General features: G+C 55.2%; 46 protein-coding genes, 18 tRNA genes and 2 pseudogenes (2 of these 66 running past the window's edge). 59 read left to right on the top strand and 7 right to left on the bottom strand.

Going from position 1 to position 57,671, the window contains the following annotated elements:
* The 3 genes in view from ACTID9_RS25430 to ACTID9_RS25420 are tightly spaced (at most 50 nt apart) and all read right to left on the bottom strand, a layout consistent with a single transcriptional unit that may run on beyond the window.
* Positions 1–43, bottom strand: partial view of an HD domain-containing protein gene (locus ACTID9_RS25430; RefSeq protein ID WP_441067906.1) — the beginning only. Its footprint begins 614 nt before the window's first position; only the first 43 of its 657 coding nucleotides appear in the window; it begins with the start codon at positions 41–43; its stop codon lies off the left edge, out of view.
* 50 nt (positions 44–93) lie between these two features.
* Positions 94–1,029, bottom strand: a complete 936-nt coding sequence (locus ACTID9_RS25425) for a response regulator (protein ID WP_441067904.1) — start codon at positions 1,027–1,029, stop codon at positions 94–96.
* Positions 1,030–1,033: 4 nt separating this feature from the next.
* Positions 1,034–2,275, bottom strand: a complete 1,242-nt coding sequence (locus ACTID9_RS25420) for an ATP-binding protein (protein WP_441072734.1) — start codon at positions 2,273–2,275, stop codon at positions 1,034–1,036.
* A 287-nt stretch (positions 2,276–2,562) separates the two neighbouring features.
* Here ACTID9_RS25420 and ACTID9_RS25415 point away from each other — a divergent pair, with 287 nt between their 5' ends.
* The 20 genes and pseudogenes from ACTID9_RS25415 (at position 2,563) to ACTID9_RS25320 (ending at position 24,417) form a co-directional block, all read left to right on the top strand.
* Entirely contained in the window at positions 2,563–3,534 is a 972-nt protein-coding gene (locus ACTID9_RS25415; RefSeq protein ID WP_441072733.1) for a glutaminase, read from the top strand.
* 55 nt (positions 3,535–3,589) lie between these two features.
* Complete coding sequence (locus ACTID9_RS25410) at positions 3,590–5,017, top strand: alanine/glycine:cation symporter family protein (protein WP_441067902.1); 1,428 nt, start codon at positions 3,590–3,592, stop codon at positions 5,015–5,017.
* A gap of 4 nt (positions 5,018–5,021) precedes the next feature.
* Positions 5,022–5,273, top strand: a complete 252-nt coding sequence (locus ACTID9_RS25405; protein WP_441067900.1) for an SDR family oxidoreductase — start codon at positions 5,022–5,024, stop codon at positions 5,271–5,273.
* A gap of 158 nt (positions 5,274–5,431) precedes the next feature.
* A complete protein-coding gene (locus ACTID9_RS25400; RefSeq protein ID WP_441067898.1) occupies positions 5,432–6,391 on the top strand; it encodes a GntR family transcriptional regulator in 960 nt (319 codons plus the stop codon).
* Positions 6,388–7,329, top strand: coding sequence for a DMT family transporter (locus ACTID9_RS25395; RefSeq protein WP_441067896.1), 942 nt, complete (start codon positions 6,388–6,390; stop codon positions 7,327–7,329). Before ACTID9_RS25400 ends, ACTID9_RS25395 begins: the two co-directional genes overlap by 4 nt.
* A 4-nt stretch (positions 7,330–7,333) precedes the next feature.
* The gene (locus ACTID9_RS25390) at positions 7,334–8,875 is read left to right on the top strand and encodes a PucR family transcriptional regulator (protein WP_441067894.1); all 1,542 of its coding nucleotides are present in this window, start codon (positions 7,334–7,336) and stop codon (positions 8,873–8,875) included.
* A gap of 214 nt (positions 8,876–9,089) precedes the next feature.
* The gene (locus ACTID9_RS25385) at positions 9,090–9,839 is read left to right on the top strand and encodes an IclR family transcriptional regulator (protein ID WP_441067892.1); all 750 of its coding nucleotides are present in this window, start codon (positions 9,090–9,092) and stop codon (positions 9,837–9,839) included.
* Between the two features lie 15 nt (positions 9,840–9,854).
* Positions 9,855–11,456 (top strand): OPT/YSL family transporter, encoded by a 1,602-nt coding sequence (locus ACTID9_RS25380; RefSeq protein ID WP_441067890.1) that lies wholly within the window; start codon positions 9,855–9,857, stop codon positions 11,454–11,456.
* A 24-nt stretch (positions 11,457–11,480) separates the two neighbouring features.
* Positions 11,481–12,542, top strand: a complete 1,062-nt coding sequence (locus tag ACTID9_RS25375) for a DUF917 domain-containing protein (RefSeq protein ID WP_441067888.1) — start codon at positions 11,481–11,483, stop codon at positions 12,540–12,542.
* A gap of 20 nt (positions 12,543–12,562) precedes the next feature.
* Positions 12,563–13,498 (top strand): DUF1177 domain-containing protein, encoded by a 936-nt coding sequence (locus ACTID9_RS25370; RefSeq protein ID WP_441067886.1) that lies wholly within the window; start codon positions 12,563–12,565, stop codon positions 13,496–13,498.
* A 150-nt stretch (positions 13,499–13,648) separates the two neighbouring features.
* Positions 13,649–14,320, top strand: coding sequence for an AroM family protein (locus tag ACTID9_RS25365; RefSeq protein WP_441067884.1), 672 nt, complete (start codon positions 13,649–13,651; stop codon positions 14,318–14,320).
* 14 nt (positions 14,321–14,334) lie between these two features.
* A complete protein-coding gene (locus tag ACTID9_RS25360) occupies positions 14,335–15,282 on the top strand; it encodes an aminopeptidase (RefSeq protein WP_441072732.1) in 948 nt (315 codons plus the stop codon).
* 134 nt (positions 15,283–15,416) lie between these two features.
* The gene (locus ACTID9_RS25355) at positions 15,417–15,833 is read left to right on the top strand and encodes a hypothetical protein (RefSeq protein WP_441067882.1); all 417 of its coding nucleotides are present in this window, start codon (positions 15,417–15,419) and stop codon (positions 15,831–15,833) included.
* Positions 15,834–16,045: 212 nt separating this feature from the next.
* Positions 16,046–17,320, top strand: a complete 1,275-nt coding sequence (locus ACTID9_RS25350) for a hypothetical protein (RefSeq protein WP_441067880.1) — start codon at positions 16,046–16,048, stop codon at positions 17,318–17,320.
* Between the two features lies 1 nt (position 17,321).
* Complete coding sequence (locus ACTID9_RS25345) at positions 17,322–17,882, top strand: hypothetical protein (RefSeq protein WP_441067878.1); 561 nt, start codon at positions 17,322–17,324, stop codon at positions 17,880–17,882.
* A 19-nt stretch (positions 17,883–17,901) separates the two neighbouring features.
* Complete coding sequence (locus tag ACTID9_RS25340) at positions 17,902–19,191, top strand: hypothetical protein (protein WP_441067876.1); 1,290 nt, start codon at positions 17,902–17,904, stop codon at positions 19,189–19,191.
* Position 19,192: 1 nt separating this feature from the next.
* On the top strand, positions 19,193–19,753 hold the full coding sequence (locus ACTID9_RS25335) for a hypothetical protein (protein ID WP_441067874.1): 561 nt from the start codon (positions 19,193–19,195) through the stop codon (positions 19,751–19,753).
* A 162-nt stretch (positions 19,754–19,915) separates the two neighbouring features.
* Positions 19,916–20,053: pseudogene (locus tag ACTID9_RS25330) on the top strand (transposase); the annotation flags it as partial.
* Positions 20,054–20,245: 192 nt separating this feature from the next.
* A complete protein-coding gene (locus ACTID9_RS25325; RefSeq protein ID WP_441067872.1) occupies positions 20,246–23,317 on the top strand; it encodes a cadherin-like beta sandwich domain-containing protein in 3,072 nt (1,023 codons plus the stop codon).
* 437 nt (positions 23,318–23,754) lie between these two features.
* Positions 23,755–24,417: a tetratricopeptide repeat protein gene (locus ACTID9_RS25320; protein WP_441067870.1), complete on the top strand. Its 663-nt coding sequence runs from the start codon at positions 23,755–23,757 to the stop codon at positions 24,415–24,417.
* 114 nt (positions 24,418–24,531) lie between these two features.
* Here the strand turns inward: ACTID9_RS25320 and ACTID9_RS25315 are convergent, their stop codons facing one another.
* Together ACTID9_RS25315 and ACTID9_RS25310 are read right to left on the bottom strand one after the other, a co-directional pair.
* A complete protein-coding gene (locus ACTID9_RS25315; protein ID WP_441065373.1) occupies positions 24,532–25,389 on the bottom strand; it encodes an IS3 family transposase in 858 nt (285 codons plus the stop codon).
* 14 nt (positions 25,390–25,403) lie between these two features.
* Complete coding sequence (locus ACTID9_RS25310) at positions 25,404–26,102, bottom strand: helix-turn-helix domain-containing protein (protein ID WP_441065371.1); 699 nt, start codon at positions 26,100–26,102, stop codon at positions 25,404–25,406.
* Between the two features lie 239 nt (positions 26,103–26,341).
* On the opposite strand from ACTID9_RS25310, the gene ACTID9_RS25305 reads away from it, so the two are divergent.
* The 8 genes from ACTID9_RS25305 to ACTID9_RS25270 are packed head-to-tail and all read left to right on the top strand — an operon-like array spanning position 26,342 to position 38,880.
* Complete coding sequence (locus ACTID9_RS25305) at positions 26,342–28,732, top strand: DUF7408 domain-containing protein (RefSeq protein ID WP_441067868.1); 2,391 nt, start codon at positions 26,342–26,344, stop codon at positions 28,730–28,732.
* On the top strand, positions 28,729–29,655 hold the full coding sequence (locus ACTID9_RS25300; protein ID WP_441067866.1) for an ATP-binding cassette domain-containing protein: 927 nt from the start codon (positions 28,729–28,731) through the stop codon (positions 29,653–29,655). The genes ACTID9_RS25305 and ACTID9_RS25300 overlap by 4 nt, the downstream gene beginning before the upstream one ends.
* On the top strand, positions 29,652–30,536 hold the full coding sequence (locus tag ACTID9_RS25295) for an ABC transporter permease (RefSeq protein WP_441067864.1): 885 nt from the start codon (positions 29,652–29,654) through the stop codon (positions 30,534–30,536). The genes ACTID9_RS25300 and ACTID9_RS25295 overlap by 4 nt, the downstream gene beginning before the upstream one ends.
* A gap of 15 nt (positions 30,537–30,551) precedes the next feature.
* Positions 30,552–32,219, top strand: a complete 1,668-nt coding sequence (locus ACTID9_RS25290; protein WP_441067862.1) for a hypothetical protein — start codon at positions 30,552–30,554, stop codon at positions 32,217–32,219.
* Positions 32,220–32,231: 12 nt separating this feature from the next.
* Positions 32,232–33,212 carry an AAA family ATPase gene (locus ACTID9_RS25285; protein ID WP_441067860.1) on the top strand — a complete coding sequence of 327 codons (981 nt, stop codon included), beginning with the start codon at positions 32,232–32,234 and terminating at the stop codon, positions 33,210–33,212.
* Positions 33,209–34,087, top strand: a complete 879-nt coding sequence (locus ACTID9_RS25280; RefSeq protein WP_441067858.1) for a DUF58 domain-containing protein — start codon at positions 33,209–33,211, stop codon at positions 34,085–34,087. The genes ACTID9_RS25285 and ACTID9_RS25280 overlap by 4 nt, the downstream gene beginning before the upstream one ends.
* A 19-nt stretch (positions 34,088–34,106) precedes the next feature.
* Positions 34,107–35,966: a vWA domain-containing protein gene (locus ACTID9_RS25275; protein ID WP_441067856.1), complete on the top strand. Its 1,860-nt coding sequence runs from the start codon at positions 34,107–34,109 to the stop codon at positions 35,964–35,966.
* Positions 35,956–38,880: a VWA domain-containing protein gene (locus ACTID9_RS25270; protein WP_441067854.1), complete on the top strand. Its 2,925-nt coding sequence runs from the start codon at positions 35,956–35,958 to the stop codon at positions 38,878–38,880. The genes ACTID9_RS25275 and ACTID9_RS25270 overlap by 11 nt, the downstream gene beginning before the upstream one ends.
* A gap of 95 nt (positions 38,881–38,975) precedes the next feature.
* On the opposite strand, the gene ACTID9_RS25265 is transcribed toward ACTID9_RS25270, so the two are convergent.
* On the bottom strand, positions 38,976–39,815 hold the full coding sequence (locus ACTID9_RS25265) for a hypothetical protein (protein WP_441067852.1): 840 nt from the start codon (positions 39,813–39,815) through the stop codon (positions 38,976–38,978).
* Positions 39,816–40,415: 600 nt separating this feature from the next.
* Here ACTID9_RS25265 and ACTID9_RS25260 point away from each other — a divergent pair.
* Together ACTID9_RS25260 and ACTID9_RS25255 are read left to right on the top strand one after the other, a co-directional pair.
* Positions 40,416–41,122, top strand: a pseudogene (locus ACTID9_RS25260) (ABC transporter ATP-binding protein).
* Complete coding sequence (locus tag ACTID9_RS25255; protein WP_441067851.1) at positions 41,109–41,249, top strand: hypothetical protein; 141 nt, start codon at positions 41,109–41,111, stop codon at positions 41,247–41,249. The pseudogene ACTID9_RS25260 and the gene ACTID9_RS25255 overlap by 14 nt, the downstream one beginning before the upstream one ends.
* 87 nt (positions 41,250–41,336) lie before the next feature.
* Here the strand turns inward: ACTID9_RS25255 and ACTID9_RS25250 are convergent, their stop codons facing one another.
* Positions 41,337–42,179, bottom strand: a complete 843-nt coding sequence (locus tag ACTID9_RS25250) for a metal-dependent hydrolase (protein ID WP_441067849.1) — start codon at positions 42,177–42,179, stop codon at positions 41,337–41,339.
* Positions 42,180–42,303: 124 nt separating this feature from the next.
* On the opposite strand from ACTID9_RS25250, the gene ACTID9_RS25245 reads away from it, so the two are divergent.
* The 29 genes from ACTID9_RS25245 to ACTID9_RS25105 form a co-directional block, all read left to right on the top strand.
* On the top strand, positions 42,304–42,624 hold the full coding sequence (locus tag ACTID9_RS25245; RefSeq protein ID WP_441067847.1) for a hypothetical protein: 321 nt from the start codon (positions 42,304–42,306) through the stop codon (positions 42,622–42,624).
* Positions 42,625–42,661: 37 nt separating this feature from the next.
* Positions 42,662–44,491: a site-specific DNA-methyltransferase gene (locus ACTID9_RS25240; RefSeq protein WP_441067845.1), complete on the top strand. Its 1,830-nt coding sequence runs from the start codon at positions 42,662–42,664 to the stop codon at positions 44,489–44,491.
* Positions 44,492–44,502: 11 nt separating this feature from the next.
* Positions 44,503–47,145, top strand: a complete 2,643-nt coding sequence (locus ACTID9_RS25235) for a DEAD/DEAH box helicase family protein (RefSeq protein WP_441067843.1) — start codon at positions 44,503–44,505, stop codon at positions 47,143–47,145.
* Between the two features lie 30 nt (positions 47,146–47,175).
* Positions 47,176–47,706 (top strand): G/U mismatch-specific DNA glycosylase, encoded by a 531-nt coding sequence (mug, locus tag ACTID9_RS25230; RefSeq protein WP_441067841.1) that lies wholly within the window; start codon positions 47,176–47,178, stop codon positions 47,704–47,706.
* A gap of 332 nt (positions 47,707–48,038) precedes the next feature.
* Positions 48,039–49,010 carry a sugar-binding transcriptional regulator gene (locus ACTID9_RS25225; RefSeq protein ID WP_441067839.1) on the top strand — a complete coding sequence of 324 codons (972 nt, stop codon included), beginning with the start codon at positions 48,039–48,041 and terminating at the stop codon, positions 49,008–49,010.
* Between the two features lie 56 nt (positions 49,011–49,066).
* Positions 49,067–50,014 carry a sugar ABC transporter substrate-binding protein gene (locus tag ACTID9_RS25220; RefSeq protein ID WP_441067837.1) on the top strand — a complete coding sequence of 316 codons (948 nt, stop codon included), beginning with the start codon at positions 49,067–49,069 and terminating at the stop codon, positions 50,012–50,014.
* A gap of 43 nt (positions 50,015–50,057) precedes the next feature.
* Entirely contained in the window at positions 50,058–51,572 is a 1,515-nt protein-coding gene (locus ACTID9_RS25215) for a sugar ABC transporter ATP-binding protein (RefSeq protein ID WP_441067835.1), read from the top strand.
* Between the two features lie 31 nt (positions 51,573–51,603).
* Positions 51,604–52,548 carry an ABC transporter permease gene (locus ACTID9_RS25210; protein ID WP_441072731.1) on the top strand — a complete coding sequence of 315 codons (945 nt, stop codon included), beginning with the start codon at positions 51,604–51,606 and terminating at the stop codon, positions 52,546–52,548.
* The gene (trpA, locus tag ACTID9_RS25205) at positions 52,545–53,381 is read left to right on the top strand and encodes a tryptophan synthase subunit alpha (protein ID WP_441067833.1); all 837 of its coding nucleotides are present in this window, start codon (positions 52,545–52,547) and stop codon (positions 53,379–53,381) included. Before ACTID9_RS25210 ends, trpA begins: the two co-directional genes overlap by 4 nt.
* Positions 53,353–54,837 (top strand): xylulokinase, encoded by a 1,485-nt coding sequence (locus tag ACTID9_RS25200; protein ID WP_441067831.1) that lies wholly within the window; start codon positions 53,353–53,355, stop codon positions 54,835–54,837. The genes trpA and ACTID9_RS25200 overlap by 29 nt, the downstream gene beginning before the upstream one ends.
* A 13-nt stretch (positions 54,838–54,850) precedes the next feature.
* Positions 54,851–55,615 (top strand): class I SAM-dependent methyltransferase, encoded by a 765-nt coding sequence (locus tag ACTID9_RS25195; protein WP_441067829.1) that lies wholly within the window; start codon positions 54,851–54,853, stop codon positions 55,613–55,615.
* Between the two features lie 209 nt (positions 55,616–55,824).
* Positions 55,825–55,917 (top strand) — tRNA-Ser (locus tag ACTID9_RS25190).
* A gap of 4 nt (positions 55,918–55,921) precedes the next feature.
* Positions 55,922–55,998 (top strand) — tRNA-Glu (locus tag ACTID9_RS25185).
* 8 nt (positions 55,999–56,006) lie between these two features.
* Positions 56,007–56,082, top strand: a tRNA-Val gene (locus ACTID9_RS25180).
* 60 nt (positions 56,083–56,142) lie between these two features.
* Positions 56,143–56,219, top strand: a tRNA-Met gene (locus ACTID9_RS25175).
* Positions 56,220–56,296: 77 nt separating this feature from the next.
* A tRNA-Asp gene (locus ACTID9_RS25170) sits at positions 56,297–56,373 on the top strand.
* 181 nt (positions 56,374–56,554) lie between these two features.
* Positions 56,555–56,630 (top strand) — tRNA-Phe (locus tag ACTID9_RS25165).
* 12 nt (positions 56,631–56,642) lie between these two features.
* A tRNA-Thr gene (locus ACTID9_RS25160) sits at positions 56,643–56,718 on the top strand.
* Between the two features lie 4 nt (positions 56,719–56,722).
* Positions 56,723–56,797: transfer RNA gene (locus tag ACTID9_RS25155), tRNA-Gln, on the top strand.
* Between the two features lie 15 nt (positions 56,798–56,812).
* Positions 56,813–56,888 (top strand) — tRNA-Lys (locus ACTID9_RS25150).
* Between the two features lie 18 nt (positions 56,889–56,906).
* Positions 56,907–56,993: transfer RNA gene (locus ACTID9_RS25145), tRNA-Leu, on the top strand.
* An 8-nt stretch (positions 56,994–57,001) separates the two neighbouring features.
* A tRNA-Gly gene (locus ACTID9_RS25140) sits at positions 57,002–57,077 on the top strand.
* Positions 57,078–57,080: 3 nt separating this feature from the next.
* A tRNA-Arg gene (locus tag ACTID9_RS25135) sits at positions 57,081–57,157 on the top strand.
* 23 nt (positions 57,158–57,180) lie between these two features.
* A tRNA-Leu gene (locus ACTID9_RS25130) sits at positions 57,181–57,262 on the top strand.
* Positions 57,263–57,269: 7 nt separating this feature from the next.
* Positions 57,270–57,343 (top strand) — tRNA-Gly (locus ACTID9_RS25125).
* A gap of 9 nt (positions 57,344–57,352) precedes the next feature.
* Positions 57,353–57,441: transfer RNA gene (locus tag ACTID9_RS25120), tRNA-Ser, on the top strand.
* An 8-nt stretch (positions 57,442–57,449) separates the two neighbouring features.
* Positions 57,450–57,523, top strand: a tRNA-Cys gene (locus ACTID9_RS25115).
* A 15-nt stretch (positions 57,524–57,538) separates the two neighbouring features.
* Positions 57,539–57,612, top strand: a tRNA-Arg gene (locus tag ACTID9_RS25110).
* An 11-nt stretch (positions 57,613–57,623) separates the two neighbouring features.
* A tRNA-Leu gene (locus ACTID9_RS25105) sits at positions 57,624–57,671 on the top strand; it runs 37 nt beyond the window's last position.

The following is a 57,671-nucleotide window of genomic DNA, read 5'->3' as shown; positions in this document are numbered from 1 at the left end:
TGACGAAATTTTCGGCCTCTGTGAGAATGTGGTCTTTGTCCATAAAAGCTGTCTCCGTTCTTGGTAAGGTTGAATGGCGGGAGGGCCGCCGGGCTATGTTTCCGACTGGATGCGCTTCGCCTCGGAATAGAGCGCCTGAATGAACTTTTTCATGTTGATCCGAATATCCGAGGACGGGGACGAGCCGCCATTTTTCAGCTCGGTCATCTTCTTCCATACATAGGTAAATTCAAAAAACTGCGATGCGTAATTTTCAAACTTCCAATTCGTCAGATCGCTGAGGCCGAGCGAAGCCAGATGGGTGAGCGACTGATAGATCGCCCGCCGTACCCGCTGCTCGGACGCCTTCACCGCTTTCGTCACGTTCGGGTCATCCGGCGACGATGCGCCCAGCCGCGCATGAGCGATATGCTCGAATATGTCCTTGAGGGCGGGAAAGCCGGTTTTGAACGTGTGCCGCTGCTCATGCTCATGCAAGTAATCCACGATGTCCAGCAGATCGTTGCTCCCGATGTCGCCTGCGATTCCCAATTCGGTTAACACAACTTGTCCTGCTTCCCGCAGCCCTTTCGTGGCAGGCGAGGGGGGCTGCCGCAGCGCTGATTGATCATGCTGGAGCACCGGGAAGAGCGATTTGTGGATGTCTTGAATCGACTTTTCCAGGCGGGCTTTCTCGATCACTTTTTGGATGATCGACACCACCTCGATGCGATTCACAGGCTTGATGATGTAATATTCGCTGCCGAGCGAATAGGCCTGCGCGATCAATTCTTTCGTTTCCACCTGCGAGATCATGATGATCTTTCCTTTAAAGGACGGTTTCAGCGCGCGGATTGTTTCAATGCCGTCCCGCTGCGGCATCAGCAAGTCGATGAGCAAAATATCGACGTTGCGCATCGCCAGCATCGGCCCGTCGATCATCGCGCCATCCTCCGCTTCGCCCACGACCTCGCCCAAATCACTGTCTTCGATGATTTCCGTCAGCATCATCCGAACGACTTCATCGTCATCCACAACAAAAAATCGCATCGTCTCACCCTTTCTCGCTTATCGATTCGATTGGCAGCCGTATGAGAAATGCCGCTCCCGCACCGTCAGTCCCATCCAGGAGGACAATCTCTCCCTTTTGTTCTTCGACCACTTCCTTCACATAGGACAGGCCGATGCCGGTAGAAGGAGCGCCGGCATAGTCGTATTTTGTCGTAAAGCCGGGCTTGAAAATGAGCTTTCGGCGCCGTGGCAAAACACCGGGGCCGTTGTCGCTGATCTTGAGCATCACGTGCTCGTCCTCTCTGGTTACGTATAGGGAAATCTCGCCGTCGTCCTGGATGGCTTCCACCGCGTTGGCAACCATGTTGTTGATCAGCGACAGCATGGTGAACACATGGTAGTGCGGATGCACGCCTTCGATCGAGACGGTAAAATGAATGGTTTTCCCCAACAAGGCAGCGTACTTTTCGTTCGAGCGGACGACGATGCCGGCCAGTTGGTGAATGTCCATGTAATCGGTCAGATTCTCATCGGAAATCAGCTTGCGCAGCCCGGCAAAAATACGCTGATTGTCTTTTTTGATCTCATGGACTTCTCCGGCGATGATCAGCGCCTGTTTGGCGAAGCGCTGGTCCTGTTCAAGCGATTGCAAGCCTTGATACAGCTCAAACGATTTGACTGTAATGGTCTCGGCGCTTTGCAGCGTTTTTTTCAGGTGAAGCGATTCCTCGTACAGATTGGAAATGAGCATCAGCATGTGCTCATTTTGCTTCCGCGTCTGTTTTTCCCGCGATTGCGCCTCGTACAGCTTGATCATGTTCAGGAAGCTCAGCACGACGAAACTGTGCGAGAGCGCGACCATGACCATTTCTTGCAGCGCTCCCCACGTGATAACGGTTGGGAAGAACACATATTGCGAAAGAAGCTCGATCAGGTCGGCCGCCACTTCAATGACCATGCCGACGCCCCCGATGATGAGCGTCCGGTTGTGAAACCGTTCCATTTTGATCACGGTAAACAAAAGGGAATACGTGAAATAAAAGAAGAAGCTGGAGTAATGCTCCAAAGCGGAGGCAGTCCAATCAAAATGACTCTGGGTCGTGCCGTCGATGAACATGCGGAAGAAGACCACAGCCATTCCGGTCAAAAATCCGGGCAATACGGCCGGCACACGTTGGAGCAACAGCAAAAAGAAGAAAAACGTGGGAGCGCCGAAGCTGATCCGAAACGTCTCATTCACCAGGTAAAATTTCCATTCCCCCGCCAAAGGGACGATGATCAGCATGAGGGCGACGATGTATCCATCTCTCTTTGTGTATGAATCAATGCGCAATCATTCCACATCCCGTTTGTTTCATTCTTTTCTATTCTTATCTGTAACACCGATCAGGAGCAAGAGGAGAAAAAAATTTGTGACCGCGTTTGAAACAATTTGTTGGATTTTGTTTTATTTTGTAGGGTGGATTTATTCTGTTCAATATATGTGTTTTAGGCTGTCTGGAAGCGCTTTCAGGCATTTGGAAAAAGAATGACTCACAAGATGGGGGGAAGAGCTTGATTCAAGAAGCAGTCATGGATGAGGGTGTTCCGGGGCTTTCCAGGGAGGATGTATTGCAGCGGTGGGTCGTCAAGCATCGGGCGATGGCCTCGCAAGGAAAAGCCGCCAGCTATATCCCGGCATTGGCGAAAGTAGATCCGATGCAGCTCGGCATCTGCATCATCGAACCGGGCGGCGCGATGATGACCGCAGGCGACTGGCAAGTGCCTTTCACGATGCAAAGCATTGCCAAGGTGGTCGGCTTTATCGCAGCCTGCTGCCATTGGGGCATCCCGTACGTTTTGGATCGGGTGGACGTCGAGCCGACGGGCGATGCGTTCAATTCCATCATACGCTTGGAAATGCACAAGCCGGGCAAGCCATTCAATCCGATGATCAATGCGGGAGCGATTACAGTCTCCTCGTTGCTGCCGGGAGGCTCGGCGGAAGAAAAACTGGGCTATTTGTACGGAATATTCCAAAAAGTAACAGAGACAAGGCCAGCCATCGATGAGGAAGTGTTCCAGTCCGAATGGATGAACGCGCACCGCAACCGGGCCTTGGCTCATTATTTGAAAGACACCGGCTTCCTGGCGTGCGAGGTGGAGGAGGCACTGGAAGTGTACTTGAAGCAGTGCTCGATCCAGGTCAACACGGAGCAGATCGCCATGATTGGATTGGTCCTGGCGCTCGACGGCTTTCATCCGCTGTCCCGCAAACAGGTTTTCCCGAAAGAAATCGCGAGACTGGCCAAAGCGCTGATGCTGACTTGCGGCATGTACGACGCTTCCGGCAAATTCGCGGCGAACGTCGGGCTTCCAGCCAAAAGCGGCGTATCCGGCGGCATCATGACACTGGTTCCCGCCAACCGCAGCAAGGAGGCATCCTTTCCCGACGGGTGCGGCATCGGCATTTTCGGACCCGCGATCGATGCGTGCGGGAACAGCGTCGCAGGCGTTTCCCTGTTAACGGAAATGGCACGGGAATGGGAGATCGGCATCTTTTGACGCAGGCGTTTTTCTTTACATTTCTAACCAAAAATCTTTGCTACGAGGTGACAGTATGCAACAATTTTTACTGGATGCAACAGGCGCGATTAACGATTTCATTTGGTCTTATGTGCTCATCTTCATGCTTGTTGTACTCGGTCTGATGTTTACGTTCAAGGGCAGATTTTTGCAAATCCGGATGATCCGCGACATGCTGGGCGCGATCCGCGAAGGGAAAAAAGGGACAGCAGGCGGTATTTCGCCGTTCCAGGCGTTCTGTATTTCCATGGCCGCACGCGTCGGCACGGGCAACATCACCGGGATCGCCATCGCGATCGCCTTGGGCGGCCCGGGTTCTGTCTTCTGGATGTGGCTGATCGCCATCATCGGTTCCGCGTCGAGCTTTGTGGAGAGCACGCTGGCGCAAATTTATAAGGTGAAAGACAATGGCGGGTTCCGCGGCGGCCCGGCCTACTATATGGAAAAAGGGCTGAACAAACGATGGATGGGCGCTCTGTTCGCGGTTTTGATCACGCTGTCCTTCGGTCTCGTCTTTAATGCGGTTCAGTCCAACACGATCACGATCGCATTCCAAAACTCGTTTGGCACCGACCGATTGATTCTGGGTCTGATCATGACGGTCGCTTTCGCCGCCATCATTTTCGGCGGGGTAAAACGCATCGCCAAATGGTCCGAGTACATCGTCATCGTGCTGGCGGTTTTGTACATCGGTATGGCACTGTTTATCGTGCTGATGAACATTACCAAAATGCCGGAAGTCATCGCACTGATCGTCAAAAATGCATTCGGCTTGGAGCAAATCGCTGGCGGTACGCTCGGCGCGGCTCTGATGAACGGGGTGAAGCGCGGCCTGTTCTCCAATGAAGCGGGTATGGGTAGTGCGCCAAACGCGGCAGCAACCGCGACGACCAGCCATCCAGTGAAGCAAGGTCTGATTCAAGCGTTCGGCGTATTGACCGACACGCTGGTGATTTGTACGAGCACGGCGTTCATCATCTTGCTGTCCGGCGCGTACAAGCAGCAAGGGTTGAGCGGCATCGAGCTGTCCCAGGCGGCGCTCAGCATTCATATCGGTTCCTGGGCATCCGCGTTCCTTGCCATCATGGTGTTCCTGTTTGCATTCAGCACGCTGATCGGCAACTACTATTACGGTGAAACGAACATCGAGTTTTTGAAAACGAACAAAACATGGCTCATGCTGTACCGTGTTTGCGTGTTGGCCATGGTGATGTTCGGGGCGGTGGCGAAAGTGCAGCTGGTTTGGGATTTGGCCGACCTGTTCATGGGCCTGATGGTAATCGTCAACCTGATCGCGATCTTCCTGCTGTCCAAAGTCGCGTTTGCAGCGCTGCACGATTATCAGCGTCAGAAAAAGGCGGGCAAAGACCCTGTCTTTTACAGCGACAGCATTCCAGGGGTGGATCAGCTGGAAGCGTGGGAGCCTTCGCCTTCCGTGATGAAAACGCAAAACGTGGGATAAGCCTTTGAAAAGAAGCCTGATGGGAAAGTCAGGCTTCTTTTTTTTCGTGCAGATTGCGCAAATAGCTGCGTTTTTCTGCATCGGGGGAAAGGTTGACGTTTGCGCGGTGGAGCGAGTGCCGGAGATTCAATTCCCTCGCATCGGACGGATGGCCGATTCCGAGGAAATCGCCAATGTGGTGGCATTCCTCGCCTCGCCGGGGTCCAGCTACATGACCGGATCGATTATTGCGGTTGACGGCGGGCTGACGTTGTAAGCAGCGAAACGTACACAATTCAAAGGAGCGGCGGACATTGTCTGCTGCTCTTTTTTCGTTGACCAATGCTCGGTATTGGTGTCATACTGTCATAAGACACTATGTATCTTACCTACATAACCATACATGTTACATGCAGGAGAGGGAGGCCGATCCACTTGCGCTTTACCATCGATGAAAAATTGTCGCTGCCGATCCATGTGCAGCTGAAGGAGCAGCTAAAAAGCTTGATCCAGCAAGGCTTGTATCAGCCGAATGACCAGCTGCCGAGCGTACGTGAGCTGGCGGGTTTTTTGCGGATCAACCGCAATACGGTGCAAAAGGCGTACACCGAGCTGGAGCAGGAGGGCTTTGCCGGGAGCCGGTGCGGCATCGGCATGTTCGTCGCTCCCGATGCAGCCGATAAATTCCACACGATGCAAGATGAGCTGCTCAATCAGACGATCTTGGCGCTGGATGCGCAAGGGATCAATATTCAGGAATTCGCCTTCGCGTTGCTCGCCCGTCATCAGGTGCGGTGCGCAGAGCGGGGAATGCGACCTGTCTTGCTGTTTGTTGAATGCACTGCATCCCAGGCGGCGGAGCTGGCAGGCGAGCTGGCGACAGAAACGGGCTATGTGGTGAAGCCGTGCGTGCTGCGCGACCTGTCCGCACAGGAGGCGAGCATCCGCAGCGGCGATTACGATCTGATCGTCACCACGTTTTTGCATGTGGAAGAGGTGGAGGACTACGTTGAAAAACTCGGGCTGGAGAAGCGGCTGCCTGTTGCGGCGTGCCTGCTGGAATCGAACATTCTTGCCATGAAACGGCTGCAAGGCTTGCCGAAAGGAAGCCGCGTGGGCATCGCTTGCGCAACATGGGAGGGAACCGGCAACATCCGCAAATCGATCATCCAATCGGGGCTGGATCATGTGGAGCTGGTTGAAGGAGCCGGGGAAGCGCCGGACACGCTGCCGCTCCTGCTGAACCAGACGGCATGCATCGTTTGCTCCAGCTATGTCGCCCCTTTGATTCAAGCCTTTTCGCCCACCATGCCCGTCATTATTGACGACCAGACACTTACGAAGCAATCGATCCGCCTGATCAGCCAGATGATAGAAGGAGGTGCGCGGACATGAGCCAACCAGCTGTTTTGAATCCGGCCAAATTTCCCCAATCTCAATGGCTTGCCGATGGGGCTGTGCTTTTGGTCGCGATTTTCTGGGGGTCGAGCTTTCTCGTTTCCAAGCAGGCGCTTGTCGTTTATCCCTTGTTTCTCTTTTTGTTCGTCCGGTTTTCGATCAGCTGTCTGTTGCTCATCCCGCTTTCCTGGCGGCAGCTGCGCCAAGCTTCCCGGGAAACGTGGCGGATCGGGGCGATATTCGGATCGTTTCTCTTTGGCATATTCGTGCTGGAGACGCTTGGGGTCATGTACACGTCCGCGACGAATGCGGGGTTCATCATCAGCCTGTGCGTCGTGCTCGTGCCGCTGATCGAAGGCATCATCCAGAAGCGCTTTCCCAGCAAGCTTTTGCTTGGAGCCGTGCTGCTGTCCGTCTTGGGGACGGGGCTATTGACGCTCAAGCAAGGCTATCATTTCAACACAGGCGATGTCTTGATCCTCGGGGCAGCGGTTACGCGCGCATGCTTCATGATTATGACGCAGCGGTTGACGCGCGGACGGCAGGTCGATTCCGGTGCACTGACCGTCGTACAGCTGGGCAGCGTGGCTGTGCTGGCGGGAGCGGTGTCATTCTTTTCCTACCCGATGGAAAATCTGCTGCCGCAAACGGGCACACTGTGGGTAGCATTGCTCTATTTGGCGCTGTTTTGCACCATCTATGCGTTTTATGTCCAGCTTTCCTTTATCCGGCGTACGTCACCGACCAGGGCGGGGGTGCTGCTCGGGACGGAGCCTCTGTTCGCGGCGCTGTTCGGCGTGGCGCTCGGCGGAGAGGTGCTGTCTGTTGCAGGCTGGATCGGCGGCTTCTGCATGGTCGCCGGCACGTTTATCGGACGGTATGCGGAAGAGAGGCGCAGCCGCAACCGGGCGACAGAAGCGCGAGACAAGAGGTGAACATATGGAAAATACCCCTTTTACCGTAGAGCGGCTGCTGCAGCTGCCCGTCTTTAAAGGTGCAAAGGTGATGGCGGGCCACGCGGGCGTCACGAATGAGATTTATTACATCGACAGCATGGAAATGCCGGATTTGACCGGATGGCTGCGCCCCAACGAGCTGATTTTGACGACGGGTTATTCGTTTCGCCACGAGCCGCTGATGCTGTGCCGTCTGCTCGACGAGATGCATCGCGTGGGCGGAACGGCGGTCGGGATCAAAACGCGGCGCGTCTTGCAGGAAGTACCGGCGGAAGCGCTGCAAAAAAGCAACTTGTACAACATCCCGCTGTTTGACATCCCGCTTGAAGTGCCGTTTATCGATATGACGCACACGGTGATGGACAAGATTTTGCAGCGGCAGGCGTACATGCTCCGCGAAGTGCGGGAGGTCAATCAGCAGTTCACCAACATGGTGCTCAACCGGCGGACGACAGAGCTGGTGGTGCTGGTCGGGCATCTGCTCTCGTGCGAGGCGGCTGTGCTGAATCAGGATGAGGAAGTCGAAAGCTGTACAGCGCGCTTTGTGTCGGCGGCGATCGTGGAAAAACGGCCGATCCAGGTGGGCAGCCGAGTGACCGGCTATCTGGCGATTACGCGAGCGCTGGCGGATTCCGAGCATTTTGAGCAAATGTGCCTCGATCATGCGATTACGGTGCTGGCGATCGAGTTTACTATTAGGCAATCGCAGCAGCTGCATCGGGAGCGCGAGCAGGAATCGTTTTTGGTCGAGCTGTTTTCCGGCTCCGCCCATCAGGAAGATTTGCTTCGCTACCGTGCCAAGCAGCTCGGCATCCCTGCAGGTACGCACCACTATGTGATCGTGATCCGCATTCACGGCAAAGGCGAGGAGATTGCGAAGCTGTACAGCCACTTTTTGCAAAAGGTCAACAAGCTGGGCGCATATGCGCGCAAAGGTGTGATCATCAACGACTCGCTGATCGTCCTGTGTGCCACCGCCCATAACGACGCGGAAAAGCAGAAGGAGGAGGTCAGCCATCTGCTGGCGGAGCTGACACAAAAGACGGAGGAGCTGGGCACTCATTTTCAGCTGTCTGTCGGGATCGGCGGCACGCGCGAACAGCTTGCCGACGTCCCGGCCAGCTGCAAGGAGGCGCAAAAAGCGATCGCGATCGGCCAGCATACGCTGCCCAAGCAGAAAGTGATCCATTTCCATGAGGTGCTGGTGGAGGATCTGCTGTTGGACGTAGCAGACCATCCGGTGCTGGCATCCTTGACCTCTATGCTGATTGAGCCGGTGGTCGCCTACGATAAGGAGTATAGTACCGAGCTTTTTGCGACGCTGGGAGCGTTTCTACGATCGGGGGGCAATACGAAGCGGGTGGCGGAGGAGCTGTTCATCCACCGCAATTCCGTGCTGTATCGGCTGGAACGGATCAGCGAGATTCTTCAGACCGATCTGAATGATGCGGAGGTGCGATTCCGCCTGGATGTAGCCATGCGCGCATGGAAAACGCGAGGCGCAGACGTGCATTCGATTCTGTGAACCGCGAAACCTTGATAGAATCAGCTGTTTGTGATCGTGCCCAAAAAGGGGCGCGATCTTTTGGGTCGCTTTCCATAGGGGGAAGCGGCTCGTTTTTGTTAAAGTGTAAATACACAGAATTTATATAAAGAAATGCAAATTTCGATTGGGGGCGTTGCAGCATGCGCGTATACAGAACCATTGGTTCTTTATTCGGTACAAAGGAAGCAGTCTTATGTTAAAGACTCTTGACCAAGCGTTGAAGCTCTTGCATTCTTTCACGCGGGAACGCCCGCAATGGGGCGTGCGCGAGTTGGCCGCCGAGATGCAGATGAGCCATACCGTTGCGTACCGTATGTTGGTTACGTTTACACGGCACGGCCTCTTGACGCAAGACCCTGAGACCAAGAAGTATCGACTGGGCCTGAAGGTGCTGGAATACGGGGGAATCATCCGCGACCAGCTTAACATCACAGACATCATCTACCCCGTTATGAAGGCGCTCTCAGACAAAACCGGCGAATCGATTTTTCTCACGTGGCTTGACGGTTCGGACGGCATTTGTACCGAGATTGTGGAAAGCAATCAGAGCATCAAGTATGCCTTGTCCGTAGGAAGCAGGACGCCGCTGTATGCCGGCGCATCCAACAAGGTGATCATGGCCTACATGCCGATCGATGTGATCAAGGCGATTTTGGAAAAAGGCTTGCAGCCAAAAACGCCCCATACGATCGCGAACCGGGAATCCCTCCTGCAGAACCTAGAGACAATAAAAAAAGCAGGATGGGCGTATTCCCAGGGCGAGTATACCGAGGACACATTCGGTGTGGCCATGCCGATTTTTGACAGCAGCGGGAAGCCGGTCGCTTCCTTGACGATCGCCGGCCCCACGTACCGGATGTCGGATGAAAAAGTGCCGGAGATGGTAGAAGCGCTCCGGAAGTCAATCGATAGCATTCATCAATTCGTACAGCAAATCATGTAAATGGGGGAGCAGCATATGGCAAAAGACAAAACACCAAGAGAAAAACATCCGTCCGTTTTTGAACCGTTCTCACTCATCCTGAACATTGTCCTGTCGGTATTCGGGGCAATCATCGGGATGCAGCTGATCACCTCGCTCGGGGTTACGCCGAGCACATCGATCATCGGGGCATTGGCAGCGATGCTGATCGCGCGCATTCCAATCGCCGCCCTGATGAAATTCAAGTCGGTCCACCGCCAAAACCTGGTACAGACCGCAATCTCTTCCGCAACGTTCGGCGCAGCGAACAGCTTGCTGATTCCAATTGGGATTCCGTTTGCGATGGGCAAGCCGGAGTTGATCGTGCCGATGTTGATCGGTGCGGCGCTCGCCATGTTCGTCGATTCCGCTTTGCTGTACAAGCTGTTTGATTCCAAAGTATTTCCTGCATCGGGGACATGGGCTCCGGGGGTTGCGACGGCGGAAGCGATCATCGCGGGCGATAAGGGCGGCAAGCGCGGCGCGCTGCTCGGGGTCGGGACCGTCATCGGTTTGATCGGCTCCTATTTCGGCATTTCGATGTCAGCGTTCGGGGTTGCCTTCATCGGGAACATTTTCGCCCTGGCGATGTTCGGTATCGGGCTTTTGCTCCGCCAATATTCGATTCCGCTTTTCTCCGTGGACGTGAACAAACTGTTCATCCCGCACGGTTTCATGATCGGTGCAGGGGTTGTGGCCTTGTTCCAGGTCGCTTTCGTAATTTTCAAAAAGAAAAAACCGGCAGCAGCAGGTGCAGTCGCAGCCGAGGAAACGTATACGCAAGATGATAAAACCACGTCCCGCGTGCTCGGACTTGGCTTTATCGCCTACCTGGTCGTAGCCTTGATCGTGGCGATCGCAGGCGGGATCATCACACAGATGTCGGTTGGCATGTTTATCGGCTTCCTGATTTTTGCCGCATTCGCCGCTTATGTGCATGAACTGATCGTCGGGATTGCCGCGATGCACTCCGGCTGGTTCCCGGCATTCGCAGTCGCCTTGATCACCTTGATCGTCGGCATGATGATCGGCTTCCCGCCGGTCGCGCTCGGTTTGCTTGTCGGCTTCAGCGCAGCAACCGGACCTGCTTTTGCCGATATGGGCTACGATTTGAAAACCGGTTATATCCTGCGCGGCAACGGCCGCGACCGCGAGATGGAGCTGCAAGGCCGCAAAGAGCAGTACATCACCGGTATGATCGCTTTTGGCGTGGCGCTGTTGACCGTCTTGTTCACGTATAAAGGATTTTTTGCACAAAACCTGGTGCCACCGGTCGACAAGGTGTATGCATCGACCATCGAGGCAGGCGCTTCCCCTGAAATTGCCAAGCAGTTGTTGTTGTGGGCGATTCCGGGCGCGATTCTGCAGCTCATCGGCGGGGCGAACCGCCAGCTGGGCGTCATGTTCGCAACCGGTCTGCTGATCCTCAACCCGAATGCGGGCTGGGCCGTCCTCGCTGGTATTCTGATCCGCGTAGTGGCCCTGAAGGTGAAAGGCAAAGACGCGGAAAGCACGCTGAGCATTCTCGCCGCCGGCTTTATCGCCGGGGATGCAATCTACAGTTTCTTCAGCTCCGTGTTCAAATTTGCGAAGAAATAAAGACAACCTGGAGGAGAAACCGCTATGGCTAAAATGACGTTGACCAAAGAAATGATGGAGGCAGCTGTCTTCGGAGGCGCCGTACTCGGCGGAGGCGGAGGCGGCTGGATTGAGGAAGGTCTGGAAACAGGGCGGCTTGCGTTGGAAGTCGGCGCGCCGCAGCTGTATACCGCAGACGAGATGGACGATCACGATCTGCTCGCAACCGTCGCGCTGGTCGGCGCGCCAGCCGCGAAAGAGCAATACACCAAGCCGATGCATTATGTGCGGGCGCTGCAGTTGCTGGAAAAGCTCGTCTCACAGCCGATCCGCGGCATCATCACCAATGAAAACGGCGCTGGCACGACGGTAAACGGCTGGTTCCAGGCAGCTGTGACCGGATTGCCCGTCATCGATGTTCCCTGCAACGGCCGTGCGCATCCAACCGGCGTGATGGGGGCGATGAACCTGCATGAGCGCGATGGCTACATTTCGCACCAAACCGCAGTCGGCGGGAGGGACGAGCGTTACCACGAGGTGAGCATCAGCGCCAAGCTGCAGCAGGCGGCAGCGCTGGTGCGGAAAGTGTCCGTGGAAGCAGGCGGACTGGTCGTCGTGGCGCGCAATCCGATCACGGTCGGCTATGCCCGTGAAAACGGGGCGCCTGGCGCGATCAGCCAAGCGATTGAGGTCGGACGCGCATTGCTCGGCTCCAAAGGCGAATCCGCGATCGAGGCCGTTTGCCAAAAGCTTGGCGGACGGATCGTCACGGCAGGCACCGTCGACGAGTTCACACTGGAAACCACCGGCGGCTTCGATGTCGGCCGCGTCGTCATCGCGGGGCACGAAATGACGTTCTGGAACGAATATATGACGCTCGAGCAAAACGGCCAGCGTCTGGGAACGTTCCCGGATCTGATCATGACGCTCGATGCCAAAACGGCGAGACCAGTCGTATCCGCCGCTATTGAAAAAGGGCAGCAGCTGGCTGTCATCCACGTGCCGAAGGAAAATCTGATCTTGAGCGCCACCATGCGTAACCCCGAGCTGATGACCTCAGTGGAAGCCGCTGTAGGGAAACAAATCTTGCCATACATCTTCGCGTAAACAGAGGGAGGAACCAAATCATGTCGTTGAAACAAACCATTACCGTATTTGAAACCATGGACAGTGCATACGTGAACGGGGAAACCATCAAAGCATTGTTTGCAGAATATCCGCAAGTAACCGTTACAGTACAAACCGTCCCAGGCGAACAATGCAAAACCGATTTCGTCAAAATCGTCATCCCGGGCAAAAAGGGCAAATCCACAGGCGGAACCGCGCCAACCTTTGGAATCATCGGACGCTTGGGCGGAATCGGCGCGCGTCCGAGCCGGATCGGGATGGTATCCGATGCGGACGGAGCAGTTGCAGCGGTCGCGAGCGCACTCAAGCTCGCGGACATGCAAAAAAACGGCGATGTGCTGGCAGGCGATGTGATCGTTAGCACGCACATTTGTCCGGATGCACCGACACAACCGCATGAGCCGGTCGATTTCATGGGCTCCCCGGTTGGTATCCTGACAATGAACAAGCATGAGGTCATCCCGGAAATGGAAGCGATCCTTTCTATCGATACGACAAAAGGCAACCGCGTGATCAACCACAAGGGCATCGCGATCTCCCCGACCGTGAAGGAAGGGTACATCCTGCGCGTCAGCGAAGATTTGCTGCGCATCATGGAAATGACGACCGGCGCTTTGCCGGTGACGTTCCCGATCACCATGCAGGACATCACGCCGTACGGCAACGACCTGTTCCACATCAACAGCATTTTGCAGCCGTCGGTTGCCACCGATGCCCCGGTCGTGGGCGTCGCGATCACCGCGCAATCCGCTGTTCCGGGCTGCGGCACAGGGGCAAGCCACGAAACCGACATCGCGCTTGCGGTCAAATTTGCGGTTGAAGTAGCGAAAGAATACACCAATGGCGTCACCAAATTTTACGATGAGGCCGAGTTCGCGCACATTACAGCCCGCTACGGCTCCATGAAAATTTTGCAAACCATGGGCAACGTGTAAGAGCAGGAAACGAAACGGGCAAAAGACAGGGAGGGGTACGATTCTCCCTGTTCTTTTCCTGAGCTGAATAGACAAAAAATTCTCGTGAAATCGGAAACGAAAGCTGCGCTTACGCGAAAAGGCATAAGCGTCATGGGGGATGAATGGGGCATGAGACAACTAGGCATGATTACGATTGGGCAAGCGCCGCGCACAGACGTCGCGCCGATTGTGGAAAAGTATCTCGAAAACCGCGCCGTGCTGGTGCAGGCAGGCGTGCTGGACGGCATGACGCTGGCTGAGATCAATGCGAATCTGGCGCCGGGGCCGGGCGACTATGTGCTGACATCCCGGCTGGTGACCGGCGAGTCGGCCGTGATGGCGCGCGAGCGGATCCAGCCGATTTTGCAGCGCAAGATCAACGAGTTCGAAGAACGGGGCATCACGAACATTTTGCTGTTATGCACGGGCGTTTTCCCTGGTCTGCGCGCCGAGCAATCGTTTCTCATCGAGCCGGATCATGTGATTCCACCTGTCGTCGCGACGATGGCGAAAGGGCGCAAGCTCGGCGTTATCGTCCCGCTGCCGGAGCAGGTGGATGCGCTCCGCGATAAATATTCGCCGCATGGACTTGACCCGGTGTTCGCTGTTGCTTCACCATATAAGCATGACCTGCAAGCGTATCAGACGGCCGCCAGCCAATTGAAGGGCGAGGTCGACCTCATCCTCCTCGATTGCATGGGCTATACGGAAGAGGCGCGCCAATTGGTAGCCGATTTGACTGGCCTGCCCGTCATATTGTCGAATGCCATCATGGCCAAAATCGTTTCGGAAATGATCTAACACACAAAGGAATGATGAACGTGTCAGTAACCACAGTCAGCAAAGGACTTCTCGTCCAATGCCTCGGATTGAAACAAGGAGAGCGCTTCCTCGTGGTAGCGGATGATGTGAAGAAGGCGCTTGGTGAAGCGGTATGGCAAGCAGGCCGGGAGCTGGGCGCGGAAGCGATGCTCATGGTCATGCAGGAACGTGAAAGGTCCGGGCAAGAGCCGCCGACAGCCGTAAGCGAAGCGATGAAAAACGCGGATGTGGTCATCTGCATCACCGAACATTCGCTCACCCATACGAAGGCGCGCAAGGAAGCCGCCGCCGCAGGCGTGCGCCTCGCCACCATGCCGGGCATCACGGAGGACATGTTCCTTGAGGGCGCGGTTGCCGCCGATTATACAAAAGTAAAAGCATTGACGGAAAAAGTGACCCAGCTGCTCTCGGACGCGCAGCGCGTGCGCATCGAAAAAGACGGAAAATCATTCTCCTTCTCCATCGAGAGCCGCCCGGGCGTACCGAGCACAGGCGTCTACCTCAATCCAGGCGAGTCCGGCAACCTGCCGTCCGGCGAAGCGTACATCGCACCGGTCGAAGGCTCGGCCGAAGGAGAAATCTTCATCGATGGCTCCATCTCCGGCATCGGCAAAGTGGATGAGCCCGTGCTTTTGACGGTGAAAGAAGGCCGCATCGTGGCGACAACAGGTGCAGACGGCGACAAGCTGCTGCAAATCCTCGGCACCGGCGACGGCCGCATGCTGGGCGAGTTCGGCATCGGCACCAATGACAAAGCCCGCATCACCGGCGTCGTGCTGGAGGATGAAAAAGTGTACGGCACAATCCACGTTGCATTCGGCAGCAACAACACGTTCGGCGGCACGATCGCCGCAGGCGTGCATATCGACTGCGTGGTGAAAAGTCCGGACGTGTATCTGGATGATAAAAAGATCATGGAAAAAGGGAACCTGCTGGTGTAAGGCAGGATAACGGGAAAACAAGAAAACAAGCTGACGCCTTGGATGGGTGTCGGTTTGTTTTTTTTTTTGTGAGAATTGGTGGTGAAGAATGTTTTAGTTTACATTTATATGAAAATTTGTAATCCTTCTTCCAGGTGTACAAAAATGGCTGGAAGCTCGGAAAAGGAAGCGGCAATGAACTTGTTGGTGAGAAAGAAGTAACCGAGTATTTGAATAAGTTGACGGACTTGAAAAATGCTCCAGCTTATGAAGTGCAAGAAGAATTGGGCGATTACTACGAGAATTTGGGGGACGTCACAGGCGAGCCGCAATGGAAGCGACTTGTCACAAACAGCGTCTGGAGTACCGATCTTGTCGCCAGTTATAACAACTATAAAAAATTGATTCTTTCAGGCTCTTCCGAGGATCACCAGCTGGTCGATCAACTTCTTGGACAAAAGGCTGCGAACTGGGAGGAGATTCCTCAGCTGAATAACTATGCAGAGGCAAAGTCTGAATTTGATCAAGCACTCAAGGACGCAGAGATAAGCTTTGAGACACATATCACATAGTTTTTCCTGAATAATCCGCAGGGAGAAAAATATATGAAGTTGTTTAATGAACAGAATGACAAATACACAAGTTTCCAATACCATAACATTGACTCACCAATGAAAGTGAATTATCTAGGACCAAGAGATGGAAAGCACCAATATTATATTGTTTCAACGGATAAAGATATTTCGAAATCAATGCTAGAGTAGTAAGTAAGGGGGGAATTTATATGAGCGATCATTTTGGCTCGCTTTTTACGGGATGCCGGATCGATATTATCGAGAGAAAGCGATGGGGGGATTTGGTAGCCAGGTATCTATTTTCTTTACCGGAAGAAGTACGTCCGTTGCTTACAAGATCGCCAATGCGTAAAAGCGGTGAAACAATAACAAATACCATTCCAATTACACAATACTCGGACGTTCTTTATGCAGAATTGAGAAACCCTTCTTTTAATAGCGCTCATACTTTCGATAAATTAGCATCTTATATCATCGAAGATAACAGGTCTTTGTACATTTCTGCAGGATCAGAAAAAAATGAGAGTTTCACGCTTGATATAAATGGAGATTATTTTGAATGCAAGACAGACCTGTTTATCCAATTATTTCGGCAAGCATGGCATTTATTCGATTTTGATTATGGATGTATAAGAGGAATCGTAAAATACGCTACTCTTGATAACTACAAAAAAAATCTTTCACCTGACTGGCTATTTCAAAATGGTTTTTATGAGAACTGGGCGATCGCCATCAGCCCGATTTTAATCGAATCATTCGGTGGACGTGAACACCTTCTCGCCCTCCCTGCTCAATTTCCGGGATGGGCTGTCGAAGAACTTCCGCATGGAGGGCTGTTTATTTACGATCCAACAAAGCCAATGATGGAAACCTTTACATCCAAAGACGTGTCAATGCGTCACGAACTGATGAAATACGTTGGCGAGCAATGGTTTGATGGAGAAACGGTATTACCCACATCTAATAAAGCAATGGAATTGCGGAAAAGGTACGGGGAAGCCATTGTTGAGAACGCCAGTATGGCAAAAGTACGATACAGAATCAGAAGGGAAAATCCCAACTACCACCAAGAAACCCTCCACCAACGCCAGGCAGCCCTCGCCGCCATCCCGACACGCCTGCCTGAACTGATCGCCAATCCCGTCTATGACGAGGCCGAACTGCACCAAATCGAAGCCTGGGCCAAAGCCCGCAATTTATACAACACAGACCCGGAGGACATGTCAGCCTACTACCATCCCGACATCGATCTGGTCGGCTACTACTACGGCGAGTGGCTGCGGAAGCGATTGGGGGGCGAGTGGGCGGTGGATTTTGAGGACATTGAACTGCCGGAGTGGCAAATCAAGTTGGCTGGTGAAACCGAGCCATTCCGCCGCAGGCTGTACCCGATAGACGAGGTGCGGATTGTGATGCTCGTCGACCCGGAGCGGTCGCTGTTGAAAGAAGCGAACGCGATGATTCGGACGATGGGAGAGAACTGAGATGGGGACGCATTTCACTTGGTATCCAATCGTGCCGGAGGTGCCATTGGAGACGGTGCTTCAAACCTATTGTGAATGGCCGGACCCGGAAGACCCCCGCCAAAGTTACAAGCGCGACAAATGGTTCAAAACGGTAAACCAGCCGCAGACGATTGAAAGTCTGGAGGATTTGTTGCTTCATTACCAGCCGGGGATCGTGGTGACGGAAGAAAACGGGCGAAAATCGTTTGCATTGTGGATGCCGACAGGTGATCCGGTCGATCTGATGCTGGACTATACGGTATATGTACCCGACGACAACCTGTATCGTGGCGTGACGTTCAAACTGGGATCGAATCAGCAGGATGACCGCCAGTGCTTGAAGCAAAGCTTGCATTTTCTTGCCTATCTGACAAAGCGCGGACATGGGCTGGCAAGCGCGGAGGATGGCGGCTGGCTGGAGCCGGGGTGGCTGGTACGCACGGCAGAAAAGCAGGAGAAGCTTCCGGTGTACAGCCGCTTTTTGAAGCTTGTTGTGGGTCGCGCCCAGCAGGCTTATCGGCAGTGGAAGAAGGGCGAATGAAGTGCATGGAAAATAGAAGTTGGGGGTTATTATGTCCAGTTCTTACGAAGCATTTTTCGCGGTTGATCGGATTCATTTAATCGAAAGAAAACGATATGGGGATCTGGTGGCACGCTATCTCTTTTCCCTGCCACCGGAATTGCGTCCATTGTTACCCCGGTTTCCGTTGGAAAAGAGAGGAGAATCGATTCCTGTTACAATCCCGGTAACGCAATGCACCGATTCATTTTATGCAGAACTGAGAAATCCGCATACAAAGAGTGGACAAGAGATTCACAAATTTCCGTCATACGTTAAAGAAGATAACATAGCATATCGGGTAGCGTTGGGATCAGCGAATAGCGTCGGATTTAATTTTGAAGTAAACGGCGATTACTTTGAAGAGAGGCAGCTACTGTTCATCTCATTGTTTAGGCAGGCATGGGAGTTATTTGAGTTTGATTATGGAGTTATCAAGGGAATCGTAAAATATTCCGATTTGGTGGACAACTATAAGCGGAAAATTTCGCCGGATCTTCTGTTCATGTATGGTCTATATGAAAATTGGGCCATCGCCATCAGCCCAACGATCATCGAATCGTTTGGTGGACGCGAACATATTCTTGCCATCCCCAGTCATTTCCCGGGGTGGATTGTTGAAGAGTTGCCCCATGACGGTCTGTTTATTTACGACCCAACAAAACCGATGATGGAAACCTTCACACCCAAAGACGTTGCCATGCGTTATGAGCTAATGAAATACGTAGGTGAGCAATGGTTTGACGGGGAAACGATCCTCCCTGCATCCCGCAAGGCAATGGAGCTTCGGGAATTGTATGGTGAACGGATACTGGAACATTCCAGCCTGGCGAGAATGAAAGGCACGATAGAATATGAAAATCCCAACTACCACCAAGACACCCTCCACCAACGCCAGGCAGCCCTCGCCGCCATCCCGACACGCCTGCCTGAACTGATCGCCAATCCCGTCTATGACGAGGCCGAACTGCACCAAATCGAAGCCTGGGCCAAAGCCCGCAATTTATACAACACAGACCCGGAGGACATGTCAGCCTACTACCATCCCGACATCGATCTGGTCGGCTACTACTACGGCGAGTGGCTGCGGAAGCGATTGGGGGGCGAGTGGGCGGTGGATTTTGAGGACATTGAACTGCCGGAGTGGCAAATCAAGTTGGCTGGTGAAACCGAGCCATTCCGCCGCAGGCTGTACCCGATAGACGAGGTGCGGATTGTGATGCTCGTCGACCCGGAGCGGTCGCTGTTGAAGGAAGCGAACGCGATGATTCGGACGATGGGAGAGAACTGAGATGGGGACGCATTTCACTTGGTATCCAATCGTGCCGGAGGTGCCATTGGAGACGGTGCTTCAAACCTATTGTGAATGGCCGGACCCGGAAGACCCCCGCCAAAGTTACAAGCGCGACAAATGGTTCAAAACCGTAAACCAGCCGCAGGCGATTGAAAGTCTGGAGGATTTGCTGCTTCATTACCAGCCGGGGATTGTGGTGACGGAAGAAAACGGGCGAAAATCGTTTGCATTGTGGATGCCGACAGGTGATCCGGTCGATCTGATGCTGGACTATACGGTATATGTGCCCGACGACAACCTGTATCGTGGCGTGACGTTCAAACTGGGATCGAATCAGCAGGATGACCGCCAGTGCTTGAAGCAAAGCTTGCATTTTCTTGCCTATCTGACAAAGCGCGGACATGGGCTGGCAAGCGCGGAGGATGGCGGCTGGCTGGAGCCGGGGTGGCTGGTACGCACGGCAGAAAAGCAGGAGAAGCTTCCGGTTTACAGCCGCTTTTTGAAGCTCGCTGCGGGTCGCGCCCAGCAGGCTTATCGGCAGTGGAAGGAGAAAGAGTGAGGGCTTTTATCGTTAAACATTCCACGCCTAAATTTTTGAGATTTTGCAAAAATCTCAGCCAATTACCCATAAGGCTTTACGAGCATAAAAAAAGGACTTCACCCCGACTTGGAGAAGGTTTCGAGTGACCAAACCAGAAAACCTCAAGTGAGGGAAGTCGCTTTGTATATTCTCCAAGAAAGTCTATTTTTCTTTGAACAGTTGCAAAAACTTGAATCGAAAGAGCGGCTACCCTTCTTTTTTTCTGCGCTCGATTTGCGAAAGTATGTCAAGCAACTGAAAACTCTTTCACCCCGTGGAACATGTTGGACGCAGGATATGACCAATTGAAGTTCGGATTCAGGAAGAAATCAGAAGACTTCCGCATGTTTGCTGTTCAGATCGGTATCTGGTGATTGAGAGAAAGAGGGAGTGGTAGAGGAGGTTTGCGGACCGTATCGTTTTTGTCGGCGGTAGGAACAGCATTAGGAGGCGAATTGAGGAGGAACGGTAATGCGTAAAAAGGTAAAACGAATCGTGATGTCCCTGATATTGTTGGTAGCAACGGTATTGCAGCCGGGGCTGCTTCCAGGTTGGGGAGAGAGGGTCTATGCCGCGAGCGGCGACATCAGTACCTATGCTGGAACCGGCACGGCAGGTTATTCGGGCGACAACGGACCAGCGACATCAGCCCAATTGAACACCCCGACCAGAGTAGCAGTAGATAGCAGCGGGAATCTATATATTGCGGTACGGGCCAACAATGCGATACGCAAAATAGATACTTCGGGGAAGATCACCACCGTGGCTGGAACCGGCGCTGCAGGCTATGGGGGAGACGGGGGGCCAGCGACTTCTGCACAACTGAACTTTCCGGATGGAGTGGAGGTAGACAAGGACGGAAATATATATATCGCGGATTCTTTCAACCACAGGGTACGCAAAGTAGATACAACCGGGAAGATCACCACCGTGGCCGGAACCGGCACTGCAGGCTATGGTGGAGACGGGGGGCCAGCGACAGAGGCCCAACTAAAAGATCCGACCGGAGTGGCGGTGGACAACGACGGGAATCTATATATTGCGGATTATGAGAACCACCGGATACGCAAAGTAGATACAACCGGGAAGATCACCACCGTGGCTGGAACAGGCACTAGAGGCTTTTCCGGAGATGGGGGGGCAGCGGCATCCGCTGAACTGAACTATCCAGGCGATGTGGCAGTAGACAGCGTCGGAAATCTATATATTTCCGATCAGGAGAACAGACGGATACGGAAGGTAGATACATCCGGGATGATCTCCACTGTAGCCGGAGGGGGTGTTTCTACGGATGAGGGCGTACCTGCGACATCGGCCCAATTGAAAATGCCGGTAGGAGTATCGGTAGACAGCAGAGGGAATCTCTATATCGGTGATAACATTGATCGCAAAATACGCAGAGTAGAGCCAACTGGGAAAATTACCACCTTGGCGGGAAACGGCTCGTATGGTTTTTCAGGCGACGGCGGACCAGCGATTTCCGCCCAATTGTCTACTCCCTATGATGCCGTGGCAGACAGCAGCGGGAATATCTACATCGGAGATGCAAACAACCATCGGATACGGAAGGTGACCGCACTATCCCGCAACGCGAACATGAGCAACCTGGCATTGTCGCAAGGTATGCTTAGTCCGTTGTTTACTCCGTCCGAGACCAACTATACGGCCAGTGTGGCCAACGACGTATCGTCCATTACGATAACGCCGACAGTGTCGGACAGTAGCGCAACGGTGACGGTGAACGGTACGGCGGTGACGAGCGGAACGGCCTCCGGAGCAATAAACCTGACCGTAGGCAGCAATACGATCACGATAGTAGTAACCGCGCAGGACGGTACAACCAATACATACACCATAATCGTGACAAGAGCGGCGCTATCGAGTAACGCGGATTTGAGCAACCTGATATTGTCGCAAGGCACGCTTAGTCCGGCGTTTGATCCAGGTACGCTTATCTATACGGCCAGTGTGGCAAACAGCGTATCGTCAATCACAGTAACTCCAATCGTGTCGGACAGCAACGCGACGGTGACAGTGAACAGTGCTTCGGTGACAAGCGGAACGGCCTCCGGGGCGATAAACCTAGCCGTAGACAACAATGCGATTACGGTAGTAGTAACCGCGCAGGACGGTACAACCAATACATACACCATAATCGTGACAAGAGCGGCGCTATCGAGCAACGCGGATTTGAGCAACCTGGTATTGTCGCAAGGCACGCTCAGTCCGGCCTTTACACCCGCAAGGACTGATTATACATCGAGCGTGGCAAACAGCATAAGCAGCATCACGGTAACGCCAACAGCAAGCGACAGCACCGCGACTATGCAGGTTCGGGTCAACGGGGGAACGTACACACCGGTGATGAGCGGCAGCCCCAGCGGCGCGCTGAACCTGAACGAGGGAGCGAATACGGTTGACGTTCGGGTTACGGCGCAGGATCAAACGACTGCAAATACGTATCGAATCAACATCACCCGCGCACAGTATCGACCACCGTACTATCCCGTAACCGGAATTTCACTTGACCGGACCCATCTCGTTTTGACCATGGGCGGAAAGACGGAACGCCTTCAGGAAAGCATCCAGCCACGTTATGCGACTTACCAGCAAGTAACCTGGAGCAGCAGCAATCCGGATGTGGCGAGCGTGGGCGAGAACGGTGTTGTCACGCCACTCTCTCCCGGTACCGCAACGATTACGGTGACGACAACCGATCAGGCCAAGACGGCGGAGTGTCAGGTAGAAGTTGTCGAACCGATTGAGCTGGTCGGATTGAACGTGTCTGAAAAGACTGTTTTGTTGAAGCCAAATCAATCTTCTCGCTTTACGCTGTATGCACTCTATTCCAACGGCACAAAAGAAGACATCACGAGAGAGAAAGAAGTCACCTATCGCTCCAGCCCGTCAACAAAAGCAACCGTAAAACGGGGAAGAATCATAGCGGGGGAAAAAGAGGGCAAGGCGACAATTACCTTCACCTACCGAAACAAAAGTGTAAAAATCCCTGTGATCATATCGAAAACAGGGGTGACCAAGTTGGAATTGCAGCCGATCAATCTGCCAATAGAGGTGGATCAGGATAAACAGCTCCGATTGACAGCAACGCTTTCGAACAAGGACACACAGGACGTGACGGATCTGGCAACGTGGTCAACCAGTAACCCCGCGATCGCAGCGGTAGATGAAAACGGCAAGCTCACAGCCATTGCCCCCGGTACGGCTATCATCACAGCCACATACGGTGGACGGAAGACTGATACTTCAATCGAAGTGAGCGAGGCGAAGGTGGTCAAACGGCTTTCTGTAAACAAACGGACGATCAGCATTTCAGCAGGAAAAGGACAACAGGTGAAACTAACCGCCTATTATCAGGATCACTCGAAACAAATCGTTACCGAACTGGCAGAGTGGTCAAGCGAGGACGAGACCATTGCCAGCGTGAAAAATGGTGTAATCGTCGGAAAAACCGAAGGAACGGTGGAGATTCTGGCGAAATACCGTGGAAAAAAGGTCACGATCACGGTTACGGTGACGAAGTAACAAAAAAACGCTAGCAGGAGAAGCAGAACCATTCCGCCGCAGGCTGTATCCCGTCCAATCAGCAAAACGACCGGCAATGCCTCAAGCAAAGCTTGCATTTTCTGGCCTATTTGACAAAGCGCGGAGGATGGCGGCTGGCTGGAGCCGGGGTGGCTGGTATGCACGGCAGAAAAGCAGGAGAAGCTTCCGGTGTACAGCCGCTTTTTGAAGCTTGCGGTGGGGCGGGCGAAGCAGGCGTATCGGCAATGGAAGAAGGACGAATAAAACGTTTGGACCAGATGATCTCACGAGAAGCTGGCGTTCGATTTTCCGGGTGCCAGGTGGGGACGCATTTTGCTGTCAGGTGAAAATGCCTGACGTTTTGACGAAATATTACCAATTCCTCCACCAATATGCTATCATACAAAAAGTTATTTACTGGAAAAGGGGAATTTTCGTTGGCTAAATTCGCGCTTTTTTCGCTCCTTTGGTACATTACCGGCAGCCCGATCCTCGCCATCCTCGTGCTGCTCATAGTGCTTTATTTGCTCGATCTGCGCTTTGTCCGTCTGCTGCCCAATCTGTTCCGGCCGATCCAGCAGTCGCGTCGGCTCTCCCGCCTGAAGCAGGATTTGCGCCTGAGCCCGCACGACACCTCTGCCAAGCTGGAGGTCGCGCGAATCTACATGGAGAAGCGCCGTTACCAGGAGGCGTTGCCCTATTTGCTAGAAATCCGGAACGTGATGAGCGACTCGGCGGAATTCCTCTGCGATTTGGGCATTTGCCTGATCAAGACAGGGGCGACGGGTGAAGGGGAGTCGCTGATTTTGCAAGCTTTGGACAAAAATCCGCGGGTCAAATACGGCGAGCCGTATCTGTATCTTGGCGAGGCATTCGCCGCAACCGATGTGAACAAGGCGCTGGCCTATCTGGAGGAATGCAAAAAGCTGCATTCGTCCTCGGTGGAAGTCATCTACAAAATGGGTCTCCTCTATGTGCAGCTGCGGAAGCCTGTGGAAGCGAAGCGGGCATTCGCCGAGGCTGTGGAGGTATACCGCGGGCTGCCGCGATACAAAAAACGGCAGGAGCGCCGCTGGGCGATCTTGGCCAAGCTGAAATGAGCCACTCGATTGATGAAGTGCCCCCTGTCAAGTAGACAGTGTAAAAACAAAAAAGTTATTCTATTACCCTCCGTTCATATGTTACAGAACGGAGGGTTTTTTCTGATCTTATGTTTATGCAGCTTGTTTTCGATACTCGTTAGGAGACAAGCCATTTAAACGCTCTGTATAGCGGTAATTGTTGTAGTAGCGGATATAACGGCTCACGTTATGAAGTACGTCTTCGTAAGTGTCGTGTTTAGCCAAATAAAAGCTTTCTGACTTAAATGTTCCCCAAAATCGTTCAACGGGTTGATTATCCAGGCATCGACTCACACGAGACATACTCTTGCTAAAACAATATTTATTCATAAGACGATTGTATTCATGTGAAGTATATTGAAAGCCTCTGTCGCTATGGAGAAGTGGAGTTACTCCTGGGTTCTTCCTATACGCTTTCTTCACCGTATCCATAACGAGTTTATTGTTGTTGGAGTGACTTAAAACCCATGAAACGACGGAGTTATCGTATACATCAACAATAGCGCTCAGATAGGCTTTACGACCATTCCCGTACTTCAACTCGGTGACGTCTGTGCACCATTTCAGATTTGGAGAATCGGCGTGAAATTCACGATTCATTACATTTTCAGCCACATGTACTTCAGAGGATTTTACGTAGTTTGGCCGTTTCTTACGAATGACGGCTTTCAATCCAAGAGCACGCATTATTCGATAATAACGCTTTTCGTTGTAATTTTTCTTGAGTTTTCGATTCAATTGTGTGCCGATTTGACGATAGCCAAGAGCGCCCTTTCGTTTGTCATAGCGAAGTTTCACTTCCTTAGCGAGTGAAAGAATGTCAAGTTCTCTGGTGGATGGCTTCCATTTTAGCCATTTATAATAGGCAGATCGAGCAACTCCAGCTAGCTCACACAGCTTCGTGATCGCGTAGCCTTTCTCCGTATGCAGTTCTTGGATCGCGTGATACAAGTCTGCATGACGAACTAACGTGAGCGTGTATTTCGTCGCTTGATCTCTGCCAACTTTTTTGCGAAGGCATTCTCCATCTCTAGGTATTCGTTTCGAGCTTCTAATTCCTTGATCCGTAGTCTTAGACGTTCCTGCTCATCGAGTTCCTCTACAGGCTTTTTGCGACCGCGATTGTCCCTAAGAGCATCCTCACTGCCTGCTTGATATTTCCGAACCCAGGCGTACACCTGCTGGTAAGATACACCGTACTTTTCGATAGCTTTCTGATAATCTAAACCATTAGCGATTGTATATTGAGCAATTTCAATACGTTCTTCGAAAGTTGTTTTACGTCCTTTATTCATACGAGATAGTCCTTTTCCCTTACGTGTAGGTTTCAATTCTATCTCATTAGTATACTTGGAAATCCATTTCCCCAAAACACTTCTACTTGAAATACGATGCTTCTTTGTCGCCTCTTCTACGGAGCAATGACCAGACAGTACATCTTTAATAGCGGCAAGCTTCAATTCTTTTGCGTATGATTTCCACGTATTCGATTCCTTTAACCCATCCAAACCATCTGCTCTATATTTTCTTATCCATTCTTTCACAGTGTGTGAGCTAACCCCTAGCTGCTTCGCTTCATAGTTTGAATTTGATTTGTGCTCTAAGCATCGCTGTACAACATGTAATTTCGTTTCAAAAGAAGTTAAACTTCTTTTAGACATCATAAAAACTCCCATCATTGTAGAAGTAGAAGTTTTGTTTTTTTCTACTGTCTACTATGATGGGAGCATATCATTGACGAGTCGGCTCTTTTCTTTTGCCAAATGCAGCCTCGCGCATGAATCGGGACCATTTCGGCCAATCAAAACTCTAGCAACACTGTATCTTTTTCCTAGAAGATTCGTCTTAGCTTATGAGTGTAATCGAAAGTATTTGACATTTGGTTGGTGGAGGTATGTTTGCAATGATGGCAGAAAAGTCGAATAAATGGCAGTCAGCAGTCAGCCGGCTGCTCCTGTTCGCCATGCTTGTCGCGTGCTTGCTTGACCCGCTGCTGCCGCGAGCGTTCGCCGAGCAGGCGATCCAGCTCAGCGTCACGGCAGGCATCGGGGGCGATTATCGGGAGTCCGACACGATTCCGGTGCAGGTGACCGTGATGAATGGCGGCGGCACCGATGTGGAAGGGAATGTGGTGATCGCGACCGGCAATGGCAGCGATTTGTTCTCGGCGGCTTATTATCAGCCGGTTTCCGTGGCGAAAGGTGCCACAAAGCAGGTGACGATCCTTGTGCCCGGCTCTGAGATCGGGCCGAACAGCTATGTCGCTTTGCAGCAAAACGGGGAGACCGTCGCCAAAACGACGATTGGCGGGAGGCGGTACAGCCAGGATTCCTTGCTGATCGGGGTATTGGCATCCGACCCGGATACGGCCAATTTTTTGGGCACAATGCCGAAAAATAAGTTTTCCGAGCAGGTGCGCGTCCTGCCGATGAAAGCGGAGCAAGTACCGCAGGCAGCGGCGCAGCTCGGCATGCTCAACATGCTGATCATCAATGATTTCGCCTTGGATTCGTTAAATGAAAAGCAGGTTCAGGCGATAAAAGAATGGACGCAAAACGGCGGGATGCTGATTCTCGCGGGCGGTGCGGCCTACGCCAAGTCGGCGGGCGCTTTGGCTGAGCTGTCTCCCGTCGCCGTGACGGGAGTGGGGAGCGTCAGCAGGCTCTCCGGCGTGGCGGCGGAAAAAGAACCGCCGGTGCAGTTGACAGGGCCATTTTCCGTGAGCGTGGGTACCTTGAAAGAAGGAAGGCTGCTCGCTGCGGAAGGCACCGTTCCTGTGACGGCAGTCCGCTCGGTTGGTCAGGGGAAAGTGCTGTATGTGGCCTACGATCTGGCACAGGAGCCGGTGGCGAGCTGGTCGGGCAACAGCCGGTACTGGGCCGACTTGCTGACCAAAGCGTTCGGCAGCAGCTTGTATACGCATATGAACAACCCGGCAAACGACATTTGGGCGCTCGACAACGCTTCCGACCGGATTCCGGCGCTGAAGCTTCCGGAAGTGCCGTGGCTGGCGCTTTATTTTGGGCTGTACGCCCTGCTCGTGGGTCCGGTCTTCTACTACGTTTTGCGGAAAAAGCGGAAGCAGAGCTATATGTGGGGGATCGTTCCGGCATTTGCGGTCGTGGCGGGCGTCGGCATTTTCGCCTATGGCGCGGGCCAGCGCGGCTCGGGCGTCGTGCTGCACAGCTCCGGCTACCTGCAATTTTCGCAGGCGGGGCAGGCGAAAGGGCTCGAGGTGGCGGCGGCTTTTGTGCCGCGCAGCGCCGACTATGAGGCAGAGGTGAAGGGAAGCTCTCGCGTGTGGCCGATCATCAATGGGCGCGGCAGCGAAGTGGAGCCGAAAGTATGGATTTCGGCCCAGAACGACCATACGACAGCACAGTTTCGGGATGTGGAATTCTGGTCGGTCCGCAAGCTGGGGATGATGACCGACATCCCGAATGCCGGTTCCTTCATCTCCGACCTGTCCTATCGTGATGGCAAGCTGAGCGGGACGGTGACGAACCGGACCCGGTACCCGCTGCACGATGTGAAAATCATCGCAGGACAGACGATCCAGCCGATTGAGGATCTGGCGGCCGGTGCGAGCGTGAAGGTCGATCTTTCCTTCAATGCACAGGCGCAAATCGCACCGGGACGGCAGTTGTATTCCAGCAAAAACAGTTTGATCCCGCAAGCGGTGCAAAACAACAGCAACGCCGAGGATAGCAGGGAGTGGATGATGCTCGACATTCTGGATCGAGGCAGACAGAGTGCGCTCGACAACTCCAACGGTGTGATGCTGCTGGGCTGGAGCGACATGCCGATCAACGATGTGGAGATGAAGCGGGAAACCGTGCGCAAGGAGCATTTGACGCTGGTCACTTCACCGCTCTCCATCAAGCCGTCGCCGGATGGGACCGTCTTCTACCCGGCCGGAACGTTCCAGGCCATCATGACGGAAAGCACGGCTGAAACCGATGAGGTGGACAACGGCTACCAGATGAGAGCGGGGGATATTACCTTCGAATTCCATCTGCAGGAGGAAAACCGGCAGCTGCAAGTATCCAGGCTCTACATCTATACATGGTCAGAAGACAAGACCTTGTTTGACAAGCAAGTGTACAACTGGAAGACGAAGGCGTTCGTTCCGTTTGATCAGGCGTTTGCCGACAACAAGCTGGAAGGCGCCAAACTCGGCACGTTCCTCTCACCGGATGGCGTGCTGCGGGTGAAATTCTCCCATTCCCGAGACGAATACCGTCATATCGGCACACCTGTGGTCGGTGTGGAAGGAAAGCTGGTGAAACCATGATTCAAATCGAACAGTTAACGAAGCGGTACGGCAAGATGGAGGCGCTCAAAGGCGTGTCCCTGTCGATCGAGAAAGGCACGGTATTTGGATTCGTCGGACCGAATGGCGCGGGCAAATCGACGACGATGTCGATTTTGGCGACGCTTCTCGAGCCGACGAGCGGCAAGGCGTATGTCGGCGGCTTTGACGTCACCAGGCATCCGCGCGAGGTGCGGAAGCTGATCGGCTATATGCCGGACTTTTTCGGTGTATACGATTATTTGACCGCGGAAGAATATCTCGACTTTTATGGCGCCAATTACGATATTCCGCCCGAGGAACGCAAGGCGATCATTCCGCAGCTATTGGAGCTGGTCAATCTGAGCCACAAGCGCGACGCCTATGTCGATTCGCTGTCGCGGGGGATGAAGCAGCGGCTCGGCCTTGCGCGCTGCCTGGTCCATAACCCGGAGGTATTGATTTTGGACGAACCGGCTTCCGGCCTTGACCCACGGGCGCGGATCGAGCTTCGCGAAATTTTGAAAGAGCTGCGCGATATGGGCAAAACGATCATTATCAGCTCGCACATCCTGCCGGAGTTGGCGGAAATGTGCGATGTGATCGGCGTGATCGAAGAGGGCAATCTGGTGGCGTTCGGCAAGGTGGAGGAAATTTACGCCCGCATGCAGGAGAAACGGGTGCTGCGCATCCGGCTCCTGGATCGCGTCGACGAGGCGATGGCCCGGCTGCGCGAGGTTCCGACCGTTGCCGGTGTGACGCGCGAAGGCAACTGGGTGGTCGTCGGATTCAGCGGGGACGATGCCGATCAGGCAAAGCTTTTGCGCGACTTGACGGTCAACGATTTTCCGGTCGCTGCCTTCAATGAAGCGCAGGGCGATCTGGAAGAAATCTTTTTGGAAATCACGAAGGGGGTGGGCTCATGAATGTCATCCGTCGATTGCGTAACCCGGTGCTGGTCAATGAGCTGAAGCTGCGGATGAGGACGAAGCGTTCGCCCTGGATTATCTTTTTATACTTGCTTGCGTTAGGCGGCATCTCGCTGACGATGATCTTTTTGGTCACCGGGAGCGGGACGTACTATCGCCCCGACCAGACGAGAGAGCTGTTCATGATGCTGTCGATGTTCCAGCTGGCGATGATCTGTTTCGTCGTGCCGGGGCTGACGGCTGGCGTCATTTCCGGCGAACGGGAAAGGCAGACGCTGCCGATCATGCTGACGACCAATGTGAGCGCGACCAAGCTGATTTTGGGCAAATGGCTGGCGTCGCTCGGCTTTATGATGTTTTTGATCGTGGCCTCGCTGCCGCTCTACACGATCGTCTTCCTGTACGGCGGCATCTCGCCGGAACAGCTTGTAAAAGTATTCGGGTTTTACCTGGTGACGATGCTTGGCTTCGGCAGCGTCGGCGTGCTGCTGTCTACGCTGATCAAGCGGACGGGGGTTGCGACGGTGCTGACCTATGCAGTCGCCTTTGGGTATACAGCCGGTACGGCCGTCATCGGCGAGGTGGTGCGCCAGTTCATCCGCTACCAGCTGCGCAATTCGGGAGCGAGCAGCACGCAGGTCAACTCGGCCTGGCCGGATTTTCTGAACAGCCTCAATCCGTTTTTCGGCATGCTGAACATTTTTGAGGAAGGGCCGATCCGCATCTTCCGTGGGGGATCTATGGCGAAATACGGGCAGCTGTCGGTCGACCCGTACTGGATCTATTGCGCCTTTTTGCTCGTGTTGACGGTGATCTTCCTCGGGTTGGCGATTTATTACGTCAAACCGGTGCGTCCGCGCCTGGGCAAACGCGCGTAAAGGAGCCTTCCGATCATGTTGAAATGGCAAGATGACGAGATGTTGACACTGCTTGGGCCGATTCAAAGGAAATTGCTTCGTCAAAAGCTGGTTTTGCGGCTGGCTGGCTCTGCCACCATCGGATTGGGGGCGGGCGTGCTGCTGCTTCTCTTTGCGCGCTTTTTGCCGATTTTTTACTACAAATGGGCAGCCGTTAGCTTTCCGGTGCTGGCACTTTTGATCGGGTTGCTCTGGACGCTGCGGAAAAAGCCGACGCTGGTCGCGGCTGCCAAGGAAGCGGACAGACACGGGCTGGCCGAGCGGACGGTTACCGCGCTGGAAAATCGGGCGCAAACCACGATGGTAGCGCAAAGGCAGCGGGAAGATGCGCTGTCGCGGCTGCGCGGTGTGCTGCCGCAGGTGCTATCCGGCATCGCGGTGTTTCGGCTTTCCCGGATCAAATGGATCGGATTGTCGGCGGCGCTGGCAAGCTGGCTCACATTGTTTTGCTGGCCGAACGGCATGGACCAGGTGATCGCGCAGAAGCAGCAGGAGCAAGTGCAGCTGGCAGAGGCGAAAAAGCAGCTGGATGAGCTGGCAAAATCGCTTGCGAGCGAGAAATCGTTGAGTGCGGAGCAGAAGAAAAAGGCGGCTGACATCATGGACGAGGCGAAACGCAAGCTGGCTTCGGCGAATGATCCCGCCGACCGACTGAACGCACTGCGCGCGGCCGAAAAACAACTGGAGAAATGGAAGCAGGCACAGAGCGCCAAGCAAGAGCTGCTGCAGCGGCTTGCGCAAGGCATGAACGGCGTGCAAGGAATGAAGCCGGATGAAGCGGCAAAGCTCGCTCGCGAGCTGCAAAAAGAAGCGGAAGCGCTGGCGAAAACGGCCGCAGCCGCAGATCAGAAGGAACTGGAAAAGATGATGGAGCTGTTGAAGCAGGCGAGCGCCGCGAATAACCCGCAAGCGGCCGAACAGCTCAGCCAGGCGATGAAGGAAGCGCTGCAGCAAATCGCCCAATCGCAGCAGGCCATGCAATTCGCGGCCCAGACGATGGCAGCGTTGCAGCAGTCGCAGCAATTGCTGGCGGCAGCCGCGAACGCACAGGCGGGCAGCGGGGCGACTGGTGCCGCAACTGCGGGGGGAACCGGCCAAGCAGCTGTTCCGGCGATGGCGGGGCCAAGCGGCACTTCAACCGGACAGCCGGGCGGGCAAGCTGGCACCTCCGGACAGAGCGGAACAGCAGCGCAGGGGACAGGGAACAACCCATCCGGAAGTCAGGCAAATGGCCAAGGTACAGGACAGGGCCAAGGCAATGGAAAGGGCCAGGGAAACGGCAATGGACAAGGCGCAGGGCAAGGGAGTGGCAATGGCCAAGGGAGTGGCAACGGCCAAGGCTCCGGCAGCGGAAAAGGCAGCGGGGCCGGGCTTGGCGACGGCAGCCATGAGTTCGTTTCAGTCCCGTCCGAGCGGATTACGACACAGGGCGGACCGACGGAAACGGTAGGCGGACCGCTTGGCGAAGGTCCATCCGATACGCGTCAGAGCGGCAGTACACAAGTATCGGCTGGCACAGCCCGACCTTATCAGGAGGTTTACCAGCAGTATGCACAGTTTGCCCGGGAGAGCATGGAAAAAGGGAGCATCCCCGGCGACTATCAGGATATTGTCAAAGATTATTTCAGCAACATTGAACCGTAGGGAGATGTGAACATGGAGCAGACAGTGGAGCAATGTCTCGACCGGGTTGAACGGGTGCGGCAGGAGATCGGCAAAGTGCTGGTCGGGCAAAAGGATGTAATCGAACAGATGCTGTGGGCGGTTTTTGCCGGCGGGCATGCCTTGCTTGAAGGGGTGCCGGGCCTTGGCAAAACATTGCTCGTCAAAACGATGGCGCAAGCGTTCGAGCTTTCGTTTTCACGCATTCAGTTCACGCCGGATTTGATGCCGGCAGACATTACGGGCACAAATATTTTGCGGGTCGATGAAACGGGGAAGCAATATTTTTCGTTTCAGCCGGGTCCTGTCTTTGCCCAAGTGGTGCTCGCCGATGAGATCAACCGGGCGACTCCGAAAACACAGAGCGCGATGCTGGAGGCGATGCAGGAGCGCACGGTGTCAGCCGGGGGCGTGACGCGCGAGCTGCCGCAGCCGTTTTTCGTGCTGGCGACGCAAAACCCGCTGGAGCAGGAAGGCACGTATCCGCTGCCGGAGGCGCAGATGGACCGCTTCCTGCTCAAAATCGAAGTGCCGTTCCCGTCCGAGGAGGAACTGCGTGAAATTGTGCTGCGCACGACGATGGCGCCGAATGCGCCGGTGGAAAAAGTGGCGAGCGGCGCGGAAATCATCGAGATCCAAAAAAATGCGCGCGACATTTTGATTGCGGACCCGGTGCTGCGATATGCCGTCCGGCTGCTGGTGGCGACGCATCCGGGCGATACGGCGATCGGCCCGGTGAAGCAGTATGTACGCGCCGGGGCGGGACCGCGCGGCGTGCAGGCATTGGTGTCGCTGGCAAAAGTGCGGGCGTTCCTGGCGGGAAGGTACAACGTGGCGTATGAAGACATCGATGCGGTCGCGCTGCCTGCGTTGCGCCACCGGATTTTCCTCAATTTTGAAGGGGAAGCGGGCGGGGTGCGTCCTGACCGGATCATCCGCGATATTCTCGATGCGCTCGGGAAGGAACGGTCATGAGCGGGCTTCTGGATTCCGCGTGGCTGCAGCGGCTCGAACGGATGCAGATGACGACCCGGCGTCTGGCGAGCGGCGCGCATGCGGGCAAGCGCCGCTCCAAGCAGCTAGGCAGCTCGCTCGAGTTCGCCGATTATCGGGCGTATGCGCCGGGCGACGATTTGCGGCAGCTTGACTGGAATGCGTATGGACGGTCGGGGAAGCTGTTCGTCAAGCGGTTTTTGGACGAGCAGGAGCTGCACGTCTCGATCTATCTCGATTGCAGCCGCTCCATGGGCTACGGGCAGCCGAGCAAGCTGCACCGTTCGAAGCAACTTGCAGCAGCGCTCGGGTATTTGTCGCTGTGCCACCTCGATTACGTATCGGTGTATGCGTTTGACCAGTCGCTCCGCGGGGCGATGACGCGATTGCAGGGCAAAGCGAAGGCGGCGCAGCTGTTTTCGTTCCTCGAATCGATCGAGCCGGGCGGCGCAGGCGATTTGAATGCAGCGCTGCGCTCTGGTCAAGCCGTGTCGGGCAAACCGGGCGTCTCGATCATTCTCTCCGATTTTCTCTATGAAAACGGGTATGAGAATGGCGTCGCATTCGTGCAGGCGGCGAGGCAGGAAGTGATTTTGGTGCAGGTGTTGGCGGAGGAAGAGCGGAATCCCGCGTACCAAGGGGAGCTGCGGCTGCTCGACAGCGAGACGGGGAGCGCCAAGGAGATCGCGTTTTCCCCGGTCATGATCGAGGAGTACGCGAAAACATTGAGCGCCTATCAGGCACAGCTGTCCGCCTTTGCGTTCGGGCGCGGCATCGCGTATGTCAGCGTAGAAGCGGAGCAGTCGCCCGAGCAGATCGTGTTCGGGATTTTCCGGCAGGCAGGCTTGATTCGATAGAGGGGAGGAAGCGGCGATCATGCAGTGGATGGCTTTAGGCAACCTGGGATTTTTGGCGATCATCCCGGTGATTCTTGCCCTGTATCTGCTCAAGCGCAAGTATGAGGATCAGGAAGTGTCGAGCACGCTGCTCTGGCAAAAGACGCTGCAAAACTGGGAAGTCACGCGGCCGTGGCAAAAGCTGCGACGCAGCCTGCTGCTTTTTTTGCAGCTCTTGGCAGCGCTGTTGCTGGTGCTGGCGCTGATCCGGCCGGCGATTCCGGCTGAGGGGGCGGTCACCGACCATACCGTGCTGGTCATCGATGTGTCGGCAAGCATGCTGACTCGCGAAGGCGATGCGACGCGGATCGAGCTAGCAAAGGCAGGAGCGAGAAAGCTGATTGAAACTATGGGTGCCAAGCAGACGGTGACTTTGCTGGCGGCCGGCCGCGAGCCGCAGGTTCTGCTAGCCAAAAGCAGCGACAAGGCTGCGCTGCTGGGCAAGCTCGATTCGCTCGCAGCCACGCTGGGCACGTCCGATTTGCGCGCGGCGCTTTCGCTGGCGCAGGCAATCGCGGCAACCGAAGCGGGCAGCGGGATCATTTGGTATGGTGACGGCGGGTCCGAGCGGATCACGGGAATGGATGCGGGTACAGCCGGCAGCTCGTTTCGCTTTGTACAGGAGGGCCGCACCGATGAAAACAGCGCGATCGGGGCGTTTGTCACGCAGCCCGGCGAACAAGGAACCGACGGACTGCTCCGCATCGACAACTATGGAAAGAAGGCCAAAACGGGCAAGGCGACCATCTATGATGGGGAGGGCCAGCTGGTCGAGACAAGCGATTTCAGCGTGGAGCCGAACGACAGTCGTTCGCTTCCGTTCCACTCCCTTCCGCCTGGCCCCGCGTATCGCGCGGTCATCAGCGTGGATGGCGATGGCCTGGCGCAGGACAATGAGGCATGGAGCGTCCCGTTTGCAGCGCAAAAGGCGAGAGCTGTGCTGGTGTCACCGGAGGGCAACCGCTTTTTGAGCCAAGTGCTGAAGACAGGGAACTTGTTATCGGTGGAGACGATGGACAAGCTGCCGACCAAGGCGGACGGGGCAGCCGATCTGTGGATATTCGATCGGGTGGTGCCTGATGTGCTGCCTCCGGGAAACGTCATGCTGATCGGTCCGCAGCGCAAGACGGCATGGCTGCCGGTTCTCGGCGAGCGGGAGCTTACGCATGAAGCACAGGCAGCGCCAGACGAACCGCTCCTCAAGTATGTCGACTGGAAAGATGTGCACGTGGCGCAGGCTGCGGCACTGGGCGAGATGCCGGGCATGCACAGCCTGGTGAAATCGGGCGAAATCGACCTCGTGCGCAGCGGAACCATCAACAACCAGCGTGCGGTCATCGTTTCCTTTGATCTGCATGACTCCGATTTTCCGCTGCGCCCCGCGTTTCCGATCTTTATGCAAAACGCGCTTTCGTGGCTGCTGCCAAAGCAGTCGTCGCCGATTACCGGCGCCCAGCCGGGGGAAGCGGTGACGATCCCGCTGACACCGGGCGCATCTTCGCGGACGCTCGTATTACCGGATGGCAGCCAGGAGAAGATCGCGGCAGAAGGAAGCTCGTGGTTGTTGCAAGTGCCGCAGCAAGCGGGGCTGTACCGGTTGGAAGAGGAAGTGGGTGGAGCCAGGCAGGGGCGCTATTTCTCCGTGCGTCCAGCCTTGGCAGAATCGGATATTACTCCACGGGTGATGAGTGTGGCTTCCGCTGCCTCTGGCGGGCAAAAGGGCGATGCGGCACAGTCTGCCGCCACGACGGCTGGCAGCAGGGAGCTGGCTACTTGGCTGGCGGCATTGGCGTTGCTGGCGGTTTTTGCGGAATGGAGGGTGTATCAGCGTGGGTATTAGCTTTCAACAACCGTATCTTTTACTGCTGCTGTTGCCTGCGCTGTACATGGTCTATCACTGGTGGCGGCAGCAGAAGCGGATGGCGCAGGCAAGGCGGATCTGGATCGCGTGCGTGCGTACCGCGATGTTTTGCCTGCTGATACTGGCGGTGGCAGGTACGCAGCTCGTCCATCCGGTAAAGGCGGAAACGGTGGTGTTCGTCATCGACCGCTCGGCTTCGATGAAGGATGACAGCCGCGCCACCGCGTTTTTGGCCGAGGCCGTCAAGCAAAAGCGAAGCGAGGATCTGTATGGCGTCGTGGCAGTAGGTGGCGATGCGGCGGTCGACCAGCCGCTCACGACAAAAGATGAGCTGCAGGCGCTCGGCGTGCAGGTCAATCGCAATGCCACCAATCTGGCAGATGGCATTCGGCTGGCAGCGGGGATGATTCCAAGCCAGGCACGGGGCAAAATTGTGCTGGTGACCGATGGGCTGGCTACCGGCGGCGATGTGGAGAAAGAAGCCAAGCTTGCGGCGGAGCGTGGCATCGCGTGGGAAGCGGTGCTTTTGCAGCAGCCGCAGGGCGATGAGGTGCTGGTCTCGTCCGTACAGGTGCCGGACCGCCTGTATGCCGGGGAGGAGTTCCCGATCAAGGTGGATGTCGACAGCACTGTGGCGACCAAGGCGACCCTGCGCCTGTACGAGGGAAACCGCGAAGCGGGCAAACAAACGGTGCAGGTGGAAAAAGGCAAAAACCGCTTTGTTTTTGCGCAAAAAGCGGTCGACAAAGGCTTTCACCGCTATCGGGTGGAAATCGAGGCCGAGCGGGATACGCTGAAAGTCAACAACCAGGCGCACGCATTTTCGCAGGTCGCGGGCTCTCCATCCCTTTTGATCGTCGAAGGGCAGCCTGGGGCCGCACGTAATCTGGTCAATGCCTTGCAGGCCGGAAGCATTCAGGCAGTCGTGAAAGATCCGGCCTTGCTGCCAAAGGAGCTGGACGATTACAAGCAGTATGCCGGAGTCGTGCTCGCCAATGTGGATGCGACCAAGATCGGCGATGACGACATGGAGCGCATTCGCACCGCTGTCCGCGATCTGGGACTTGGCCTGATCATGACAGGCGGACAGGACTCATTTGGCATGGGCGGCTGGTTTCACACGCCGATTGAAGAGGCGCTGCCGGTGTACATGGATTTGCGCGGCAAAGAGCAGCAGCCTTCCCTCGGACTGGAGCTGGTGATCGACAAGTCAGGCAGCATGTCCGGCGACGGCCGGGGCGCGGACAAGATGGAGCTGGCGAAAGAGGCGGCGATCCGTGCGACCGAGATGCTGACCGAAAAGGACCAGATCGGCGTGATCGCGTTCGACGGGTCGCCGTGGACCGTCGTCGAGCCGCAGCAAGTCAAGGACACGCAAGCCATTCGCCAAAAGATCGGGAGCATTTATGCCGATGGCGGGACGGACATTTTCCCCGCATTGCAGATGGCGTACGATGAGATCAAGAAAATGAAGGCGCAGCGAAAACATATCATCCTTTTGACAGACGGCCAATCCGGCCGGGATGACGACTATGTGGGCCTGCTTCAGCAGATGACAGGGGAAAATATCACCGTGACGACGGTTGCGGTCGGGGACGATGCGGATACGACGCTTTTGGAAGATATCGCACAGTGGGGGAAAGGGCGCTATTATTTGTCGACCGATCCAGCTTCCATTCCGAAGATTTTCAGCAAAGAGACGGCGTTGGCCAGCCGCACCTTTATCGTGGAGCAGCCGCAGGTGCCCGCGCTCGCCGGAGCGAGCGACTGGGCGCCGCTGCGCCAAGGGCTGCCGCCGCTGCGCGCCTATGTAGCGACGACAGCGAAGCAGACAGCAGAACAAGCGCTGGTGAGCCAAGACGACGACCCAATTCTGGCACGCTGGCAGTATGGATTGGGCCGCGCTGTCGCCTGGACGAGCGACCTTGATGGCAAATGGGCGCCCGATTGGGTGAACTGGGCGGGCAACAGCCGCCTGTGGAACGAGATCGTCGCCTGGACGCTGCCGCAAATCAACGAAGGGCAATGGCGGACTGAGACACAGCTGGACGGGACGACGGGCAAGCTGACCGTTACGCTGCCAAAAGGCGCGCCATTGCCGCAAGAGCTGGAAGCGGTGGTGCTTGACGCGCAAATGAAGCGGCAAGCCATCCGCGTGCAGCCGACAGGGCCGAATGAGCTGCAAGGAAGCTTTGAGATTGGCGATCCGGGCAGCTATCTCATTCAGATCGTGGAAAAAAGCAGCGGAAAGGCGATCGCCAGCCAGACGACCGGACTGACCGTCTCCTATTCGCCGGAGTTCGGTCTGCCGCAGGACGGCGGGCAGCGGCTGAAGGAATGGCTTGCGGCAACCGGCGGAACCTTGATCGGCGATCCTCGGGATGTGTTTGCTGGCAAGCTTCCGGCCAAGTGGGAAAAACAACCGATTACGGAATGGCTGCTGATGCTCGCTGCGTTGCTGTGGCCGGTGGATGTAGCAGGACGCCGTTTGCAGCTGCCGGATCGATTCTGGCAGCGTTTGGCCGGATTGCTCCGATTGCGCCAGACAGAGGTTGCCGCGGCACCTCCTGTTACGGAAGGAGGCGCCGTCCTGGAACGTCTGGGCGGGGTGAAGCGGCGAACGCGGGACGAGCAGGTGGGAGGACGGGCCGCCGCTGCTGCCGCAGAGCCGAAGACGACAGCAGGAAGAGGCGCAGCGCTGGCAGGCATGCGCAAGCAGCAGGAGGGGGCGCGGCAAGCAGCTTCGGCAGCGCCAAAAGAAGCTGCGCCTGCATCTGCTGCAAAACAACCGACGGCGTCCAGCGACCGCAAGCCGCAACAGGGCGCCTCGCAGGGGCAGGCGGGTGAAGCGTTCAACCGGTTGCTGGCTGCGAAACAGCGCAAGCAGAAGTAGCGGAACAAGATGGTGTGGGACGATAGTAAGGAAAAAGGTTAGGGACCAATACGGCCTCTAACCTTTTTTGTACGAAATGAAATCAACAACTCTATTTATTGTCGGCCCAACCGCTCCAACTCGGTTTCGATCTTGAAAACGCGCTTATTGAGAACAGCTATTTCATCGTCTTGCCGGTCGATTTTTTTATCGATCCGCTCCAAGATGGCAAGAATGTCTTTTGGTTGACTAGCTTCCAAACGTTCAATGGCATCCAGAATGGACGCCTGACCTTTTTCAAGTCGTTCGAGTCTGGCATCCTGATTTACTTGCAGTGCCTCCAATCGGCTCTGAGCGGCTTCAAGGTTGCCTTGTCGGGCTTCCAAACGTTCCTGTCCGGCTTCGAGGTTGCCTTGTCGGGCTTCCAAACGTCCCAGTCCGGCTTCAAGGTTTTCCTGCCGCGCTTCCAATCGGCTCTGAGCAGCTTCGAGGTTGCCTTGTCGGGCTTCCAAACGTCCCAGTCCGGCTTCGAGGCTTTCCTGTCGGGCTTCCAATCGGCTCTGAGCAGCTTCGAGGTTGCCTTGTCGGGCTTCCAATCGGCTCTGAGCGGCTTCAAGGTTGCCTTGTCGGGCTTCCAAACGTCCCAGTCCGGCTTCGAGGTTTTCCTGTCGGGCTTCCAATCGGCTCTGAGCGGCTTCAAGGTTGCCTTGTCGGGCTTCCAATCGTCCTAGTCCGGCTTCAAGGTTGCCTTGCCGGGTTTCCAAACGTCCCAGTCCGGATTCAAGGTTTTCTTGTCGAGCCTCCAACCGGCTTTGCCCTGTTTCCAAGTTTCCCAGCCTTGTCTCTATAGTACCGACCCTTGTTTCCAAACGTTCCTGTCCAGCCTTCAAGTCACTTACATCCGTTCGGATTGCTCTCAATTCTAACAACACTTCATTCATAAGATCCTTTTCCATTGCCGCACACCTCACTTACCGATCATTGTATCACGAGTAAGCGGGCGGGGCAGTTTTTTTCAAGCGGAAAGACCAAGCAATTTTGTCCCATTCTTACGAGAAATTAAAGTAAATTCATCGGATTTATTTATTTGCATAAAACAAAAATGTAAAAAATCACCTAACTAATTTCCGTTTCTTTTTTTTTTCTTTTTTCACCCTAAATCCCAATCCCCCGACTGCTGTGCAGCCCAGGGCTTCGCGGAAAAAAGCGGAGCGCAGCCTTGGCGATGCCCGCTAGGCTCTGGCGAAAAAAGCGGAAACGTTTTTGCGCCACATAGCATCTTTGAAATGCTCCCGCCGCGCAGCGTGTGGCTTTGGGGCGCAGTTTCCGTTTTTTTCGCCGGAGCCGTTCACCACGACCCCCAGCAGGCATCGTCAGAGCGGAGCACCGCTTTTTTCCGCGAAGCCCCCACTTCCGCAGCAGCCTTCACAAAAAACTGACGGTGCTCTGCTTCAATGTGCTCGGCGATGTGTTCCGCGTCGCCTTTGACCCGAAGGTGAACGAGCGTTAACGCAACGAATGCCACACGGGATTCCAACAAGCTGGGAGTGAAACGCATGAACGAAACGATCGTAGAAGTCACCGACTTGAAAACGTCTTTCTTTACCCGGGCGGGACAGGTGCAGTCGGTGCGCGGGGTTTCCTTTGCCATCAAAAAGGGTTGAAATCGTCGGAATCGTCGGCGAATCGGGCAGCGGCAAAAGCGTGATGGCCAAATCGATTTTGCGGCTGATTGCGGCAGCGGGCGCTGATCGCCATGGCGCTTTCCTGTGAACCGGAGCTGTTGATCGCAGGCGAGCCGACGACCGCACTCGATGTGACGATCCAGGCGCAAATCCTCGATCTGATGAAAGAGCTGAGCGCCAAGACGAACACGGCGATCATGCTGATCACGCACGATTTGGGCGTGGTCGCGCAAATTTGCAGCCGCGTGATCGTGATGTACGGCGGCATGGTGATGGAAAAAGGACCGGTCGATGACATTTTTTATCGCCCGCAGCATCCCTACACGCAAGGCTTGCTGAAATTGCTGCCGAAAGCAAACGGCAGCGAGAAGGAGCGGCTGACGCCGATCGAGGGAACGCCGCCCAATTTGCTGATTCCGCTGCCAGGGTGCCCGTTTGCGGATCGCTGCCCGCATGTGATGGAGAAATGCCGCCAGGAGCTGCCGCGCTTTGCGGAGGCTGGCACCGATCACGATACACGCCGCTGGCTTGGCATCCAGGAGACGAAGGAGGTGGCAGGCACCGATGGCGCGAAATGAGGTTTTGCTGGACGTGCAGCATATCAAAAAATATTTTCCGGTAAAACGCAATCTGTTCGGGCGTTCCAGCCAACAGGTCAAAGCCGTGGATGACGTGGGCTTCAAGCTGTATCGCGGCGAACAGTAAACACAGAACATGCGAAAAAGCATTGCTGCATGGGCAATCCGATGAAATGGATTCGCTTGCGGCAATGCTTTTTCTTTTTGAGCGGATTTAGCGGACGAGCTGCCAGACCGCGTGAATCACCCATTGCGATTTCATCACCACATATATCACCCAGATCGCTGTGCTGCATACCCAGCAAAAGCGCGTGATGAGCTTTTCCATAGGACCGCCGTTGCGAAACAGGTGAAGGGCGACGCGCAGGCGCGGGACCACCAGCGAGTGAATGCCTTCCTGGCCGAACAAATCGCCGACCAGATGTGACCACCAGCCGATGATGAAACCGAGCGCGCTGGCATAGACGAATGCCGAACCGCCGGATGCGACCGACCAAAGGCCGAGCGTCAGGCAGATGGCGAATTCAGGCGTGTGAATGACCCCGCGATGCCGGACCAGCGGCAAAATAAACAGCGCCCCGCCCAAAAAGGCGAAAAACCAATGCAGTTGATAGGCATACCAGGCGTACAGGACAAAAGCGCCGACACCAAACAGCACCAAATCTCTGATCTTGGTCAGCAAGAGGCAAAACACACTTGCCGCAAGCCAAAAAGGAAAGCTGCCGATCAGTCCATCCGGCAGCGAGATCACGGCTTGTTCAAACGGGATGCCGATCCCGAAGCGCCGATTCAAAAAGACGGCCAGCAGCAAAGCGCCGATCAGCGCGAGCACGCCTGCGGCTGATTTGAGCGACCGCCTTGTTTGGGGCGAAAAGGGACTGATCACTTTGCTCGCGGTCGACGTTTTGTGATCGATGTCGGGTGCGAGCGAGCCGATTCCAACCGCCGCGACGCCGATGCCAAAGCCCGCCAAAGTAAGCGTCGAAGCAAGCGGGGCCAGGCTGAGATAGGCGCTGCCCAATGCGACCCCAAGCGCCAAATGACCGGATTTGTTCACATGTGTTCCTCCTTCCGAACGGATTCATCGCGCTTTTCGCTTGTACAGATAAGAATTTATAAGTGCTTGCGCTTATAAATTCTGGAGCGGAAGAAAAACTTCCACAGATTGAAGGACCTGCTTCTTGAAAGGGCTTCTGAAAGAAGTTTTTCTTAAAAACGATCTTGACTATGATAGCATGAAAAGAGGAAAAAAGAGAACGTTTGTACGCACTTATTTTTTCGAGCCGTTGATGAATGATGTGAGATCGGCCGGATGCGGTGCCATTTTGGCGCGTTTGTCCCGCAGCGTTTTTCCGCCAGATGGCTGCGAAATGCCAGTTGCTCCCCGAGAAGATCGGAAAGCCTTTTGCCCGGCTGTCGCTGCAAAACCGGTGGTCCTCACCCAGATTGACATTGCAAACCGCACTTTGCGAAAAACACAAGGCTCGCGTATGGTAACATGAAAGATAGCGAACGGCAGAAGAAGGAGTGTTTGAAAACATGGTCGATCGATTGCAGCTATCCGCAGGAGAGGTTTTGGCGAGCCGCATTGCACAGCTCAAGGAGCTGTTTCCCGAGGCGGTAAGCGAAGGCCGGATCGATTGGGAGAGGCTGATGCAGCTTGCAGGAGAACAGGGTGAGGCGGGTGCCGAGCGCTACGGGCTTGGCTGGGCCGGCAAAAAGGATGCGGTCCGGACGCTCCAGATCCCTAGCGTGGCGACGCTGTTGCCTCATCCGGATCAGTCGCTTCGGTTTGATACGACAAAAAATCTGGTCATCGAAGGCGACAATCTGGAAGTCTTGAAGCTGCTGCAAAAAAGCTATTACGGCAAAGTCAAGATGATCTATATCGATCCGCCTTACAATACAGGCAATGACTTCATCTACACGGACAACTATCGCGATAGTTTGCGAGACTATTTGCGCTATACCGGACAAGCTGACGAAGAGGGAAACCCGCTTGCCGCCCGCGCGGACAAAAGCGGACGCTATCACTCCAACTGGCTTTCCATGATGTACCCGCGCCTGTTTTTGGCGCGCAATCTGCTGACCGATGACGGCGTTATTTTCATCAGCATCGACGAGATCGAACACGCCAAGCTGCGCCTTTTGTGCGACGAGATTTTCGGCGAGGAGAACCATGTGGCCGATTTCGTCTGGCAGAAGAAAAAAGGCGGCGGCAACGATTCCAAGTACGTTGCAGTGGAACATGAGTATATCGTCATGTACGCCAAAAACGAAGCAGCACTGCATGAGCTGTTCGAGCCGTACAAGCCGGAATATTTGGCCCGCTATCGCGAGGAAGACGAGCAGGGCCGGTATTATTGGGATACGTTCAAGCGAAAATCAGGCAAGCAGTATTATCCGATCGAGTGTCCGGACGGGACGGTGCTTTCGCATGACGAGTTGGGCCAGCCGATCAGCTGGCTGCGTTCGGAAGCGCGCTTCCGCGATGATTTGGCCAAAGGCGAGGTACGGTTCGTACAGACGCACAACGGCTGGTCGGTTCAATTCAAGCAGCGGCTGCCGGAAGGGAAAAAGCCGCGCAGCCTCTTCCTGGAGGAGTCCGTGCTGACACAGCAGGGGACGACGAGCGACGGAAGCAATGAACTGCTGCAGCTGTTCCGGCAGGAGCTTTTTCCCAATCCCAAGCCGGTTTCGCTGATCAGCCATCTGCTCGGCTTCAGTGTCGGCAAGGATGATCTGATCCTCGACTTTTTTGCCGGCTCGGGTACCACGGGGCATGCGGTCATGGCGATGAACAAACAGGATGGCGGCAATCGCCGCTTTATTTTGGTGCAGCTGCCGGAAGCCACGGGGCGGGATGATTTTGCCACGATTTCGGCGATTACCAGAGAACGGCTGCGCCGCGCTGCGGCCATGATGGATCAAGAGGATGGCGGAGCGGGGCAGGACCGCGGCTTCAAAGCGTTTTCGCTGGCGTCCTCCAATTTCAAAATTTGGGACAGCGCCAAAGCTGCGCAGACCGAAGCGGAGCTGGCCGATCAGTTACGGCTTTTTGCCGACCATGTCGTCGCAGATCGCACGGCGGAGGACATGCTTTACGAGATTTTGCTGAAAGCGGGCATCGAGCTTACCGCGCCGATCTGCACGGAGACGGTCGGCGGCAAAACGATCCATGTGATCGGGGAAGGCGAGCTGCTCGTGTATGTGGAGTCTGAGATCGGAAGCGAGCAGGTGGGTGCGATCATCGCGCGCAAGCCGGCGCAGGTCATCTGCCTGGATGAAGCGTTCGGCGGGAACGATTCGCTCAAAACCAATGCCGCGCTCGAAATGAAATCGCACGGCATCGCGTTTCGCACCGTGTAGGAGTGACGAACATGAAACTACAATTCGACAGTCAGCAGCAGCACCAGCTGGATGCGATCCAGGCGGCGGTTGACCTGTTTGACGGGCAGCCGCTATCCCGGGGGAACTACGAGGTGAATCTTGACGCGCTGGCAAGCGGGATGCTGTCCGAATGCGGGTATGGCAACCAGCTGGCGATCGATGAGGCAAGCATTCTCGCCAATGTGCAGCGCATTCAGGCGAGAAACGGGCTGCCGGCAGCGGAAACGCTGGATGGCATGCATTTTTCCATCGATATGGAGACGGGCACAGGCAAAACCTATGTCTATTTGCGGACGATCATGGAGCTGCAGCGAAAATACGGCTTTACCAAATTCATTATCGTTGTCCCGAGCGTGGCGATCCGCGAAGGGGTGCTGAAAAATTTGCAGCTGACCCGCGAGCATTTTCACGCGCTCTATGAAAATCAGCCTTATGACTACCATGTCTACGATTCCAAGCGCATCTCGTCGCTGCGCCAGTTTGCCCATGCCGACAAGCTGCAGATCATGGTGATCAATATCGATGCGTTCAACAAAAAGGAAAACAACATCATTCACAAGGAAAACGACCGCTTGTCCGGCCGAAAGCCGATCGAGTTCATCCAGGCGACGCGACCGATCGTGATCATCGACGAGCCGCAAAACATGGAGTCGGCGCAAGCGAAAGCGGCGATCAACAGCCTTGAGCCGCTTTGCACGCTGCGCTACTCGGCGACCCACCGGAACCTGTACAACCTGCTGTACCGCCTCGATCCGGTAAAAGCGTACGACTGGAAGCTGGTCAAACGGATCGAGGTGGACTCGGTGCTGGATGATCCGGATTTCAACCAGCCGTACATGCGGCTCGACTCGGTGGAGGCGGCAAACGGCAAGCTGGTCGCCAAGCTGCTGATCGATGTGCAAAAAAGCGGCGGGCCTGAGAGAAAGCTGGTCACGATCAGCAAAACGGGGACAGACCTCCATCAGCTGTCAGGCGAACGGGAGCAGTATCGCGGGTATGTGGTCGATCAGATCGACTACGCAACCAGGACCGTCACGTTTGCCAACGGCCGCCGCATCCAATGCGGACAAGAGTATGGCGGGCGCACGGATGAGCTGATGCGCGCCCAGATTCGCGAGACGGTCAAGGAGCATCTGGAAAAGGAGCTGCGCATTCAGGAGCTTTTGCCGGAGGGGAGAAGGCTCAAGGTGCTTTCGCTGTTTTTTATCGACAAGGTGGCGCATTATGCCGATGAAGACGGGAAGATCAGAAGGTGGTTCCTGGAAGCTTACCGCGAGCTGCGCGAAAAGCCGCGCTATGCTACGCTGCAGCTGCCGGATGAAAATCTGGTGCACAACGGCTATTTTGCAACCGATGCGCGCGGCAAGGCCAAAGATACGAAAGGAAATACGAAGGCGGACGACGATGCGTACGAGCTGATCATGCGCGACAAGGAACGGCTGCTTTCGCGCTCCGAGCCGCTCCGCTTCATTTTCAGCCATTCCGCGCTGCGCGAGGGCTGGGACAACCCGAACGTGTTCCAGATTTGCACGCTGAACGAAACCCGCTCCGAGCTGAAAAAACGGCAGGAAATCGGGCGCGGCTTGCGTTTGCCGGTGGATGAGACGGGCAACCGCGTTTTTGACAGCAGCATCAACCGGCTGACGGTCATCGCCAACGAAAGCTACGAGGATTTCGCCGCCGGTTTGCAGCGCGAGATCGAGGAGGAGTGCGGGGTGACGTTTTCGCGCGAGCGGCTGGACAACAAGCGGCAGCGCAAGCAGCTTCGCCTTGTGTCCAAATGGCGCAGCAATCAGGACTTCCTCGCTTTGTGGGAGCGGATCAAGCAGCGGACCCGCTATCGCGTGGAGTATGAGACAGAAGCATTGATTCGGCAAGCGGGGGAAGCGATCAGGCAGATGCCGCCGATAACAGCCCCGCGCATTCGCACGCAGCGGCACAGCGTCGAGGTGACGGAGCACGGTGTCGTCACGCAGATGCTGGCCGCGCGAGAGCAGCGGATCGAGCCGGAAATAGCCAGACCGGTAGCGGTTCCCGATCTGATCGGCTATTTGCAGCGGGAGACGGAGCTGACGCGCCGCACGATCGCCGATATTTTGATTCAGTCGGGGCGTCTGGCCGATGCGCTGGTCAATCCGCAGCAATTCCTCGATCAGACGGCACGGGAAATACGCGCCGCGATGACCAGACTGATGGTGGCCGGGGTCAAATACGAACGGATCAATGGCAGCGAATACGAGATGCTTTTGTTTGAACAAAATGAAATCAGCAGCTACCTCACGCGCGCGATCGATGTGAAGCACTCGCTTTACGATGCGGTCGAGTGCGACTCCGAGGTGGAAAAGCAGTTTGCGCTCGAGCTGGACGCCCGTGAAGACGTTTCTTTCTTTCTCAAGCTGCCGCGCTGGTTTAAGGTGGATACGCCGCTGGGAACATACAATCCCGACTGGGCGGTGGTCAAACGCGAGAGCGGGGAAGAGGCCAAGCTGTATCTCGTGGCGGAAACGAAAGCGACGCTCAAGGCGGACCAGCTGCGCGACAGCGAAAATCTCAAAATTACGTGCGGTCAGGCTCATTTTCGCGCCTTGGAGGACGTGCAGTTCAAAAAGGTGAGCCATGCGGAGCAAATTTGATCGGCAATCAAGTGTGAAAGGAGGGGCAGGATGCAAACCACCGGGATTCCGGATCATCTGTCCGAGGGGCTGCGCATCTTGTTCGTCGGGTTTAATCCGAGCCTGAAATCGGGCGAAAGCGGCCACCACTACGCCAACCCGCACAACCGGTTCTGGAAAATTCTCCACCAGTCGGGACTGACGCCGCGCCTGTACCGCACGGAAGAGGACGGCGACCTGCTCAAGTTGGGCTACGGCTTCACCAACATCGTCTCCCGACCGACACAGAGTGCGGCAGACATCACCAAGGAAGAGTACGCAGAAGGCAGGCGGCAGCTAAAGGCAAAGATCGAAACCTACCGCCCCCAAATCGTCTGCTTCGTCGGCAAAGGCGTCTACGAGCAATACAGCGGCAAAAAAGACATCCCCTGGGGCATGCAAGCAACCCCGGTCGTCCCCGGCACTATCGAATTCGTCGCCCCATCCTCAAGCGGTTTGGTGAGAATGAAGCTGGAGGAGATCGTGGAAATTTATAGAGGACTTACGAAACTACTGAATCAACTGGGAAAAAACCAGCTTTGAATGGCTGGTTTTTCTTTTTTTTCATCCCCCAAATAGAAAAGCTGGCTAACCGCAACAGAAGCACCGCAAGGATTTTTGAAAAAAGTGGCGCGCAGCCTTGGCGATGCCATCCACCCCCGACCCCCAGCAGGCATCGTCAGAGCGGAGCGCCACTTTTTTCAAAAATCCCTCGCTATAGCAACCGACTAGCCATCTTTTCCAACACACTAACGCTTTACCGCAATAATGACGATAATTGTTACATCTTGTAAAATGATGGCAGTAACTGTTATAATCAATCTGAACAAAAGATCAACGATGTACATTTGTTCAGATTGGAGAGATACGCAAACATGTCCATCATCCATGATGAAAAAATCCGATTGCTGGTGAAGGTAAGCTCTCTTTATTATATCGACGGCTTAAACCAGCAGGAGATCGCCTCGCGCTTGGGCATTTCCCGCCCTCAGGTCAGCCGTATGCTCAGCGCAGCCAAAGCCGAGGGCATCGTGCAGATCACGATCCGCAACCCGTATTCCGAGGAGCAGCGCTACGAAAAAGCGATTGCGGAAACGTTTGGCATCCATGACTGTATCGTCATCCAGCCCTCCGATGCCGATGCGCGGATGGTCGACCTCCATTTGGGACGAGCAGGGGCCACCCTCTTGGAGTCGGTACTGAAAGAAAACGACATCGTCGGCGTGATGGCAGGCCGCGCAATCGCCTCACTTGCCGAGGAAATGCGTTTCTCCGGGCGCAAGCACCTGCAATTCGTGCCGCTTGTCGGCGGGTGGGGCTCGGAAGGCTCCGCCTGGCACGCCAATTCCAACACCCGCATGATGGGGGAAGGACTCAAGGCCAAATACTGGTTCCTCAATGCGCCGGCGATTGTCGGAAGCACGGATGCCAAAGAAGTTTTGCTCAAGGAAAAAGAGATCGGCGACGTGCTGGCGATGGCGCGGCAAGCCAAAGTGGCGGTTGTGGGAATCGGCCAGCCGACCCCGAATGCGACGATCGTTCGTTCCGGCGTTTTTACGGAAGAAGAGATGTGCGCTGTGATGGAGCAGGGCGCGGTCGGCAACCTTTGCACCACGTTCATCAATGAGAAAGGGGAAGCGATCGCTCATGAAGCCGAGCAGCGGATGATTGGCTTGTCGGCAGCCGAGCTTCGCCAAATCCCCAACATTATCGCCATCGCCAGCGGCGAAGAGAAGGTGGCAGCCATCGCGGCGACGCTGCGGGGTCGCTGGATCGATGTATTGATCACCGATATGGCAACAGCCAAGGCAGTTTTGGAGTGGCATCGCTCGCATCCGGTTTCCTGACGAGGCCGGATCGCGCTGATGATAATAAAAAAAGAGAACATTCAGGAGGAAGTAGCATGAAAAAGTTCATCGTGATTCTCACTGCATTGATGGTCGTCATGGGGTTGGCCGGATGCGGCAACAAGGCTGAGAATGAAGGCGGCGCAGATGCGGCCAAAGCCGAAAAATCAATTGCGATTTTGACTCCATATCTCTCATCTGTTACTACGAATGAAATGGTCGAGGCACTCAAAAAACAGGCGGAATCCCATGGCTGGAAAGCCAATGTGGTCGATACCAAAGGCGACGTTGGGCAACTGGCGAGCCGCATGGAAGACATGATTGCCAAAAAGGCGGACGCGATCGTCTTGGTCAGTACGGACCCGAATCAACTGAAGGTGCAAATCGGCAAAGCGAAAGAAAAGCAAATTCCGGTATTCGGCTGCGATTCCGGCTACATTGATGGCATGGTCATGAATGCAACGAGCGACAACGCGCAAATGTCCACCATGATTTCCGACTATCTGTTGAAAACGATTGGCTTCAAAGGCAATCTCGTCGTTCTGACATACCGTGCCCACCCAGGCGTGCTGAAACGCAGTGAGACGCTCGATGGCGTACTGAAAATGAACAAGGATGTAAAAGTGCTGCAAGAGCAACAAGTGCAAGTGCCAGGTCCGATCGAAAGCGCCAGACAGCAAATGGAAAACATTTTGCTCGCGAACAAGGACGAAGGTTCCGTGACGGCCGTTTGGGCAGGTTGGGATGAGCCGGCGATCGGCGCTGCGCAGGCGATCGAGGCAGCGGGCAGAAAGAACATCATCGTAACAGGCATCGACGGAAATAGTCAGGCGATTGACATGATTAAGAAAGGTTCGCCACTTGTCGCGACCGTAAAGCAAAACTTCCCGGGCATGGCTGAGATCGTTAGCGAGCAAATCGATAAAGTGTTCAAGGGCGAAAAAGTTGAAAAGACCGAAATGTACGCGCCTGCTTCCTTGATCACCAAAGAAAACGCCAACTAAGCCGGCAATCACGTACGTGGCAGGCAGGTAGGGAGGATTTCGCATGAGTTTACTTGAGACCGTGTCCCTTTTGAAGCAATTCGGGCCGCATGTCGCACTCTCCAGCGTCTCCATCGACATCAAGGCGGGAGAAGTGCATGCGTTAGTGGGAGAGAACGGGGCAGGCAAGTCCACGTTTATCAAAATGATTACGGGTGTGTACGCGCCGGATGGCGGCGAGATTCGCTGGGAAAACCAGCAGGTCAGCATCGGCCATCCGCGTCATGCCCGCGATCTCGGCATCAATGTTCTTCATCAGGATCGACAGCTCGTCCCGACTTTTACCGGCTATGAAAATTTGTTCCTGGGCCAGCATTATCCGACCGATTGGGGCCGCGCCAAGATCAATTGGCGCGAAATGAAGCAAAAAGGGGATCGGTTGAAAGCGGAGTTCGGCATCGAGCTGGATTTGAACAAAACCGCACAGCAGATGTCACCGCCGGAACGAACGATGCTCGAAATCCTCCGCGCCATGATGCTCACGTGCAAGCTGTTCATTCTCGATGAGCCGACGGCATCGCTAACCGATCATGAGGCGGAGCTGCTGTTCGCGCTCATCGACAGGCTGAAGGCGCAAGGGACCGCGATCCTCTATGTTTCCCACCGGATGGACGAGATTTTTCGCTTGTCGGATCGAATCACGGTGCTGCGCAATGGGCAAAAGGTTGCGACGACGCAGACGCGGGAAACGACGAAAGACCAGCTGATTTCCTTGATGACAGACGGCCAGATGAAGCAGCATGGCGCCGAAAAGCGAAAGCTGCGGCAGGGGCAGGTCATCATGCAGGTAGCGGATGTGCGCACGGCGGACGGGCGTGTAAAAAAAGCGGATGTAGTCGTGCGCGAAGGCGAGATCGTCGGAATCTTCGGTCTGGCAGGAGCGGGGCGCACGGAATTGCTTGAGGCGATTTACGGTGTCCGCCCCCTTTCCGGCGGTTCAATCCAGCTTAACGATAAAACGATAAGCGCGCCCACGCCCGCCGCTTCCATCCGCGAAGGGGTCGTGCTTATTCCGGAAGATCGCCGTCACGATGCGCTGATCATGGGGATGACGATCCGCGAGAACATGACGCTCCCCGTGATCGGAAAGTATGCCAAATGGTTCGGGCTTGCGGAAAAACAGGAGAAACAGGAGGTTCGCGGCTGGATGGAGGCGATGAAGGTGAAGGCGGTCGGTTCCGAACAGACCGTTTCGCAGCTCAGCGGCGGCAATCAGCAAAAAGTGGTTTTTGCCAAAGCGCTGCTGTCCAATCCCAGACTCTTTTTGTGCGACGAGCCGACACAAGCGGTCGACGTCATGACACGATCGGAAATCCACAACCTGCTTCGCGCAAAAGCCGAAGAAGGCTGCGGCGTCGTCTACGTTTCTTCCGATTTGCAGGAAGTGCTTGAGGTGGCAGACCGGATCGTCGTCATGCACGACGGCAAAACAATCGCCTCGGTCGAGAACGATGGGGTGACTGCAGAACAAATCCTTCACCTATGCTATCGTCCGGAAAACGCAGCGACTACGGACTAATCACCCCGAAGAGGAAAAGGATGTGGAAAACATGCAAACGGATGCGTTCAGAATCATCCGGACCTATGGGACGGTTATCGCCGCCATACTCATCATCATCGGGTTTAGCGTGCTGAGCCCGGATTCATTCGCCTCTATCGACAATGCGATCAACATTACGAGGCAAATATCTTTTCTCGTCATCATTGCAATCGGTGCCACGCTGGTTATGGCGGTCGGGGAGTTCGACCTGTCCGTCGGAGCGATGGCCAGCATGGGCGGCGTCGTTGCTGCCAAGCTGGCGGTAGCAGGATATCCGATGGCGGTCGTCTTTTTGGTACCGCTTATTGCCGCGCTGATCATCGGCTATATCAACGGATGGGTTGTAACCCGGTTCCGTGTGCTTTCTTTCATCACAACGCTGGCGATGGGGACGATTCTTGGCGGGTTCACCTTCTGGCTGACAGGCGGTGCGACGGTATTCGAAAACATTCCGGACGCGTTCCGCTATATCGGACAAACCGAATGGGGCAGCATTCCGCTCTTGTCGATCATCATGATCCTCATCGCCCTGTTGTTCTGGTATATCATGACGCATACGCCGTTTGGACGGAAGCTGTATGCGATCGGCGGGAACGAATCGGCTTCCCAAATCGCCGGGGTCAACGTCAAATGGAACAAAAACGCAGCGTTCGCGCTTTGCTCGATGCTGGCAGCGCTGACCGGCGTGCTGATGGCCTCGCGACTCGGCTCCGCGCATCCGACAGGCGGCAACGGGCTGTTTCTCCCGTCGTACGCTGCAGCATTCCTCGGCATGACCGCTTTTAAAGAAGGCGTGCCCAACATTTGGGGAACGTTTGTCGGGGCGGCGATCATCGGCATTTTGGCAAATGGCTTGACGATTTTGGAAGTGCCGTCTTTCATGCAGGATGTCATCACGGGAATCATCGTCATCGCCGCCGTCATTTTGCAGCGGTTGGGGCGTGGTGTGCGATGAGGTTTCAAAACAAACGCGATCGCGAGGTGTATCAGGCGGCGGTCAATTCCAGCGCAGGCGTGCTGGTGGGGTATCTGGTGGCAGGCGACCCCACCCCTCACGACTCGTTGGATTGGCTGGCGGAGGCGGTCGACGCAGGCATCGATATTTTGGAAATCGGCGTGCCGAGCCGCAACCCTTATGTGGATGGCGAAATCATCAAGCGCGGGCATCAGCGTGCACATGAAAACGGCGATCCCTCCGAATGGCTCCTGCCGTTTTGGCGTGACCTGCGCTCGCGGACAACGGTCCCGCTTTGGGCGATGGGCTACAAAACGGATGTTGTGGATAGCGGGCTGTATCTCGAGCTGGCCAAAGAAGGGCTGATCGATGCGTTGGTGCTGCCTGACTGCCCGTTGGCTGAACAAAACCAGATTTGCGTCGAGATGGAGCCATACGGTGTCGACGTGGTCCGCTTCGTCAATCCGGCGATGTCCGATGAAGAGCTGCAGGCAGCGGTATCGCAGTCGGCTGTGATTTATGCGCAAATGTACGCGGGCACGACAGGCGATCCGCTCTCCCAGTTCGGCGATCTGGACGGCCTGCTGGTGCGCACGCGCCAGCTTTTTGACGGCATGATTGTCGCAGGATTTGGCCTGCGCAGTCCCGAAAAAGTAGCCCAGGTAATGAAAAGCGGCTATGACGGCGCTGTCGTCGGTTCGGCGCTGGTGGCCCGGTGCGAGTTTCAGGAGCGCGATTACTTGTATCGGTTGATCTCGGAAATGAAGCTGGGCACCTGCCGTGCGCAAGAGGGGGAGAAGCCGGATGAACAAGGGCTATGTAGCCTCAATTGATATCGGATCAACAGCGGTAAAAGGCGTGCTGGTGAATGCGGCAGGCGAGCTGTACCACGAAGTGACCGTACCTGTGGAGACGGACTATCGCGAGGGACATATCGAGCAGGACCCGGAATCATGGTGGCAGGCAACGGTCCAAATCGCCAATACGTGGTGGCGCGAAGGTGTCGATCCTGCCGAGGTTCGCTGTCTTGTCTGCAGCGGCCAGATGCAGGATTGCATCCCTGTCGATGAGAGCGGAAAAGCTCTTTATCCTGCGATCCTTTATTCCGACGGACGTGCGGAGGAAGAGGCAAACAAGCTCGCCCGGACGCTTGGCGTAGAGACGATGCGCGAGGTGACGGGCAACCATTTTGACGGTACGTTTCCACTCGCTAAAATCGTGTGGCTTCGCGATCACGAGCCGGACATTTACCGGCAGACCCAGCGGTTTTTGTTCGGCGCAAAAGACTATGTGATCTACAAATGCACCCGCGATGCGGTCGTCGATCCAACGACAGCCTCGACGGTGGGGTTGATGAATCAGAAGTCCCGAACATGGCAGCAGGAATGGCTGCCTGCGATCGGCGTGGAGGCGGACAAATTGCCGCAGATTTTGGCTGCGCATGAATGTGTCGGCACAATCGGCGATGCGGCGGCGGCCGTGACCGGATTTGCTGCGGATACCCCGATTTTGTGCGGGATCGGCGATGCGGGGGCCTCGACGCTTGGGGCAGGCGTGATGGAGGAGGGCGACCAGTACGCTTATCTTGGCACGACGGGGTGGGTGGCAGCCTCGACTTCCGTCATCCGACGGTTGGAAGGAGGCGTCTTTCATCTGGCGCATCCGGTCGAAGGTCTTTCCATCGCCATTGCGCCGTTGCTCAATGCGGGCAATGCGCATAAATGGGGCGTGAAGCTGCTCGGATGCGATACGGATGATTATGACGGGTTCGAGAAGCTCGCCGCTGCTTGCGATCGCGGGAAAAACAGCGTGCTGTTTTTGCCGTACTTGAACGGGGAGCGCTGTCCGATTCAGGACCCGGATGCATCGGGGAGTTTTGTGGGCATGCGGACATCGGCGGGCAAGGAAGAGCTGGCAGCAGCTGTGCTGGAGGGCATATCCTTTGCAGTCCGGCATGTTCAGGAATATTTGCAGCTGCCGGACACCGGCTCGCCTTTGACGCTGATCGGCGGTGGAAGCCGAAGTGCGGCCTGGTGCCAAATTTTATCGGAAGTGACCAAGCGAGAGATTCAGGTTCCCGCCGATTCGCAATTTTTGCCTGCGCTGGGCGCTGCCGCGATCGGCTTCACGTTTTTGGGGTGGGCGGCCGACTATCGCGGGTTCAGGGAGCAGGTGCTGCATGCCAGGTCAAACCGGAGCTTTGCGCCCGCACCTGCTCTGCTCGAGCATTATGACCGGCAGTACGCAAAGTATGTGCGTCTCTATTTGTGTCTGAAGGACATCACGTAAAGGAGGCAAACGGATGGACCGGGATGCCTTGTATCGTTTTTTGCAAAAGGATGCGGAGGAGCCGTTTCAAGGTTGGGACTTCCGCTATTTGACCCGGACGGGAAGAATCGCGGAGTTTCCGCTTAGCTGGAATTACGCCAGCAAAGTTTTGACCAGGCTGCCGCAGATCGATTCGCTTTTGGATATGGGGACGGGCGGGGGAGAGCTGTTGTCTCTCTTGTCTCCGCTGCCGCGGACAACGGTGGCGACGGAAGGGTATTTGCCCAATGTAACGATCGCCAAACAGCAATTGGAGCCGCTTGGCGTCAAAGTGATCGAGGCGGATGGCGATGATAAGCTGCCTGTTGCCGATGGTGTTTTCGATCTGGTCATCAATCGCCATGAGTCGTTTTGTGCAGAGGAAGTGTACCGTATCTTGAGGCCGGGCGGGCAGTTCATCACGCAGCAGGTCGGGGGATTGAACGAACAGGAGCTGAATCGGCTGCTGGGGGCGCCGGTGCCTGCGGATTATGCGCATTGGAACCTCGCGTTTGCTGTGGAGCAATTGGAGGCGGCGGGCTTTCGCATCGTGGAGCGAATGGAGGAATTCCCCGCATCGCGTTATTACGATACCGGAGCGATCGTCTATTATTTGAAGGCGATCCCGTGGCAGATACCTGATTTTACGGTGGAGCGATATTTGGACGCGTTGTGCGACATACAGGAGCGGATCGAGGCGGACGGCCATATCGACATCCCCAGCCACCGGTTTTTCATTGTCGCACAGAAAGCGAAATGAAACAGCAGATGATTGTGAGAAACGCTTGTCTTCTGCGATGCGGGAAGGCGAGCTTTCTCTCTTATGGCTATGTATTTTGCAAGTTTTTATAAAAAAGTTCAACAAAGCTATTGCTTATTCAGAAAAAGTATGCTAGATTTAAATTCCTGAAGTTGATACAAACACTTGCCTGACAGGTTAACTCTTGTTAGGGCTTCAAGGATTCATATGGATGGATGTCCGAGCGGCCGAAGGAGCACGATTGGAAATCGTGTAGGCGGGGACAACTCGTCTCGTGGGTTCAAATCCCACTCCATCCGCCATTATGGCCCGTTGGTGAAGCGGTTTAACACAGCAGCCTTTCACGCTGTCATACAGGGGTTCGAATCCCCTACGGGTCACCATACTTCACGGAGGCTTAGCTCAGCTGGGAGAGCATCTGCCTTACAAGCAGAGGGTCGGCGGTTCGATCCCGTCAGCCTCCACCAGATACATAAAATGCTATGTAATGAGCATGATATGTAGGTCGGGTCAATATTTAATAACGTCGCGGGGTGGAGCAGCTCGGTAGCTCGTCGGGCTCATAACCCGAAGGTCACAGGTTCAAATCCTGTCCCCGCAACCAAATTTTCTACTTGTATGATCTAGGATTAACATCTTGTTCAAGTAGGATCGTAGTGCCCGCAGGGTGCAACCAAATATGGAGCTGTGGTGAAGTTGGAGTTCACGCCGGTCTGTCACACCGGAGGTCGCGGGTTCGAGTCCCGTCAGCTCCGCCATTCCAAAGAAGCTGCGAGACGGGTCTCTCACCCGTTCCGGGTTTACCCTCGCAGTGATTCTAAGTAGTATTTGCTCGGGTACAGCTCATCTGGCTACGCAAAGAAGCGATTCGACGCAGTGTCGCCAGCAGGTAGCGAGTCCCGTCAGCTCCGCCATTTATGGCGATGGTATTCCAAACGAGGCTCGGTAGCTCAGTCGGTAGAGCAGAGGACTGAAAATCCTCGTGTCGGCGGTTCGATTCCGTCCCGAGCCACCATATCGTGTATGTGCCGGTGTAGCTCAATTGGTAGAGCACCTGACTTGTAATCAGGGGGTTGTGGGTTCAAGTCCTATCGCCGGCACCACTTTTGGGGTATAGCCAAGCGGTAAGGCAACGGACTTTGACTCCGTCATTCCTAGGTTCGAATCCTAGTACCCCAGCCATTTTCTCTTACGTGAGAGCCATTAGCTCAGTTGGTAGAGCATCTGACTTTTAATCAGAGGGTCGAAGGTTCGAGTCCTTCATGGCTCACCAGTTTTTAAAAAAGAATATGCGGTCGTGGCGGAATTGGCAGACGCGCTAGATTCAGGTTCTAGTGGTGGCAACACCGTGGAGGTTCAAGTCCTCTCGACCGCACCAAAACATATGCGGACGTAGCTCAATTGGTAGAGCGTCGCCTTGCCAAGGCGAAGGTCGAGGGTTCGAGACCCTTCGTCCGCTCCATATGTGCCCTTAGCTCAGCCGGATAGAGCGTTTGACTACGAATCAAAAGGTCGGGAGTTCGAATCTCTCAGGGCACGCCATTTTTTAAATGAATACTGTATGTGCCGGTGTGGCGGAATGGCAGACGCGCGCGACTCAAAATCGTGAGGGAAACCGTGGGGGTTCAAGTCCCTTCACCGGCACCACATATTTGCGGGTGTAGTTCAATGGTAGAACTCCAGCCTTCCAAGCTGGTCGCGTGGGTTCGATTCCCATCACCCGCTCCATTTTTTTGCGGAGGGATACCGAAGTGGTCATAACGGGGCGGTCTTGAAAACCGTTAGGCGGCAACGTCACGCGGGTTCGAATCCTGCTCCCTCCGCCATAATATTCGGGAGTATAGCCAAGTGGTAAGGCACGGGTCTGCAAAACCCTTATCCCCGGTTCAAATCCGGGTACTCCCTCCAGTTACAACTACATATGTCTCAGTAGCTCAGCCGGATAGAGCATCCGCCTTCTAAGCGGACGGTCGGGAGTTCGAGTCTCTCCTGAGACGTGTTCTTATTTGCGGTCGTGGTGGAATTGGCAGACACACCATCTTGAGGGGGTGGCGGG

The organism is Brevibacillus fluminis, from assembly GCF_052072235.1.
GTDB classification, from domain to species: domain Bacteria; phylum Bacillota; class Bacilli; order Brevibacillales; family Brevibacillaceae; genus Brevibacillus_D; species Brevibacillus_D fluminis_A.
This window is presented reverse-complemented; position numbering and strand designations above follow the sequence as displayed.

Excerpts from the sequence above, each read along its gene's own strand:
- ACTID9_RS25425 (WP_441067904.1), bottom strand. The coding sequence starts at position 1,029 with ATGCGATTTTTTGTTGTGGATGACGATGAAGTCGTTCGGATGATGCTG.
- ACTID9_RS25420 (WP_441072734.1), bottom strand. The coding sequence starts at position 2,275 with ATGCTGATCATCGTCCCTTTGGCGGGGGAATGGAAATTTTACCTGGTG.
- ACTID9_RS25415 (WP_441072733.1), top strand. The coding sequence starts at position 2,563 with ATGGATGAGGGTGTTCCGGGGCTTTCCAGGGAGGATGTATTGCAGCGG.
- ACTID9_RS25410 (WP_441067902.1), top strand. The coding sequence starts at position 3,590 with ATGCAACAATTTTTACTGGATGCAACAGGCGCGATTAACGATTTCATT.
- ACTID9_RS25395 (WP_441067896.1), top strand. The coding sequence starts at position 6,388 with ATGAGCCAACCAGCTGTTTTGAATCCGGCCAAATTTCCCCAATCTCAA.
- ACTID9_RS25390 (WP_441067894.1), top strand. The coding sequence starts at position 7,334 with ATGGAAAATACCCCTTTTACCGTAGAGCGGCTGCTGCAGCTGCCCGTC.
- ACTID9_RS25385 (WP_441067892.1), top strand. The coding sequence starts at position 9,090 with ATGTTAAAGACTCTTGACCAAGCGTTGAAGCTCTTGCATTCTTTCACG.
- ACTID9_RS25380 (WP_441067890.1), top strand. The coding sequence starts at position 9,855 with ATGGCAAAAGACAAAACACCAAGAGAAAAACATCCGTCCGTTTTTGAA.
- ACTID9_RS25375 (WP_441067888.1), top strand. The coding sequence starts at position 11,481 with ATGGCTAAAATGACGTTGACCAAAGAAATGATGGAGGCAGCTGTCTTC.
- ACTID9_RS25370 (WP_441067886.1), top strand. The coding sequence starts at position 12,563 with ATGTCGTTGAAACAAACCATTACCGTATTTGAAACCATGGACAGTGCA.
- ACTID9_RS25365 (WP_441067884.1), top strand. The coding sequence starts at position 13,649 with ATGAGACAACTAGGCATGATTACGATTGGGCAAGCGCCGCGCACAGAC.
- ACTID9_RS25360 (WP_441072732.1), top strand. The coding sequence starts at position 14,335 with ATGAACGTGTCAGTAACCACAGTCAGCAAAGGACTTCTCGTCCAATGC.
- ACTID9_RS25350 (WP_441067880.1), top strand. The coding sequence starts at position 16,046 with ATGAGCGATCATTTTGGCTCGCTTTTTACGGGATGCCGGATCGATATT.
- ACTID9_RS25345 (WP_441067878.1), top strand. The coding sequence starts at position 17,322 with ATGGGGACGCATTTCACTTGGTATCCAATCGTGCCGGAGGTGCCATTG.
- ACTID9_RS25335 (WP_441067874.1), top strand. The coding sequence starts at position 19,193 with ATGGGGACGCATTTCACTTGGTATCCAATCGTGCCGGAGGTGCCATTG.
- ACTID9_RS25325 (WP_441067872.1), top strand. The coding sequence starts at position 20,246 with ATGCGTAAAAAGGTAAAACGAATCGTGATGTCCCTGATATTGTTGGTA.
- ACTID9_RS25310 (WP_441065371.1), bottom strand. The coding sequence starts at position 26,102 with ATGATGTCTAAAAGAAGTTTAACTTCTTTTGAAACGAAATTACATGTT.
- ACTID9_RS25305 (WP_441067868.1), top strand. The coding sequence starts at position 26,342 with ATGATGGCAGAAAAGTCGAATAAATGGCAGTCAGCAGTCAGCCGGCTG.
- ACTID9_RS25300 (WP_441067866.1), top strand. The coding sequence starts at position 28,729 with ATGATTCAAATCGAACAGTTAACGAAGCGGTACGGCAAGATGGAGGCG.
- ACTID9_RS25295 (WP_441067864.1), top strand. The coding sequence starts at position 29,652 with ATGAATGTCATCCGTCGATTGCGTAACCCGGTGCTGGTCAATGAGCTG.
- ACTID9_RS25290 (WP_441067862.1), top strand. The coding sequence starts at position 30,552 with ATGTTGAAATGGCAAGATGACGAGATGTTGACACTGCTTGGGCCGATT.
- ACTID9_RS25285 (WP_441067860.1), top strand. The coding sequence starts at position 32,232 with ATGGAGCAGACAGTGGAGCAATGTCTCGACCGGGTTGAACGGGTGCGG.
- ACTID9_RS25280 (WP_441067858.1), top strand. The coding sequence starts at position 33,209 with ATGAGCGGGCTTCTGGATTCCGCGTGGCTGCAGCGGCTCGAACGGATG.
- ACTID9_RS25275 (WP_441067856.1), top strand. The coding sequence starts at position 34,107 with ATGCAGTGGATGGCTTTAGGCAACCTGGGATTTTTGGCGATCATCCCG.
- ACTID9_RS25265 (WP_441067852.1), bottom strand. The coding sequence starts at position 39,815 with ATGGAAAAGGATCTTATGAATGAAGTGTTGTTAGAATTGAGAGCAATC.
- ACTID9_RS25255 (WP_441067851.1), top strand. The coding sequence starts at position 41,109 with ATGGCGCGAAATGAGGTTTTGCTGGACGTGCAGCATATCAAAAAATAT.
- ACTID9_RS25240 (WP_441067845.1), top strand. The coding sequence starts at position 42,662 with ATGGTCGATCGATTGCAGCTATCCGCAGGAGAGGTTTTGGCGAGCCGC.
- ACTID9_RS25235 (WP_441067843.1), top strand. The coding sequence starts at position 44,503 with ATGAAACTACAATTCGACAGTCAGCAGCAGCACCAGCTGGATGCGATC.
- mug (WP_441067841.1), top strand. The coding sequence starts at position 47,176 with ATGCAAACCACCGGGATTCCGGATCATCTGTCCGAGGGGCTGCGCATC.
- ACTID9_RS25225 (WP_441067839.1), top strand. The coding sequence starts at position 48,039 with ATGTCCATCATCCATGATGAAAAAATCCGATTGCTGGTGAAGGTAAGC.
- ACTID9_RS25220 (WP_441067837.1), top strand. The coding sequence starts at position 49,067 with ATGAAAAAGTTCATCGTGATTCTCACTGCATTGATGGTCGTCATGGGG.
- ACTID9_RS25215 (WP_441067835.1), top strand. The coding sequence starts at position 50,058 with ATGAGTTTACTTGAGACCGTGTCCCTTTTGAAGCAATTCGGGCCGCAT.
- ACTID9_RS25210 (WP_441072731.1), top strand. The coding sequence starts at position 51,604 with ATGCAAACGGATGCGTTCAGAATCATCCGGACCTATGGGACGGTTATC.
- trpA (WP_441067833.1), top strand. The coding sequence starts at position 52,545 with ATGAGGTTTCAAAACAAACGCGATCGCGAGGTGTATCAGGCGGCGGTC.
- ACTID9_RS25200 (WP_441067831.1), top strand. The coding sequence starts at position 53,353 with ATGAACAAGGGCTATGTAGCCTCAATTGATATCGGATCAACAGCGGTA.
- ACTID9_RS25195 (WP_441067829.1), top strand. The coding sequence starts at position 54,851 with ATGGACCGGGATGCCTTGTATCGTTTTTTGCAAAAGGATGCGGAGGAG.